The 56,672-nt window shown below is 61.6% G+C and carries 52 protein-coding genes (2 of these 52 running past the window's edge); 24 read left to right on the top strand and 28 right to left on the bottom strand.

The genetic code is table 11. The annotated features are described in order from the left end of the window. Window positions 1-1,068, bottom strand: the 5' portion of a protein-coding gene (gene guaA / locus WNE31_RS04020) for a glutamine-hydrolyzing GMP synthase (RefSeq protein ID WP_349978415.1). Its footprint begins 492 nt before the window's first position; 1,068 of the gene's 1,560 nt are visible here — the first part of the coding sequence; it begins with the start codon at window positions 1,066-1,068; the stop codon falls past the left edge of the window. A gap of 260 nt (window positions 1,069-1,328) precedes the next feature. Between guaA and WNE31_RS04015 the strand changes: the two genes are divergently transcribed. Continuing rightward, window positions 1,329-2,873 carry a trimethylamine methyltransferase family protein gene (locus tag WNE31_RS04015; RefSeq protein ID WP_349978414.1) on the top strand — a complete coding sequence of 515 codons (1,545 nt, stop codon included), beginning with the start codon at window positions 1,329-1,331 and terminating at the stop codon, window positions 2,871-2,873. Here the strand turns inward: WNE31_RS04015 and WNE31_RS04010 are convergent. Next, complete coding sequence (locus WNE31_RS04010; RefSeq protein WP_349978413.1) at window positions 2,866-3,174, bottom strand: DUF6477 family protein; 309 nt, start codon at window positions 3,172-3,174, stop codon at window positions 2,866-2,868. The two genes, WNE31_RS04015 and WNE31_RS04010, sit on opposite strands and share 8 nt — an antisense overlap. A 231-nt stretch (window positions 3,175-3,405) precedes the next feature. On the opposite strand from WNE31_RS04010, the gene WNE31_RS04005 reads away from it, so the two are divergent. Continuing rightward, window positions 3,406-4,509 carry a DUF6456 domain-containing protein gene (locus WNE31_RS04005; RefSeq protein WP_349978412.1) on the top strand — a complete coding sequence of 368 codons (1,104 nt, stop codon included), beginning with the start codon at window positions 3,406-3,408 and terminating at the stop codon, window positions 4,507-4,509. A 156-nt stretch (window positions 4,510-4,665) separates the two neighbouring features. Here WNE31_RS04005 and WNE31_RS04000 read toward each other — a convergent pair whose 3' ends face one another. After that, on the bottom strand, window positions 4,666-5,211 hold the full coding sequence (locus WNE31_RS04000; RefSeq protein ID WP_349978411.1) for a peroxiredoxin: 546 nt from the start codon (window positions 5,209-5,211) through the stop codon (window positions 4,666-4,668). A gap of 220 nt (window positions 5,212-5,431) precedes the next feature. On the opposite strand from WNE31_RS04000, the gene lipA reads away from it, so the two are divergent. After that, a complete protein-coding gene (lipA, locus tag WNE31_RS03995; RefSeq protein ID WP_349978410.1) occupies window positions 5,432-6,382 on the top strand; it encodes a lipoyl synthase in 951 nt (316 codons plus the stop codon). Between the two features lie 17 nt (window positions 6,383-6,399). Here the strand turns inward: lipA and WNE31_RS03990 are convergent, their stop codons facing one another. The 3 genes from WNE31_RS03990 to hpt form a co-directional block, all read right to left on the bottom strand. Then, window positions 6,400-6,753 (bottom strand): hypothetical protein, encoded by a 354-nt coding sequence (locus WNE31_RS03990; RefSeq protein WP_349978409.1) that lies wholly within the window; start codon window positions 6,751-6,753, stop codon window positions 6,400-6,402. A gap of 74 nt (window positions 6,754-6,827) precedes the next feature. Further along, window positions 6,828-7,004, bottom strand: coding sequence for a hypothetical protein (locus WNE31_RS03985; RefSeq protein WP_349978408.1), 177 nt, complete (start codon window positions 7,002-7,004; stop codon window positions 6,828-6,830). 18 nt (window positions 7,005-7,022) lie between these two features. Beyond that, window positions 7,023-7,562 carry a hypoxanthine phosphoribosyltransferase gene (hpt, locus tag WNE31_RS03980; protein ID WP_349978407.1) on the bottom strand — a complete coding sequence of 180 codons (540 nt, stop codon included), beginning with the start codon at window positions 7,560-7,562 and terminating at the stop codon, window positions 7,023-7,025. 69 nt (window positions 7,563-7,631) lie between these two features. Between hpt and WNE31_RS03975 the strand changes: the two genes are divergently transcribed. Together WNE31_RS03975 and WNE31_RS03970 are read left to right on the top strand one after the other, a co-directional pair. Beyond that, the gene (locus WNE31_RS03975) at window positions 7,632-8,075 is read left to right on the top strand and encodes a type II toxin-antitoxin system RatA family toxin (RefSeq protein ID WP_349978406.1); all 444 of its coding nucleotides are present in this window, start codon (window positions 7,632-7,634) and stop codon (window positions 8,073-8,075) included. 51 nt (window positions 8,076-8,126) lie between these two features. Continuing rightward, the gene (locus tag WNE31_RS03970; protein ID WP_349978405.1) at window positions 8,127-9,425 is read left to right on the top strand and encodes an MmgE/PrpD family protein; all 1,299 of its coding nucleotides are present in this window, start codon (window positions 8,127-8,129) and stop codon (window positions 9,423-9,425) included. 117 nt (window positions 9,426-9,542) lie between these two features. On the opposite strand, the gene WNE31_RS03965 is transcribed toward WNE31_RS03970, so the two are convergent. The 4 genes from WNE31_RS03965 to WNE31_RS03950 form a co-directional block, all read right to left on the bottom strand. Next, window positions 9,543-10,742 carry an ammonium transporter gene (locus tag WNE31_RS03965; RefSeq protein ID WP_349978404.1) on the bottom strand — a complete coding sequence of 400 codons (1,200 nt, stop codon included), beginning with the start codon at window positions 10,740-10,742 and terminating at the stop codon, window positions 9,543-9,545. A 237-nt stretch (window positions 10,743-10,979) separates the two neighbouring features. Then, window positions 10,980-11,465: a CinA family protein gene (locus WNE31_RS03960; protein ID WP_349978403.1), complete on the bottom strand. Its 486-nt coding sequence runs from the start codon at window positions 11,463-11,465 to the stop codon at window positions 10,980-10,982. Then, window positions 11,465-11,947: a phosphatidylglycerophosphatase A family protein gene (locus tag WNE31_RS03955; protein ID WP_349978402.1), complete on the bottom strand. Its 483-nt coding sequence runs from the start codon at window positions 11,945-11,947 to the stop codon at window positions 11,465-11,467. Before WNE31_RS03955 ends, WNE31_RS03960 begins: the two co-directional genes overlap by 1 nt. After that, a complete protein-coding gene (locus WNE31_RS03950; protein WP_349978401.1) occupies window positions 11,944-13,086 on the bottom strand; it encodes a bifunctional 2-C-methyl-D-erythritol 4-phosphate cytidylyltransferase/2-C-methyl-D-erythritol 2,4-cyclodiphosphate synthase in 1,143 nt (380 codons plus the stop codon). Before WNE31_RS03950 ends, WNE31_RS03955 begins: the two co-directional genes overlap by 4 nt. A gap of 270 nt (window positions 13,087-13,356) precedes the next feature. On the opposite strand from WNE31_RS03950, the gene dusB reads away from it, so the two are divergent. From dusB to ntrX, 5 genes are all read left to right on the top strand, one after another. Further along, window positions 13,357-14,355, top strand: a complete 999-nt coding sequence (dusB, locus tag WNE31_RS03945; protein WP_349978400.1) for a tRNA dihydrouridine synthase DusB — start codon at window positions 13,357-13,359, stop codon at window positions 14,353-14,355. After that, window positions 14,352-15,437 (top strand): two-component system sensor histidine kinase NtrB, encoded by a 1,086-nt coding sequence (locus WNE31_RS03940; protein ID WP_349978399.1) that lies wholly within the window; start codon window positions 14,352-14,354, stop codon window positions 15,435-15,437. The genes dusB and WNE31_RS03940 overlap by 4 nt, the downstream gene beginning before the upstream one ends. 3 nt (window positions 15,438-15,440) lie before the next feature. After that, window positions 15,441-16,808, top strand: coding sequence for a sigma-54 dependent transcriptional regulator (locus tag WNE31_RS03935; protein ID WP_349978398.1), 1,368 nt, complete (start codon window positions 15,441-15,443; stop codon window positions 16,806-16,808). A gap of 104 nt (window positions 16,809-16,912) precedes the next feature. After that, window positions 16,913-19,165: a sensor histidine kinase NtrY-like gene (locus tag WNE31_RS03930; protein WP_349978397.1), complete on the top strand. Its 2,253-nt coding sequence runs from the start codon at window positions 16,913-16,915 to the stop codon at window positions 19,163-19,165. 2 nt (window positions 19,166-19,167) lie between these two features. After that, the gene (gene ntrX / locus WNE31_RS03925; RefSeq protein WP_349978396.1) at window positions 19,168-20,574 is read left to right on the top strand and encodes a nitrogen assimilation response regulator NtrX; all 1,407 of its coding nucleotides are present in this window, start codon (window positions 19,168-19,170) and stop codon (window positions 20,572-20,574) included. A gap of 38 nt (window positions 20,575-20,612) precedes the next feature. Here ntrX and WNE31_RS03920 read toward each other — a convergent pair whose 3' ends face one another. Both WNE31_RS03920 and WNE31_RS03915 read right to left on the bottom strand, forming a co-directional pair. Continuing rightward, window positions 20,613-21,047, bottom strand: coding sequence for a hypothetical protein (locus WNE31_RS03920; RefSeq protein ID WP_349978395.1), 435 nt, complete (start codon window positions 21,045-21,047; stop codon window positions 20,613-20,615). A gap of 20 nt (window positions 21,048-21,067) precedes the next feature. Next, the gene (locus WNE31_RS03915; protein WP_349978394.1) at window positions 21,068-21,547 is read right to left on the bottom strand and encodes a hypothetical protein; all 480 of its coding nucleotides are present in this window, start codon (window positions 21,545-21,547) and stop codon (window positions 21,068-21,070) included. 124 nt (window positions 21,548-21,671) lie between these two features. Here WNE31_RS03915 and trkA point away from each other — a divergent pair, with 124 nt between their 5' ends. Together trkA and WNE31_RS03905 are read left to right on the top strand one after the other, a co-directional pair. After that, window positions 21,672-23,048, top strand: a complete 1,377-nt coding sequence (gene trkA, locus WNE31_RS03910; RefSeq protein ID WP_349978393.1) for a Trk system potassium transporter TrkA — start codon at window positions 21,672-21,674, stop codon at window positions 23,046-23,048. Window positions 23,049-23,052: 4 nt separating this feature from the next. After that, window positions 23,053-24,570 (top strand): TrkH family potassium uptake protein, encoded by a 1,518-nt coding sequence (locus tag WNE31_RS03905; protein WP_349978392.1) that lies wholly within the window; start codon window positions 23,053-23,055, stop codon window positions 24,568-24,570. 404 nt (window positions 24,571-24,974) lie between these two features. Here WNE31_RS03905 and WNE31_RS03900 read toward each other — a convergent pair whose 3' ends face one another. Continuing rightward, window positions 24,975-25,178, bottom strand: coding sequence for a hypothetical protein (locus WNE31_RS03900; RefSeq protein ID WP_349978391.1), 204 nt, complete (start codon window positions 25,176-25,178; stop codon window positions 24,975-24,977). A gap of 825 nt (window positions 25,179-26,003) precedes the next feature. Here WNE31_RS03900 and hfq point away from each other — a divergent pair. The 3 genes from hfq to WNE31_RS03885 all read left to right on the top strand — a co-directional run bounded on the left by hfq (window position 26,004) and on the right by WNE31_RS03885 (window position 28,496). Beyond that, entirely contained in the window at window positions 26,004-26,243 is a 240-nt protein-coding gene (gene hfq / locus WNE31_RS03895) for an RNA chaperone Hfq (protein WP_008204623.1), read from the top strand. Continuing rightward, window positions 26,243-27,514 (top strand): GTPase HflX, encoded by a 1,272-nt coding sequence (hflX, locus tag WNE31_RS03890; protein ID WP_349978390.1) that lies wholly within the window; start codon window positions 26,243-26,245, stop codon window positions 27,512-27,514. Before hfq ends, hflX begins: the two co-directional genes overlap by 1 nt. Before the next feature lie 118 nt (window positions 27,515-27,632). After that, a complete protein-coding gene (locus WNE31_RS03885) occupies window positions 27,633-28,496 on the top strand; it encodes a carbon-nitrogen hydrolase (protein WP_349978389.1) in 864 nt (287 codons plus the stop codon). 10 nt (window positions 28,497-28,506) lie between these two features. On the opposite strand, the gene WNE31_RS03880 is transcribed toward WNE31_RS03885, so the two are convergent. After that, entirely contained in the window at window positions 28,507-30,972 is a 2,466-nt protein-coding gene (locus WNE31_RS03880) for a penicillin acylase family protein (protein ID WP_349978388.1), read from the bottom strand. Window positions 30,973-31,052: 80 nt separating this feature from the next. Here WNE31_RS03880 and WNE31_RS03875 point away from each other — a divergent pair, with 80 nt between their 5' ends. Further along, the gene (locus tag WNE31_RS03875) at window positions 31,053-31,925 is read left to right on the top strand and encodes an NAD(P)-dependent oxidoreductase (protein ID WP_349978387.1); all 873 of its coding nucleotides are present in this window, start codon (window positions 31,053-31,055) and stop codon (window positions 31,923-31,925) included. A gap of 186 nt (window positions 31,926-32,111) precedes the next feature. On the opposite strand, the gene WNE31_RS03870 is transcribed toward WNE31_RS03875, so the two are convergent. The 3 genes from WNE31_RS03870 to hemB form a co-directional block, all read right to left on the bottom strand. Continuing rightward, window positions 32,112-32,888 carry an alpha/beta hydrolase gene (locus WNE31_RS03870; protein ID WP_349978386.1) on the bottom strand — a complete coding sequence of 259 codons (777 nt, stop codon included), beginning with the start codon at window positions 32,886-32,888 and terminating at the stop codon, window positions 32,112-32,114. An 11-nt stretch (window positions 32,889-32,899) separates the two neighbouring features. Further along, window positions 32,900-33,460, bottom strand: coding sequence for a lipid-binding SYLF domain-containing protein (locus WNE31_RS03865; protein WP_349978385.1), 561 nt, complete (start codon window positions 33,458-33,460; stop codon window positions 32,900-32,902). Window positions 33,461-33,600: 140 nt separating this feature from the next. Continuing rightward, window positions 33,601-34,602, bottom strand: a complete 1,002-nt coding sequence (gene hemB, locus WNE31_RS03860; RefSeq protein WP_349978384.1) for a porphobilinogen synthase — start codon at window positions 34,600-34,602, stop codon at window positions 33,601-33,603. Window positions 34,603-34,718: 116 nt separating this feature from the next. Between hemB and WNE31_RS03855 the strand changes: the two genes are divergently transcribed. The 4 genes from WNE31_RS03855 to WNE31_RS03840 all read left to right on the top strand — a co-directional run bounded on the left by WNE31_RS03855 (window position 34,719) and on the right by WNE31_RS03840 (window position 40,694). Continuing rightward, window positions 34,719-35,243 carry a component of SufBCD complex gene (locus WNE31_RS03855; RefSeq protein ID WP_349978383.1) on the top strand — a complete coding sequence of 175 codons (525 nt, stop codon included), beginning with the start codon at window positions 34,719-34,721 and terminating at the stop codon, window positions 35,241-35,243. Between the two features lie 10 nt (window positions 35,244-35,253). Next, entirely contained in the window at window positions 35,254-38,727 is a 3,474-nt protein-coding gene (gene mfd, locus WNE31_RS03850) for a transcription-repair coupling factor (RefSeq protein WP_349978382.1), read from the top strand. Between the two features lie 79 nt (window positions 38,728-38,806). Further along, on the top strand, window positions 38,807-39,571 hold the full coding sequence (locus tag WNE31_RS03845) for a DUF2092 domain-containing protein (protein ID WP_349978381.1): 765 nt from the start codon (window positions 38,807-38,809) through the stop codon (window positions 39,569-39,571). Window positions 39,572-39,584: 13 nt separating this feature from the next. Next, window positions 39,585-40,694 carry a peptidoglycan-binding protein gene (locus tag WNE31_RS03840; protein WP_349978380.1) on the top strand — a complete coding sequence of 370 codons (1,110 nt, stop codon included), beginning with the start codon at window positions 39,585-39,587 and terminating at the stop codon, window positions 40,692-40,694. Window positions 40,695-40,715: 21 nt separating this feature from the next. Here WNE31_RS03840 and WNE31_RS03835 read toward each other — a convergent pair whose 3' ends face one another. From WNE31_RS03835 to WNE31_RS03820, 4 genes are all read right to left on the bottom strand, one after another. After that, the gene (locus WNE31_RS03835) at window positions 40,716-41,906 is read right to left on the bottom strand and encodes a multidrug effflux MFS transporter (RefSeq protein WP_349978379.1); all 1,191 of its coding nucleotides are present in this window, start codon (window positions 41,904-41,906) and stop codon (window positions 40,716-40,718) included. 127 nt (window positions 41,907-42,033) lie between these two features. After that, window positions 42,034-42,414, bottom strand: coding sequence for a potassium channel family protein (locus WNE31_RS03830; protein WP_349978378.1), 381 nt, complete (start codon window positions 42,412-42,414; stop codon window positions 42,034-42,036). Next, window positions 42,411-43,052 (bottom strand): DsbA family oxidoreductase, encoded by a 642-nt coding sequence (locus tag WNE31_RS03825; protein WP_349978377.1) that lies wholly within the window; start codon window positions 43,050-43,052, stop codon window positions 42,411-42,413. The genes WNE31_RS03830 and WNE31_RS03825 overlap by 4 nt, the downstream gene beginning before the upstream one ends. After that, window positions 43,049-44,569, bottom strand: a complete 1,521-nt coding sequence (locus tag WNE31_RS03820) for a class I adenylate-forming enzyme family protein (RefSeq protein WP_349978376.1) — start codon at window positions 44,567-44,569, stop codon at window positions 43,049-43,051. The genes WNE31_RS03825 and WNE31_RS03820 overlap by 4 nt, the downstream gene beginning before the upstream one ends. A 66-nt stretch (window positions 44,570-44,635) precedes the next feature. Here WNE31_RS03820 and WNE31_RS03815 point away from each other — a divergent pair, with 66 nt between their 5' ends. Both WNE31_RS03815 and WNE31_RS03810 read left to right on the top strand, forming a co-directional pair. Next, entirely contained in the window at window positions 44,636-45,259 is a 624-nt protein-coding gene (locus WNE31_RS03815) for a helix-turn-helix domain-containing protein (protein ID WP_349978375.1), read from the top strand. Window positions 45,260-45,469: 210 nt separating this feature from the next. Next, complete coding sequence (locus tag WNE31_RS03810; RefSeq protein ID WP_349978374.1) at window positions 45,470-46,354, top strand: hypothetical protein; 885 nt, start codon at window positions 45,470-45,472, stop codon at window positions 46,352-46,354. A gap of 55 nt (window positions 46,355-46,409) precedes the next feature. Here the strand turns inward: WNE31_RS03810 and WNE31_RS03805 are convergent, their stop codons facing one another. The 5 genes from WNE31_RS03805 to WNE31_RS03785 form a co-directional block, all read right to left on the bottom strand. Further along, complete coding sequence (locus tag WNE31_RS03805; protein ID WP_349978373.1) at window positions 46,410-47,069, bottom strand: hypothetical protein; 660 nt, start codon at window positions 47,067-47,069, stop codon at window positions 46,410-46,412. Between the two features lie 3 nt (window positions 47,070-47,072). Continuing rightward, a complete protein-coding gene (locus WNE31_RS03800) occupies window positions 47,073-48,473 on the bottom strand; it encodes a selenium-binding protein SBP56-related protein (protein WP_349978372.1) in 1,401 nt (466 codons plus the stop codon). Between the two features lie 129 nt (window positions 48,474-48,602). Further along, a complete protein-coding gene (locus WNE31_RS03795) occupies window positions 48,603-49,481 on the bottom strand; it encodes an amidohydrolase family protein (RefSeq protein ID WP_349978371.1) in 879 nt (292 codons plus the stop codon). Between the two features lie 83 nt (window positions 49,482-49,564). Continuing rightward, window positions 49,565-50,203, bottom strand: a complete 639-nt coding sequence (locus WNE31_RS03790) for a DUF1638 domain-containing protein (RefSeq protein ID WP_349978370.1) — start codon at window positions 50,201-50,203, stop codon at window positions 49,565-49,567. Window positions 50,204-50,287: 84 nt separating this feature from the next. After that, window positions 50,288-50,986, bottom strand: a complete 699-nt coding sequence (locus WNE31_RS03785; RefSeq protein ID WP_349978369.1) for a corrinoid protein — start codon at window positions 50,984-50,986, stop codon at window positions 50,288-50,290. Between the two features lie 210 nt (window positions 50,987-51,196). Here WNE31_RS03785 and WNE31_RS03780 point away from each other — a divergent pair, with 210 nt between their 5' ends. Beyond that, complete coding sequence (locus tag WNE31_RS03780) at window positions 51,197-52,282, top strand: PA0069 family radical SAM protein (RefSeq protein WP_349978368.1); 1,086 nt, start codon at window positions 51,197-51,199, stop codon at window positions 52,280-52,282. On the opposite strand, the gene WNE31_RS03775 is transcribed toward WNE31_RS03780, so the two are convergent. Both WNE31_RS03775 and gyrA read right to left on the bottom strand, forming a co-directional pair. Next, entirely contained in the window at window positions 52,279-53,469 is a 1,191-nt protein-coding gene (locus WNE31_RS03775) for a leucine-rich repeat domain-containing protein (protein WP_349978367.1), read from the bottom strand. The two genes, WNE31_RS03780 and WNE31_RS03775, sit on opposite strands and share 4 nt — an antisense overlap. Window positions 53,470-53,597: 128 nt before the next feature. Beyond that, window positions 53,598-56,336 (bottom strand): DNA gyrase subunit A, encoded by a 2,739-nt coding sequence (gene gyrA / locus WNE31_RS03770; protein WP_349978366.1) that lies wholly within the window; start codon window positions 56,334-56,336, stop codon window positions 53,598-53,600. A 183-nt stretch (window positions 56,337-56,519) separates the two neighbouring features. On the opposite strand from gyrA, the gene WNE31_RS03765 reads away from it, so the two are divergent. Continuing rightward, window positions 56,520-56,672 carry the start of a DUF2855 family protein gene (locus WNE31_RS03765; RefSeq protein WP_349978365.1) on the top strand. Its footprint extends 912 nt past the window's final position, so the window shows 153 of its 1,065 coding nt (coding positions 1-153); the start codon lies at window positions 56,520-56,522; its stop codon lies off the right edge, out of view.

Genomic DNA, 56,672 nt, shown 5'->3' with positions numbered 1-56,672 from the left:
ACCGACATTGTGGTGCGACTTGATGGTGACCGAGGGGCCGCCCGAGAAGCTGACCGATTCGATCACGTCCGGGTACAGCGTGCCCTGGGCGAGAAATTCGGCGTTTTCAATCGTGTCGGCGTGTTTCTGGAACACGTCGATGAACAGCTTACCAATGATCTTGCGCTTGGTCTCGGGGTCGGACTGGCCCTCAAGTTCGCCGAGGAACAGCTCGGTTTCGTCGGCGTGGACCAGCTTGATGTTGTAATTGTCGCGGAACATCGAGACCACTTCTTCGGCTTCGCCCTTGCGCAAAAGGCCGTGGTCGACAAAGACGCAGGTCAGCTGGTCGCCGATGGCTTCGTGCAACAGGATCGCCGTCACCGACGAATCGACGCCGCCGGACAGACCACAGATCACATGGGCGTCGCCCACCTGGTCACGGATCGCCTTGATCGCCTCTTCACGGTAGGCGCCCATGGTCCAGTCGCCCTCGAACCCGGCGAGTTTCACGAATTGTTCGTACAGCGCCTTGCCGTTGGGGGTGTGGTGCACCTCGGGGTGGAACTGCACGGCATAGAAATGGCGTTTGGTGTCAGCGGTGATCGCAAACGGGGCGTTCGGCGAGGTGCCGTAAACCTCGAACCCTGGCGCAATTTCCGACACGTGGTCGCCATGGCTCATCCAGACCTGTTCGGGACCGTCCGCATACCAGCCTTCGAGCAGGTCAAGCTTTTTCGTCTCGGTGACATAGGCGCGGCCGAATTCTGCGGTGCCGTGGCCGCTTTCCACCTTGCCGCCCAGTTGATGCATCATCACCTGCTGGCCGTAACAGATGCCGAGGATCGGCACGCCATAGTCGAAAATCTCTTGCGGGGCGCGTGGGCTGCCCTCGCGGGTGACGCTGTCGGGGCCACCGGAAAAGATAATCGCCTTGGGGGCCATCTCGCGCACCATGTCCATGGTGACGTTCTGGTAGGGGTGGATTTCGCAATAGACGTTCAGTTCGCGCAGGCGGCGCGCAATCAGCTGCGTGACCTGGCTGCCGAAGTCGATGATCAGAAGGCGGGCATGGGATTTGTCAGACATGCAAGCCGCATACGGAAACGGGGGCCATTTCGCAAGTGGGATTGCGCGGCGCGGGCCGGGAAAAGGGGGCTGTCTGCCCCCTCTTGCCCCCGAGGGGGCAATTCACCCCCGAAGGTATTGGACCCAAGAAAAAGAGATGGGCGCAAATTTGCGGGGGAAATGTCGCTTTTCAACCTCAATGGCCGTTATCTTTCCGCGGATTTCGACGCGAAAGGCCTAGCAAGAGGGCATAACACAACGCCTTTGGGTGAGGAATCAAGATGAGTGAAGCAAGAGCGCGTCGTCGGGGACGTGGGGGCGGGGGGGCTGCCCGCCGTGCGGAACGTGGGGCCGTGTCTTTCGAGACCGCCAAGTATATCGAACGCAACATCCCGAATTTCGAGGTGTTGAACGAAGAGGCGCTCGAGACCATCGAGTATAATGCCGAGACCGTTCTCGAGGAGATCGGCGTCAATTTCGTCGATAACCCCGCCGCGCTGGAACGCTGGAAGGCGGCTGGCGCCGATGTGCGGGGTGAACGCGTGCATATCCCGCGGGGTCTGGCGCGCGAGCTGATCAAGACCGCGCCGTCGCAATTCACCCAGCACGCCCGCAATCCGGCGCGCTCGGTCGAGATCGGCGGGCGCAACCTGGTGCTGGCGCCGGTTTACGGCCCGCCCTTTGTGCGCGATGCGCGTGGTGGTCGCCGCTATGCCACGATGGACGATTTCAACAAGTTCGTGAAGCTGGCTTATATGTCCAAGTGGCTGCACCATTCCGGTGGCACGGTGTGCGAGCCGACCGATATTCCGGTGAACAAACGTCACCTCGACATGTTGATGGCGCATATGACCCTGTCGGACAAACCGTTCATGGGGTCAGTGACCGAGCCCAGCCGCGCGCAGGATTCGGTGGACATGTGCGGCCTCCTTTTCGGCGAAGATTTTGTGCAGAACAACACGGTGATGACCTCGCTCACCAATATCAACTCGCCCATGACCTTTGATGATGTGATGATGGGGTCGCTCGAGGTCTATGCCGCGAACAACCAGGCTTGCATCATCTCGCCCTTTATCGTGGGTGGGGCGATGGCGCCGGTCTCGGTGGCGGGTACGCTGACGCAGGTTCTGGCCGAGGTTCTGGCCGGTGTCGCCTATAGCCAGATCGTGCGCCCTGGCGCGCCTGCGATCTTTGGCGCCTTCGTGTCGTCGATCGATATGAATTCGGGTGCGCCCACCTTCGGCACGCCGGAAGCCTCACTTGTGACCTATGGCGCGGGACAACTGGCTCGGCGTCTGAACCTGCCGTTCCGGTCGTCGGGGTCGTTCTGTGGTTCGAAACTGCCCGATGCGCAGGCGGCCTATGAAACCGCGAACTCGCTGAACATGGGGCTGTTGTCGGGTGTGAACTTCATGCTGCACGCCTGCGGGTGGCTGGAAGGCGGGCTTGTCGCGGATTTCGAGAAATTCGTGATGGATGCCGACCAGCTGGGTACGTTGCACGCCATGGCGCGCGGGGTTTCTGTGGACAGCGATGCGCAGGCGATGGACGCCATCCGTGAGGTCGGACCGGGTGGGCATTATCTGGGCTGTGCCCACACGCAGGCCCACTTCAAATCGGCGTTCTGGAAATCGGACCTGTTTGATTACAAGCCGTTCGAGACCTGGGAAGAAGAAGGCGCGCGCGACACCTATCAGTTGGCCACCAATCGCGTGGACCAGTTGCTGGCGACTTATGAACAGCCCGCGCTGGATCCGGCGATCCACGAGGCGCTGACCGCCTATGTGGCGCAGAAGAAAGAGGCGATGCCCGACGCCTTTATGTGACGGGCAGCCTGTCCCGGCGCGTGGCCCGCAGGATGCGGGCCTCGCCCACCATTGCAATCAGAACGTCCACGTGGCGGATCAGGTTGTAATCGGCCGCCCCCGCGCGGCGCTGGTCGTCAAGACCGGCCTCGATCTCCAACAACTGGTATAGGGCCTCGGTGCTGCGGGGTAGGGGCGTAGTTGCCTTGACATGGCGGCGCAGATCCCTTTCGCGCGCATAGCTGTCGGCGCCGTGACGGGCCGCGCGGATCAACAGGCGCGGGCGGTGAAGATCTTCAAGTTGGTTCAGAATATCTTTCATGATGCAGACCTCGTGTTGTGAACGGGGATCTGTATTTCACAACTTAAAGGGGTGTTGCGTGGGTTTTTCTTTACCCGGACGATAGATTTTGCAACTGTTTACCAATTAGAAACAATGATGGTTCCAAGGCGAGAATATTAACAGATGGGTAACAAATCGCGCCTAATTTGATGAAAATTGTGGGTTTCGGGGCGGCGTGCCCCGGAATGGCAGACGGGCGGAGGACAGATGATGACTCCTCAAAGACGTGATCGGCAGATGCCGGGCTGGGTGCCGGACGCGGTGGTGCATTACCTTGCGCATACCGAGGGCGGCCATTCGATCCGCGAGATCGCGCGGCATACCGACTGTCATGCCTCCACGATTCTACGTCAAATTCGCAAGCTGGAGACGCGGCGGGACGATCCCCTGATTGATCACGCCCTCAGCCGTCTTTCCAGCCGCTATGTGACCCGGCCCGGACCTCGAATGATCAAGGAGACCCGACATATGGCATCGGCACACACTTCACCGTCGCTTCCCGAGGATCAGAAACTGGACCAAGAGGCGCTGCGCATCCTGCGCCGGTTGTGCGAAACCGGCGCGGTGCTGGCGGTGGCGCGTGACATGGAAAAAGCGGTCGTCGTGCGTGAACACGAAAGCGGCACGGCCCGCACCGCAGTGGTGGATACCGAGATCGCGCAGGCCATGGCACTGAAGGATTGGATAAGCTGCCCGGAACCGGGGCGGGTGTCCCGCTATGCGATTACCGCGATGGGCCGGACGGCGCTGAACCGGATGATGGCGCGTTCGGAAAACAGGGCGCGTGGTTTTGCCGAGGCACAGGCGGGGTTTGCCAACCCGCATCTCGGCGAAGCGGTTGACGGGATGCCGGCCCATGCCCTGGCCCAGCGGTTTTCGGCTTCGGACAGTCCGCTGATGGCGCTGGCCCGCCGCCGCGATCGGGATGGCGACCGGTTCCTGAGCGAAGATCTGGTCGCCGCAGGCGAACGGCTGCGCGAAGATTTTGAGATCGCGCAGATGGGCGCGCAACCCGCCCCCAACTGGAAGGCCTTTCTCGCTGGCGAAAGCGGCTGGCGCTATACGCCGGACACGGGTGTCTCGGGGGCCAGCGCGGCGGCGCGGCAGCGACTGGCAGGGGCGTTGGCCGAACTGGGCGCGGGGCTGGCGGATGTCGCGCTGCGCTGCTGCTGTTTCCTGGAAGGGCTGGAAACGGCAGAAAAACGGCTGGGTTGGTCGGCGCGCTCCGGCAAGATCGTGCTCAGAATCGCGCTTTTGCGGTTGAACGAATATTATCGTTCACAAGCAGGGAGTGCAGACCATATGATAGGCTAGACCCCCAGTGCGGGGTTTCGCTTGAAGTTTTGAGCCAACAGAAAGCGACGGGGCGGCGTGTCTTTCGGGATGCGCCGTCCTTTTTTGGGCGCGTCTCACAAAAAACGCCCGCACCGGTTTACCGCGCGGGCGTCGTGTTCATCAGAGCTGGTGCGCTTAGGCCGCGTCGACCTTGGCTGCTTTCAGGTGCTCCATCAGGGTTTCGGGCGACGAAACGCCATAGGGGTCTTCGCCGTGGTTGTCGCTCAGGCCGGGCTCTTCGAACCAGGCTTCGACCACGCCGTTGTTCACGATGGCGGCATAACGCCAGGAACGCATGCCAAAGCCGAGGTTGTCCTTGGCGACCAGCATACCGATCTTGCGGGTGAATTCGCCCGACCCATCAGGGATGACCTTGACGTTTTCAAGGTTCTGCGATTCGGCCCATTTGTTCATGACAAAGCTGTCATTAACCGACATGCAGTAGATTTCGTCGATACCCAATTCATTGAATTCGCCCGCCATTTTTTCAAATCCGGGCAGTTGGTAGGTCGAGCAGGTCGGGGTGAACGCACCGGGCAGCGAGAACAGGATCACGCGCTTGCCGGCAAAATAGTCGTCCGAGGTCATGTCCTGCCAGCGGAACGGGTTCGGGCCGCCGACGGCCTCGTCGCGGACACGGGTCTTGAAGGTCACTGCGGGGACTTTGACGCCTGCATGCATGGGAAGATTCCTTTCCTGAAATTTGGTTCGGTGCGGCGTTTAAAATGATTCTAAACGGGGTTCAATGAGTCAGGTCAAACCTGTTTCGGATTTTCCGGGCAGCGGCCCCCAAATGCCGGCGGAACGGGCATTTGCATAGCAGCCATGCATCGCTGGTACTTACTGTCGCTCTGCGTTATGTTTACAAGCACGGAAACCATGTTGACCCAAGGGAAAGACCGTGCGTGATCTGAAAATCCCCGAACAGCGCCACCCTGAAAAGGCGCACCGCCCCGACAACGCCCAGCCGCGCAAGCCGAACTGGATCCGCGTCAAGGCCCCAACGGGTGAAGGGTATAACGCCACCAAGAAGATCATGCGCGACAACAAGCTCGTGACTGTCTGCGAAGAGGCGGGCTGTCCAAACGCCGGCGAATGTTGGAGCCAGGGCCACGCCACCATGATGATCATGGGCGAGATCTGTACCCGCGGCTGTACCTTCTGCAACATCGCCACGGGCAAGCCCGACGAGCTTGACGTGTTCGAACCGGGCCGCGTGGCGGATGCCGTGCAGAAACTGGGCCTGAACCATGTCGTGATCACCTCGGTCGACCGGGATGACCTTGAAGATGGCGGGGCCGAGCATTTCGCCCAGACCATCCGCGCGGTCCGCCACCGGTCGCCCAAGACCACGATCGAGATCCTGACCCCGGATTTCCTGAAATGCGACCCGTCGGTTCTGGAAATCGTGGTCGAGGCCAAACCGGACGTATTCAACCACAACCTTGAAACCGTGCCCGGCCTGTACCCGACTGTGCGCCCCGGCGCGCGCTATTTCCATTCGCTGCGCCTGTTGCAGCGGGTCAAGGAGATGGATCCGTCGATCTTTACCAAATCCGGCATCATGGTCGGTCTGGGCGAGGACGCACAGGCGGTGAAGCAGGTGATGGACGACATGCGCGCCGCCGATATCGACTTCCTGACCATCGGCCAGTACCTGCAACCGACTCCGAAACACCACGGCGTCGACCGCTTTGTCACTCCCGAGGAATTCGCGTCTTACGAGAAAGCGGCCTATGGCAAGGGGTTCCTGATGGTGTCGGCCACGCCACTGACGCGGTCGTCCTATCATGCAGGCGATGATTTCGAAAAGCTGCGCGCCGCTCGGACGGAGAAATTAGGGCAGGGCTGAACCCGCCCCATTTCCTTCTATTTCAAGAGCTTGGCGACATCGCCCACGACGTCGATGACCTCCATCGCGTCATTCACCTTGAGCACTTCGTCGCCGACCTTGATGTATTTCTGGCCTTTTTTCAGGGGCTTGAGATTCCAGCGGTCAAGGTCGGTGATCGCATCGAAATGTACCCCCTTGGGCAGAGCATTGCCACGGGTATATCGTTTGACCTGTCCCGGCGGAATCGCCTTGGGCCCGTTTTTCTGACGCTCGACCTGACCTTTGGCCACGGGTTTCTTGACCTTGTCTTTCGCCGCTGCGCTGTCTGCGGTAAAGGCCGCGCCCGCAAGGGCAAGGACAACGGCGAGAACGGGTGCCGTGAATTTCATGTCGTTTCCTCCCAAAATCTGGGAGGAGCGTAGACCGCATATTCTGGTCTGTCAAAACACGCGTTAAGCCAGTGTTATTTCACCAGACTGCCACGCCCCACCGGATCGGGCGTCAGCCAATCGGGCCAGCCAACCCAACGTTCCACGGCCCACAGGACAAAGCAGATCACGATCACCGACAGCACAAATATTACCATCTTCTCGGATGGCGGGCGGCGGGCCCAGCGGGCCATCCGCAGCAGGTGTCGCATGCTGAGACTCATGCAGGATCAGTCCGTGAACCGGACCTTGCCGATAAAGGGCAGGTTCCGGTTGCGTTGGGCAAAATCGATTCCATAACCGACGACAAATTCATCCGGGATCGAAAACCCGATCCAGTCGGCCCGGATCTCGGCCTCGCGCCGGGACGGCTTGTCGAGCAGAGCAATGGTACGCAGCTTGGCCGGGTTGCGCGACTTCAACAGGTGCAAGACATGGCTCAGCGTGTGGCCCGTGTCGACGATATCCTCGACCACCAGCACGTCGCGCCCTTCAATTTCGCCGCGCAAGTCCTTGAGAATACGCACTTCCCGGCTGCTTTCCATGGCGTTTCCATAAGACGATGCCTCAAGGAAATCGACCTCGACCGGCAGGTCCAGCTCGCGCACGAGATCAGCGATGAACACGAACGACCCCCGCAAAAGCCCCACCACGACAAGCTTATCCGTGTTGGCATATTCGCGCGCGATCTCGCCGCACAGCTCTTCGATCCGCGCGGCAATCGACTTGGCCGAGATCATCTGATCAATGACATATGGACGCTCTGTCATGACACCCCCTTGATTTTTCGGTCGCAGCATACGAAATGAGCGGCCACTGTCACGAGAAAACGGGGCGACATGCCGACCCACTCTGAAACACGTACCCTGCCGTACACCGCCCAGCAGATGTATGATCTGGTGGCCGATGTCGCGTCCTATCCCAAATTCCTGCCGTGGTGCGCCGCCGCGCGCATCCGCTCGGTCACGCCAGAGGGCGACGCCCGCGTGATGCTGGCCGACCTTGTGATTTCCTTCAAGGTGTTCCGCGAACGGTTCGGCAGCCGCGTCACCCTGCATGATGCCGCGCGCAGCATCGACACGGAATATCTGGACGGTCCCTTCAAGTTCCTCAAGTCCACCTGGGATTTCAAGGATGTTGAAGGCGGCTGCGAAGTCGCGTTTTTCGTGGACTTCGAATTCAAGAATGCCATCCTGCAAAAGGTGATCGGCGTGGTGTTCAACGAGGCCATGCAGCGCATCGTGCGCGCCTTCGAAGACCGTGCCAACGCCCTCTACGGCTAGGTGCCCCTTGCGGGCCGTGGTCCCATCTCCCGCGCCGTGAAGGAGCGCTTCATGATTACAGAGACCCTTGCTAGCTTCGTCGCGGATACCCCCGCCGTGGCCATTCCCGCCGGAACCGCACATATGTTGCGCCTTTCGATGCTGGATTGGGTCGCCTGCGGCATGGCCGGCCGGGACGAACCTGTCGCGTGCATCACCCGAGACATGGCCCTGTCAGAGGGCGGGGCGGCACAGGCGCATGTGTTCGGCAGCGCCACCGCCATGCCCGCCCGCGCTGCGGCCCTTGTGAACGGGGCCACGTCCCACGCGCTGGATTATGACGACACGCATTTTGCCCATATCGGCCACCCGTCGGTGGCGGTGTTTCCCGCCGCACTGGCCGTGGCCGAGGCCGAAGGGCTGGACGGGGCCGCGCTGCAAGTGGCCGCTTTGATCGGGATTGAAACCTCGATTCGTGTGGGCGTCTGGCTTGGGCGCGACCATTACCAGACCGGATTCCATCAGACCGGTACCGCTGGCGCCTTTGGCGCGGCAGCGGCCTGTGCCCGCCTGCTGGGCTTTGACGCGGCCCAAACGATGGCCACGCTGGGGCTGGTCGCGACGCGGGCCTCGGGGCTGAAATCGCAATTCGGCACCATGGGCAAACCCTACAATGCAGGGCTGGCCGCCACCAACGGGGTCGAGGCCGCCGCGCTGGTGCAGCGCGGCTTCGTGCCCAACCCTCTTGCCCTTGAGGTGGCACAGGGGTTCGGTCCCACCCATGCCGGGCAGGCACAGGCCACCGCACTGGACGGGCTGGGTGACAGCTGGCTGTTCGACACGATCAGCCACAAGTTCCACGCCTGCTGTCATGGGCTTCACGCCACGCTCGAGGCACTGGCCACGATCAACCGACCCGCCCCGGACGAGATCGCCCGCATCGACATCACCACCCATCCGCGCTGGATGACGGTCTGCAACCAGCCGGACCCGAGCACGGGTCTTGGCGCGAAATTCTCGTACCGGATGGTGACCGCCATGGCGCTGAGCGGCCATTCCACCGCCGCGCTCGACAGCTACTCGGACGCGCTCTGTGCAAACCCTGCGCTGGTTGCTCTGCGCGAAAAAGTGTCGGTCACCGCAAGCGAGACCCTGACGGAAACGCAGGCGGCTCTGGGAATTACGCTCACCAATGGCCAGACGGTGTCGGCGCAGCATGACCTCAACGCCCCCATCACGCTTGACGACCGCGAGGCGCGCCTGTTGTCCAAGGCCGAGGCCCTGATTGGCGCGGATAGAACCAGAGCCTTGTGGCAGGCAATCAAGACACCCGTCGCGGCGCGTGACGTCGGTCAATTGCTCGGGCCCTGATCTTCATCTTGCCCCAAATACTCCCGCCGGAGGCTCCCCCGCGCGAGGTTTGCGATCCCGCATGAAAAAGAGGCGGCCCCTTGCGGCACCGCCCCCTTGTCTGCGGATCGAACCCGTTTACGAGTTCATGTCATAGGCGCGTTCGCCGTGGACCGTCAGGTCCAGACCGTTGACCTCGGTCTCGTCATCCACGCGCAGCGGTGTGATCAGGGCGGTGACCTTCACCAAAACCCAGCTCACCACCAGTGTGAAGACGCCCACAATCACCAGCCCGCCCAACTGCGCAGTGAACGTGCCGCCGGTCTCGAAGCCGAACAGTGCGAACACGGCGATCATGATCGTACCAAAGATCCCGCCCACGCCGTGCACGGCAAAGACGTCCAGCGTGTCGTCGATCTGCAGCATGTTGCGCACGACGTTCACCGCTTCCTGACACAGGATCCCGGCCACGGCCCCGATGATCAGCGCCTCGACGGGGCCGACAAACCCGCTGGCAGGTGTGATCGAGGCCAGACCTGCGATTGTTCCGGTGACCAGACCGACAAGCGAAGCCTTGCCATACTTGATCTTTTCCCACAGCGCCCAGCTGAGCGAAGCCGTCGCCGCCGAGATATGGGTCACGGTCAGCGCCATCGCCGCGCCGCCATCTGCGGCCAGTTGCGAGCCGCCGTTAAAGCCGAACCAACCGACCCAGAGCATGGCCGCGCCGATCATCACCATCCACGGGGCATGGGGCGGGGTGGTGCGGTTCTTGCGCGGCCCCAGCGCCACCGCCAGAACCAGCGCCGCGATGCCGGCTGTTTCGTGCACCACGATGCCGCCCGCGAAATCCTTGACGCCGGTCTCGCCGAAAATGCCGCCATCGGCCAGGAACCCGCCGCCCCAGATCCAGTGCACCACCGGCGCATAGCACAGCAGCATCCACAGCCCCGAAAAGACCAGCACGAAGGCAAAGCCGATCCGCTCGACATAGGCGCCGACGATCAGCGCGGGCGTGATAATGGCAAATGTCATCTGGAAGGCAAAGAACAGAACTTCGGGCAGGGTGCCTGACAGGCTGTCCGTGGTGACGCCGGACAGGAACATCTTGCCCAGGCCGCCCCAAAAGCCACTGCCGCCATCGCCAAAGGCAATCGAATAGCCGAAGACGAGCCACAGAATGCTCATCAAACAGGCAATTGCATAGGTTTGCATAAACACACTGAGGACATTTCGGGCACGAACCAACCCGCCGTAAAACAGCGCGAGCCCGGGCAATGTCATGAACAGGACCAGTGCAGTGGCAACAATGATCCAGGCGGTATCCGCTCCGTTCATTTTTCTTCCTTCCCTTACCGTAAATGGTGCTTTTCGCGCCACAAAGCGGAAGGAACAGGCGATTCATAGAAACAATGCGGGGCAGGGCGCATAAAAACGGGGCAATTTGCGAAGTGGTCAAAAAATGAGCGAAAATTTGCGGCAAGAGATGAAAAGAGCGCCACTCTGCGGAAAGTGGATCAAAACCTTCCAGTAGATATTGGTGGGCTCAATTTCGTTGAAAAACGGATCTGCACGTCACGCGCATGCCGCGGTCAACAGCAGCGTCAGGGCGTGATCGCGCGCGGCCAACCGCACCTTGTCCCGCCCAAGGGCGCCGAATTCGACGGTTTCGGTTCGACAGCCCGCGCGCGTGGCAATCCCGAAACAGACCCGCCCTTCGGGTTTGAACTCGGATCCGCCGGGGCCGGCAATGCCGGTAACCGACACGGCCAGATGCGCATCACTGTTGACCAGCGCCCCGCAGGCCATTTCCCGCGCCACCTCTTCCGAGACAGCGCCCACGGCGGCCAGTGTGGCCTCGCGCACGCCCAGCATTTCGGTCTTGGCGGTGTTGGTATAGGTGACAAAGCCCCGCTCGAACACGTCCGAGGATCCGGCCACATCCGTCAGCGCCGCCGATACCATGCCGCCGGTGCAGCTTTCTGCGGTGGTGATGCGCAGGCCCCTGGCGCGGGCCTCGGCCAGTGTATCAGAGGCCAGAGTGTCTGGAGTAACTGTCATCAGATCAGGAGGATATGATAAATCGCAGCGGCGACCAAGGTGGCAATCCCGGCAAAGACACCGGCCCAGATGTCATCCAACATCACGCCCTCGGCGTCATGGCGCCGGTCGGCGCGGCCCACCAACCAAGGTTTCCTGATGTCGAACAGGCGGAAGAACAGGAAGGCCGCGATCGGCCCCGGCCAAACCATCGACATGTCGCGCATATAGAACCCCAGCGCGGGGAACAGCATCGCGATCCACATGCCTGCGACCTCGTCAATCACGATTTCCGAGGGGTCTTCGCCGGGTTTGTCGCGCAATTCGGCGCGGCAGGCCCAAAAACCCGCGACCACTGCCAGCAGCGCCGCCATAAGCAGAGGCCAGAACCCCAGATAGCGCTCAATGCCCCAGCCGAGGATCAGGGCCGCCAGCGACCCCCATGTGCCCGGCGCCCAGGGCAGCAGCCCGATACCAAAAAACGTTGCAACCTGTCTGCTCATGCTTTCACCAATGTTGCGGTGGCCAGCGCCGCAATCCCTTCTTCACGGCCCGTGAACCCAAGGCGTTCGCTGGTCGTGGCCTTGATGCTGATCCGGTCTGCGTCCATCCCCATGATCTCGGCCATGCGCTGTGTCATGGCGGGCGCGTGTGGGCCGACCTTGGGGCGTTCGCAGATCAGCGTGCAGTCGATATTCGAGATGGTGAACCCGCGCTCTGCGGCCAGTTTAACCGCGTGGTCGAGGAAAATCGCGCTGTCTGCGTCTTTCCACGCCATTTCTGACGGGGGGAAGTGGCGTCCGATATCGCCTTGGGCCAGCGCGCCATAGATCGCATCCGTCACCGCATGCATACCCACATCCGCATCCGAATGGCCGCGCAGCCCCTTGCTGTGGGGGATGGTCACACCACACAGCACCACGTGATCGCCGTCTTCGAACGCGTGCACGTCAAACCCGTTGCCCAGCCGTATATCCATCTGTCCTCGCAGTATTCTTTCCATGCGGGCAAAATCGCCCGGTGTGGTGATCTTCAGGTTGGCCTCATTGCCTGCCACGATGGCCACGTCAAGCCCCGCGGCGCGGGCGACCTCGACATCATCAGCAGCCCCGCCCGTATGGGCGCGGTGGGCGGCGAGAATGCTGTCATAGTGAAATCCCTGCGGGGTCTGCGCACGATAAAGACCCGTGCGGTCCTCTGTGCCAGTGACCTGTCCACCCGCGCCGCGCCAAAGGGCATCGGTCACGGCAAGGGCAGGGGCCGCGCCCTCGGCTGCTTCCAGTGCGGCGATCACGTCCGAGATCACCTGTGCCGAAACCCCGGCACGCGCCACGTCATGAATCAACACGCGGTCGATCCCAAGTCCGGACAGCGCCTCGAGCCCCGCGCGCACCGAGGCATCGCGCGACGCGCCCCCATGTACGGTCTCTACGGGCAAAGAGTTTGCAAAACCGGCATCGTCGGGATGCACCACGGCGATCACGTGGCTGATTTGCGGGTGGTGCAGAAAGGCGTCGATGGTCCAGTCCGCCACGCGCCGACCCGCCAGCGGACGCCACTGTTTCGGCAGGCCCGCGCCCGCCCGCGTGCCACGTCCTGCGGCCACGATCACGGCGGCGATGGAAAGGGGATGATCTGTCATGGCGCCTGTCTAATCGGTTTCGGGGCAAGCTTGAATCAAAGAATGGGCCCGATCCAGACAGAACCCGACATTTTGCGCGGAATTTCGAGGCGTTGAACCTATCTGTAAGAAGTGCTGCATGTTGCGCCTGCCCCTTCCTGTGGCATTCCTCTGGTTGCATCTGCCTAAAAATTGGGCGAATGCGTAAATCCGTAACAAAACCCATTGTGCTTTCATTGAGATTGCCTGCTGAGTCGGGTAGCACTAAGGGGCTGCACAAGGATTAGGCATGTGACCATTCAAGTCGCACATCTCACGTTAGATCCCCCTGTTTTTCTGGCTCCGCTGGCCGGAATTACCGATTTGCCGTTTCGCGATCTGGTGGCGTCCTTCGGGGCGGGGCTGGTTGTGTCGGAAATGGTGGCCTCTCAGGAAATGGTGCAATCCAAACCCGGCGTGCGCGAAAAGGCCGAACTGGGGTTCGGCAAGGAAAATACCTCGGTTCAGATTGCCGGGCGCGATGCCTATTGGATGGCCGAGGCAGCCAAGCAGATCGAGGCCAATGGCGCGCGCCTGATCGACATCAACATGGGCTGTCCGGCCAAGAAGGTGACCTCCAGTTCGGGCGCAGGCGCGTCGGGGTCGGCCCTGATGAAAGATCTGGACCATGCCGTGTCGCTGATCGAGGCGGTGGTGCAGGCCGTGTCGCTGCCGGTTACGCTCAAAACGCGGCTGGGATGGGATGACGACATGCGCAACGCCGCCGAGCTGGCCCGCCGGGCCGAGCAGGCCGGGGTGCGCATGGTCACGATTCACGGGCGCACGCGTTGCCAGTTCTACAAGGGCGCGGCCGATTGGGCTGCGATTGCCGAGGTCAAACAGGCCGTGTCGGTGCCGGTGATAGCCAATGGCGATATTGTCGACAGCGCCACCGCCCGCACCGCGCTGAACCAGTCGGGGGCGGATGGGGTGATGGTCGGGCGTGGCGCACAGGGCAAGCCGTGGCTGCTGGCCCAGATTGCCGCCGAACTGTTCGACGCGCCCGATCCCGTGGTGCCCGAGGGCGCAGAGCGAGCCGAAATGGTTGCCGCACATTACGAGGCGATGCTCGATTTCTATGGCAAGGATCTGGGCGCCAAGGTCGCCCGCAAACATCTGGGCTGGTACATGGACGGTGCCGCCACCCCCAAGGATCTGCGCCGTGTCATCCAGACCGCCACCGATCCCGCGCTTGTTCTCAAACTCTTGCCCGACGCGATGGCGGGCGGCGACAGGAAAGATGCCGCATGACACATGACACTCCGGCCCTTTGGAATTCTCTGCCGGTTCCGGCCCTTCTGGTCGATCCGCAGGACCGGATCGAGGATATCAACCCAGCGGCGGAATCCTTTTTGAACGCTTCGGCGAAATCCATGATCGGCGAACCGGTCTGGGACAAGATCACCGTGGATGCCCCGCTGGAAGACGCGTTTCTGCGCGCACGTACCCACGGCACACCTCTGTTCGTGAATGATGCCGATATCGGCACCGGTGATGGCCCGCCCATTCAGGGCAATCTCAAGATTGCGCCGGTTTCGAACATGGATGGCTATATGCTGTTCCTGATCACCTCGCGAGAATTGGCCGGGCGCCTGACCCAGTCGCAGGGGGTGAAATCGTCGGCCAAGTCGGCGATCGGCATGGCCGAAATGCTGGCCCACGAGATCAAGAACCCGCTCGCGGGGATCACCGGTGCGGCACAGCTTTTGTCGATGAACCTTGGCCCCGAAGATCTGGAACTGACCGACCTGATCGTCGAGGAAAGCCGCCGCATTGTGTCGCTGCTGGAACAGGTGGAACAGTTCGGCAACCTGTCGCCGGCCAAGAAGGATCCGGTCAACCTGCATGATGTGCTCGACCGCGCGCGCCGCTCGGCGATGGTGGGGTTTGGCGCGCATATGACGTTTCATGAAAACTACGATCCTTCGCTGCCCTTGGCCCAAGGGGATGCCGACCAGTTGCTGCAAGTGGTTCTGAACTTGTTGAAGAACGCTTCGGAAGCTGCTGGAGACAAAGGTGTAATTCGCCTGAGAACCTACTATGACCATTCCTTTCGCCTGCGCCGCTCGGACGGGACCGGACAGGCGCTGCCTCTGCAGATCGAGGTCATGGACGACGGTCCCGGCCTGCCACAGGACATCAAGGGCGACGTGTTCGACCCCTTCGTGTCGGGCCGCGAAAACGGGACCGGGCTGGGCCTCGCCTTGGTCAGCAAAATCATCTCGGACCATGACGGTCTGATCAACGTGGACAGCGTGCCCGGGCGCACGGTGTTCCGAATTTCCCTGCCACGTCTTCCCCGAGACGTCGAAAAATCCCTGAAGGAGAGCTAAACGATGGACGGCACCGTTCTTGTCGCTGATGACGACCGCACAATCCGCACCGTTCTGACACAGGCGCTGACCCGTGCTGGCTGCAAGGTGCACGCGACCTCGTCGCTGACCACGCTGATGCGCTGGGTGGGCGAAGGCAAAGGGGATGTGGTCATCACCGATGTGATGATGCCCGACGGAAACGGGCTCGAGATGCTGCCCAAGATTTCCGAGGACCGCCCCGGCCTGCCGGTGATTGTGATCTCGGCGCAGAACACGATCATGACGGCGATCCAGGCGGCCGAGGCTGAGGCCTATGATTACCTGCCCAAACCCTTTGATCTGCCGGACCTGATGAAGCGCACGGGCAAGGCACTGGAGCAGAAACGCCGCGCGCCCGCGACGCCGCAGCCCGAAGAAAACGAACGCCCGGACGAGTTGCCACTGGTGGGGCGCACCCCGGCGATGCAGGCGCTTTACCGGTTGGTGGCGCGGGTCATGAACACGGACCTGCCGGTGCTGATTTCGGGGGAAAGTGGCACAGGCAAGTCTTTGATCGCGCGGGAAATTCATGATTTTTCAGACCGCCGCACCCTGCCATTCGTGGTGGTGAATGCTGCGGACCTCAACGATATCGAAGGCCCGAGCCGCGTGTTGGCCAAGGCCAAGGGTGGCACGATCCTGTTCGACGAGATCAGCGATATCGAGGACGAGGTGCAGGCCCGCATTGTGCGTATGATAGACAATCCCGGCGACCACAGCCCGCGTTTCATGGCGACCTCGCAGGTCAACCTTCAGGACGCAATGGAAAAGGGCACGATCCGGCAGGATCTCTATTACCGCCTGAACGGGGCCACCATCCACGTGCCGTCGCTGCGCGAACGCGTGGACGATATCCCCCTGCTGGTCGAACACTTCCTGAACCGCGCCGAACGGGATGGGTCGCCCATGCGGGTGTTCTCGGAAGATGCCACCGAATTGTTCCGTGCCTACAGTTGGCCCGGCAACGTGCGCCAGCTGGAAAACGCGGTCAAACGTCTGGTTCTGACGGCGCGTGCGGAAGAGATCACCTTGCCCGAGGCCGAGGCCGTGCTGGGCGCGCAGCCACAGGTCGGCCCGCTTCTGGGGGGCGAGGATACCGAGAAACTATCCGCCGCCGTGGCCCGCCACCTGCGCCGCTATTTCGACCTGCACGGCAACATGCTGCCGCCGGCCGGGCTTTATGCGCGGATTCTGCGGGAAATCGAATTGCCGTTGATTGAAATCGCGCTGGATGCGACCGGCGGCAACCAGGCAAAATGCGCCGATCTTCTGGGCATCAACCGCAATACGCTGCGCAAAAAGATCACCGATCTGGATATTCACGTGACACGCCGCCGCAAATTGATGTAAAACTGCCACAATAACGTGACCGATTTGCCGCAGATGCGGGGAAAAACGGTCAGAATTCATGGCGGTGTGCCGGGAAACCGGTGCGGAATCAATTGAGGTGTCGGGTGGGCTCCCGCGCAAGCACAAGTCATTGGACCAAGTTCCGGCGTCTGCGCCGCCAGCGGCGTGTGCAGAATGTCGCCACCTGGGGCCTGGTCGGTCTGGGGCCGGTCTTGGCGCTGGCCACCTTCCTGATTATCGGACCCGCCAATCAGGGCGCGTCGTCCTCGGCTTTGCGGGGTATCCTGCTGGCCGATATCGTCTATGTGCTGGCGGTGACGGCGCTGGTGGCGCAGCGGGTCGTGCGCATGATCGCCTCGCGGCGCGAACAATCCGCCGGATCGCGCCTGCACCTGCGACTGACCGGCGCTTTTGCCATTCTTGCCCTAGTGCCTGCGGTGACCGTGGCGATTTTTGCCGGTCTCACGGTGAATATCGGTCTTGAGGGGTGGTTTTCGGATCGGGTCAGTGGCGTGATCGAGAATTCGGTCGCCGCCGCGCAGGCCTATGAACAGGAACATGTGCAAGATCTGAACGCCGATGCCGAGGCCATCGCAGCCTTTCTGAACGCCAACCGCCGCCAGACGTTTTTCCTGACCGACGGGGATATGAGGGTGCTGCTGTCGGCGGCACAGGCTCAGGTCCAGCGCGGGTTGAAGGAAGCCTATATCATTGATGGGACAGGCGAAATCCGCGCCCGCGGCGAGGGGTCCTACCTGTTCAATTTCGAACAGCCTACTGCCGAACAGATCGCCGAAGCCAGCCAGACCGGCAGCCTGATCATCCGCGATCTTGAACAATATGAATTGCGTGCGCTTTTGCGGCTTGATGCTTTCGTGGACCGGTTCCTTTACATCAGCCGCGAAGTGGACGGCAGTATCTTCAACCTGCTCGACGAAACGCAGGAAACCGCCTCGCTCTACCGGCAGTTGGAACAGGAACGCGGGCGGGTCCTGTTTGAATTCAGCCTGATTTATCTGGGCTTTGCGGTCTTGCTGATCCTTGCCGCGATCTGGATGGGGCTTTGGTTTGCCGAACGATTGGCGCGCCCCGTTGGCCGCCTGACCAGTGCTGCGCAACGTGTCGGGGCAGGTGATCTGGACGTGCAGGTGATCGAGGAAGACGGCGATGACGAAATCGCCATGCTGGGGCGGTATTTCAACCAGATGACTCGTCAGCTCAAAGGCCAGCGCGAGACGCTTCTGGACAACACACGCCAGATCGAGCGCCGCCGCCGGATGTTCGACTCGGTGCTGAGTTCGGTGACCTCGGGCGTGGTTGGGCTGGATGCCGAGGGCAAGGTCGCCTTCGTCAACCGTTCGGCAGAGCGTTTGCTAGACTGGTCCGAGGATCATCAGAGCATGGCGCTGGCCGTGGCGGTGCCCGAATTCGGCCCGATGTTCGATGCGCTGGTGGCGGGCCCGGCCGAGATCGCGCAGGACGAGGTGCGCGTGACGCGGGCAGGGCGGCTTGAGAACCTGCTGGTGCGTATGGCGACGCGGCGGCGCGAGGATGGCACGCTCGAAGGCTATGTGGTGGCTTTTGACGATGTCACCGACTTGGTCGCGGCGCAACGGATGGCGGCCTGGGGCGACGTGGCACGCCGCATCGCCCACGAGATCAAGAACCCGCTGACCCCGATCCAACTGTCGGCGGAACGTATCAAGCGCAAGTTCGCCTCGAAAGTGGGCGAGGACAGCGACAAGCTGGAACAGATGACCGACGTGATCGTGCGCCAGACTAACGACCTGCGCCGCATCGTCGATGAATTCTCGAAATTCGCACGGATGCCCGAACCCGACCGCCGCAAGATCGACCTGATCCCAACGCTGGAAGGGATTGTCCTGTTGCAGGAAAACGGCCAGCCGGGCGTGCGGTTCGAACGCGAAATTTGCGCCGGTCCGGTCTGGGCCGAACTGGACGAAACCATGATCTCTCAGGCGCTGACGAACCTGATCAAGAACGCAGGCGAAGCCATCGAATCCTTGCAAGAAAAAGGCGCACCCGACGGGCATGTGCCCACCATCCGCGTCGCGGCCAAGACTGAGGACGGATCGCTGCTGATCCGCATTTCGGACAATGGCATCGGTCTGCCCGAGGACCGCGCGCGCCTGTTTGAACCCTATGTCACCACGCGCGACAAGGGCACGGGGCTGGGCCTGCCGATCGTGAAGAAAATTATTGAAGAGCACGGCGGCAGCCTTGCTCTGGAAGACGCCGAGATTTTCGGCAACAGCACCCATGCTGGGGCGATGGCCGTGATCCGGCTGCCCCTGATGGGGGACCAGGACAGAGACGAGACAAGAGGTGGGGTGTAACGATGGGTGATATTCTGATCGTCGATGACGAGCGCGACATTCGCGAATTGATTTCGGATATTCTTGAGGACGAGGGCTATACCACGCGGTTGGCCGGAAATTCGGACGAGGCCATGGCGCAGGTGACCTCGGAACAGCCTGCGCTGCTGATCCTTGATATCTGGCTCAAGGACAGCAACATGGACGGGATCGACATCCTCAAGGCAGTCAAACGGGATTATCCCGAGGTGCCGGTGGTGATCATCTCGGGGCATGGCAATATCGAGATCGCGGTCGCCGCCATCAAACAGGGTGCCTATGATTTTATCGAAAAGCCGTTCAACATCGACCAGTTGCTGGTGGTGATCCGGCGCGCGATGGAGACGTCGCGCCTGCGCCGTGAAAATCAGGAATTGAAGCGGCAGGACGGCAAACCGACCGAAATGGTCGGCGAAAGCGCTGCCTTCCGCACCATGATCAGCCAGTTGGACAAGGTCACGAAATCCAATGGCCGTGTCATGCTGAGCGGCCCCGCTGGGGTCGGCAAGGAAATGGCCGCGCGCTATATTCACGCCAATTCCAACCGGTCGGGTGCGCCCTTTGTGGTGGTGAGTTGCGCCGGGATGGACCCCGCCCGCGTCGAGGAAATGCTGTTCGGGCGCGAAAGCGCCGAGCGCGGCGTCGAGCAGGGCCTTTTGGAGCAGGGAAATGGCGGCGTTATCTATTTCGACGAGGTTGCGGATATGCCGCTGGAGACGCAGTCGAAAATCCTGCGTGTGTTGGTCGATCAGAAATTCCAGAGGGTGGGCGGCACCGATCAGGTACGCGTGGACCTGCGGGTGATTTCCTCGACCAACCGTGATCTCGAGGCGGAAATTCAGGCGCAGACATTCCGGCAGGAACTGTACCACCGCCTGAACGTTGTGCCGATCCAGGTGCCTTCGCTGGAAGAACGCCGCGAGGATATTCCGCTGCTGGCCGAATATTTCATTCGTGATTGCAACGATACGCAGGGTTTGCCCCTGCGCGAGATATCGGAAGAGGCTGTCGCGCTGATGCAGACGATGGTCTGGCCCGGCAATGTGCGCCAGCTCAAGAACCTGATCGAACGGGTGCTGATCCTTGGCGACGGGAACGGCCCGATCGAGAGCAAGGAACTGCCCGGTGAAAGCGGCGGTGGCGAAGAAGAGGGGCGCGTGGTGCTGTCCGGCGCGCTGGCCACCTTGCCCCTGCGCGAGGCGCGCGAGGCGTTCGAACGCGAATACCTGCTGACCCAGATCAACCGCTTTGGCGGCAATATCAGCCGCACCGCGAATTTCGTCGGGATGGAGCGCAGCGCCCTGCATCGCAAGCTGAAATCGCTGGGTGTCGTGACCACCAACAAGGCCGGTGCCCGCGTGGCGCAGATGGAAAAAACCGACGGCGAATAAGGGGGCGTCGCCCCCGTTTCACCCCCGCTGCCGACAGGTCAGAGCGGCTTGTTCAGATCGACCAGAACCTTGCGCCCGCCATCCTGCCGGATCGCGCAGATCGACGGCGTGATCGGCGGCGAATTGGTCAGGGGCGCGTAAGACTTGCCCTCGATATCCTCGGATTTGCAGTAGGGGATCGTGGTTTTCTGATAGCCGCGATCAACCATGCATTGGTTGGCCACGCTGTAGCGGCGGCCTTCGTTCACGTCATAGGTTTCAGGGATCTGCCCGACGATGCGCCCGCGCGAGTCAAAAATCGGCCGCCAGTCGGTGATGATCATCGGCGGCACGGTCTGGGCAGCAAAGGTATTGCAATGGGCCTGATCCGAATTGGTCTGGGTGCTGCTGGCCCCGACCTTGTAGAACTGGGAATACTCGGTACAGCCCGCCAGCACGGCCAGCGCCAGCCCTGTTGCCACTACGGTTCTCATCACGGTCTCCCTTGCGGTTCTCAAAGCGGTTTGTTCAGGTCAATCAACACCGGCGCCGCGCCCTGTCGGCGTACGGCGCAGATATTCGGGGCAGGGGCCGGCGCGCCCGTGGCCGCGGCATAGGACCGGCCATCCAGCTGTGCTGTGGTGCAGACCGGATAGGTGACAGGCGTATAACCCTTGAGCCGCATACAGTCGCTGCGGTGCTGGTTGCGCATGCCCGCGTTCACATCGGTGCTGCCGACATAGGTGACCCCCAACCCCCAGCCGCCGCCGTAATAGCCGGTGCCGTAAAAGCCGCCGCTACCGGGATAGGTGACGGGATAATTTGCCGCCGGAAACAGGCGGTTGGCCTCGACATTGCATGCGGTCTGGTCCTGCGCGACCGTCGCATCGCGCGCGCCTGCCTTGGTAAAGGTCTGGTAGGTCGGCGCGGCGCAGCCCCCGAGACCAACAGCCCCAAGGGTCAGGAAAACACACAGACGGGAAAAAGCGGGCATATTGCGAACTCTCTGATATTCCATCAAAAGAAAGCCCGATATGGGCGGCGCGGTCAACGGTTGTGTTTGACCTCGGTCCTGCCATCTGTCATCCCTTGACCCTGACACCCATCAGAGGACGCTCATGAAGGTTATTATCTGCGGGGCCGGCCAGGTCGGATGGCAGATCGCCCGTCACCTGTCTGGCGAAAAGAACGACGTCACCGTCGTGGACAGCAATCCCGAACTTGTCAGTCGCGCCACCGATACGCTGGATGTGCAGGGGATCGCGGGTTTCGCGAGCTATCCGGACGTGCTGGACAAGGCGGGCGCGCGCGATGCGGACATGATCATCGCTGCGACCTATTCGGACGAGGTCAACATGGTGACTTGCCAGGTGGCGCACTCGGTCTTTGCCATCCCGCGCAAGATCGCGCGGCTGCGCAGCCAGTCCTACCTTGATGCAATCTATTCCGACCTTTACCGGCGCGACCACATGCCGATCGACGTGGTGATCAGCCCCGAGCGCGAGGTGGCCGAGGCGGCACTCAAACGCCTGTCCGCCCCGGCGGCTTTTGACACGGAAACCTTCCTCGACGGGCGGGTGCAGATGCTGGGCCTTGCGCTGCAAGAGGACTGCCCGGTCCTGAACACGCCCCTGCGCCAGTTGACCGACCTGTTCTCGACGCTCAAGGCGGTGGTGGTGGGCGTGCGCCGCAAAGGCGCGCTGTTTGCTCCCGAACCCAATGACCAGCTGTTCGTCGGGGACGAGATCTATGTCTTCACCTTCACCGAGGACGCCAACCGCACGATGGAGGTTTTCGGCAAGGTCACCAAGAAACAGGAACGCGTGATCCTGATCGGGGGCGGCAATGTCGGCCTGATGGTGGCGCAGCACCTGGAAAGCCGCGCCGAGCGGATCCGCGCCAAGGTGATCGAGCGCAGCCGCGCCGTGGCCGAGGTCGCCGCCGAGGCGCTGGAGCGCACCATTGTGCTGCATGGCGACGGGCTCGACTCGGCGATCCTGTCCGAAGCGGGCATTGACCGCGCCGACGCGGTGCTGGCCGTGACCGATGACGACAAAGTCAACATGCTGGCCTCGGTGCGGGCCAAGTCGCGGGGATGCCCCATGGCGATTGCGCTGATCAACGATCCGACGCTGGTGCCGCTGATGAACCCGCTGGCGATTGATGCCTATATCAACCCGCGCGCCACCACGGTCAGCTCGATCCTGCGCCATATTCGGCACGGGCGGGTGCGCGATGTCTATTCCATCGGCGATGCCGAAGCCGAGATCATCGAGGCCGAGGTCCTGTCGACCTCGCCCATCGCGGGCCAGCAGGTGCGGGACGTGGATTTCCCCGAAGGTGTGCTGATCGGCGCGATCCTGAAAGGCAAAGAGGTGATCAAACCCAAGGGCGGCACCCGCATTGAAGAGGGCGACGTGATTGCCCTGTTCGCCCTGTCAGGGGATGTGCCCGAGGTCGAGCGCCTGTTGCAGGTCTCGATAGACTTCTTCTGATCCGATGCTGCTCACCCTGTTCAGATTGCCGCTGTTCCTGCTGTTGATCGGGTTTTCCGGTCTCTTGATGCTGGTGCCGGCGGTTTATGCGGGGATTCTGCATGACCTGCACGAAGCGCGCAGCTTTTTCTACAGCGGCATCCTGACCCTGTTCATCTTTTCGCTGGTCGCGATGGCCATGTCGAACACCGGCCAGCGCCCGCGCGCGCTGGATCATCTCGTGGCGCTGTTCCTGACCTTCACCGTGCTGCCGTTGGTCCTCGCGCTGCCGTTTTGGGAGGGGCTGGCCACCACGTCCTATCTTAACGCCTATTTCGAAATGGTGTCCTGCCTGACCACCACCGGCGCAACCCTGTTTGACAATCCCGACCGTCTGTCGCCGTCGCTGCACCTGTGGCGGGGATTGGTGGGGTGGTTCGGCGGGCTGTTGATGTGGATTGCCGCCGCAGCGGTCTTTGCGCCCCTGACACTGGGCGGTTTCGAGGTCACGGCGCGCCAGGGGCCGGGCCTGACCGGCAACCAGATTGGCCGCACCGAGGTCGTCAGCGCCATGCGCCGCTGGCAACGGACCCTGTTCGCACTGTTCCCGATCTATATCGGGCTGACTTTTGCCCTGTGGGTCATGCTGCTGATCCTTGGCGAAAACAGCCTGACGGCGCTGATCCATGCGATGTCGGTCATGTCCACCAGCGGGATTTCCCCAGTGGGCGGTGTCACCAATGCCGGGGCAGGGATCGGCGGCGAGGTCGTGATGTTCCTGTTCCTGTTGTTCGCCCTGTCGCGCCTGACCTTTTCGGCTGACACCGGCGCGGTGAAGCGCGATAACCTCTGGCAGGATCCCGAGTTCCGTCTGGGTCTGCTGATCGTGGTGGCGGTGCCGGCCTTCCTGTTTTCGCGTCATTGGCTGGGTGCCTATGAGTTCGACGAATTGCAGGACACCACCAGCGCTCTGCGTGCGGCCTGGGGGTCGCTATTCACGGTGCTGAGTTTCCTGACTACCACCGGGTTCGAAAGCGCAGACTGGATCAATGCCCAAAGCTGGTCGGGCCTGTCCACGCCGGGCATGATCCTTCTGGGGCTGGCCATCGTCGGCGGGGGCGTCGCCACCACAGCGGGCGGTGTGAAACTGCTGCGGGTCTTTGTCTTGTACCTTCAGGGGCTTGGTGAGATGCAGCGCCTTGTGCATCCCTCGATCGTCATCGGTGACAACGCGGGCAACCGCCGTATCCGGCGCACCGGCGCCCAGATCGCCTGGGTGTTTTTCATGCTGTTCGCCATTTCGCTGGCGGCGATCACCGTGCTGCTGGCGGGGCTTGGGGCGGGTTTTGAGGACTCGCTCATCATGGCGATTGCAATGCTGACCACAACCGGGCCGCTGACACAGGTGGCGGGCGAGGCGCCGATCGACCTCATTGCCCAGACCGGCGGGGTCAAGCTGGTGCTGAGTGCCGCCATGGTGATCGGGCGTCTGGAAACGCTCGGCATCATCGCGCTTTTGTCACGGGAATTGTGGCAGAAGTGACCCCGACGGTCGGGTGGGTAGGCCTGACGTTGGCTGCAGGCCGCGCGCAGGGCAGGGGGGGTGACTTTAATGCCGTTCGCCAGGCTTGCGCCAATAGCCCCTTTCGCCCGCAAAGGCGGCCGACCCAGAAGGACGCCTGAGTCTTTTTCCTTCTTGGGCCGAGTTCGTGTTACCTATGGCGGTACTTTCTATTCTGAGGACGGGCAGACACGCTGCACTTCAAGGTGATAGGTGAAGGCCGACCGGTTGTAATTCTGCATGGTGTTACTCTGGACCATCGGCATATGGTCGAAATCATGGAGCCCGTTTTCGAGTTGCTAGTGGGCTGGCAACGCATTTATCTCGATTTGCCCGGCCACGGGAAGAGTCCACCGCAAGACGCAATCCAAGGCCAAGATGACATCCTAGACGCTGTCGAATAATTTATTGCCGATAAGCTGGACGAGACTCCCTTCGCGCTCGTCGGCCTTTCGAGAGGCAGCTACATTGCGCGCGGCATCGTTCACCGGCAGGCAAATCGAGTTCAGGGGGCTGCGTTGATTGTGCCGGGGGTAACCCTGGTTCACCCAATCCTCTGCCAAAGCACGAAATTCTTGAACCTGATCCAACCATCCTTCCCGAATTGCCGGAAGACGAAATCTGGGCTTTTGAAAACTTTTCGGTCGTTCAACGCCGGGACATCATGGACAAAAGGAGGCAGATACTGAAGACCGCCATCCAGATCCACGACAAGGCACAGGAAGCGCGCGTGAAAAGAGCGGTTCAACTTTAGCTTTGCCGATGCAGAAGAAGACACAGTCTTTGAAAAACCCTGCTTGCTTGTGGCTGGCCGTCAAGATCGGATGAGCGGCTATCTCGACTCAGTTGACCTGATGCATCGTTATACGCGCGCAACCCTCGCTGTCTTGGACGCCGCAGGGCACGGACTGGCGTTTGAACGCCCTGAGGTTTTCACAGCACTTATTGCGGACTGGCTGCAGCGCGTAGCGTTGGGTTGGGAAGAATAGTCGAGATTCAAAGCGTGTGACCGGGGGAATGCGGTTTGCGCCATTCACAGCGGCCATGCGTCTTGGTTGCGGCATCAATCATCAAGGGTTCCTTCCCCCATTCGCTGTGTTTATCCGGGGGTCTGTCTTAGAGGTGCCCAAATGGGCCCACGCAGGCCACTTGAGATCGGGCGAAGTCGGCCATGAGCCCTCGAAAGGATGGGAGCAACGCGTCAGGCGGGGCGCGTTATCCAGCAATTTAGACCCGTCAGCCCTCGTAAACACGCGGCCTTGCAGGTCTTTTTGTGGCACAAATGATGCGCTTTGAATGATGTGTTCGCCAAATAGGTGTTTTTAGGGGTGGAAACTCAGAAAAGCCCGCTCCATACTCTCTCGGACTACCTGCTTGCACCCGTGGCACCCAACAAGAACAAAGGCAAACGCGCGATGGCTTCGGATCGACAAAATCTTCAAGATGCTTTTCTCAATCATGTTCGTAAAACCAAGGTTCCCGTCACGATCTTTCTGATCAACGGCGTGAAACTTCAGGGCGTGATTACCTGGTTTGATAATTTCTGTGTATTGCTGCGCCGCGATGGTCAAAGCCAGCTTGTTTACAAACATGCAATCTCGACCATCATGCCGGCACAACCCATCAGCCTTTATGAAGGTGAAGACGCCTCTTGATGGAGCATGAAAAGCAGGTCACCCGTGCCTGGGTTCTGCATCCTGACATTTACGGCTCGGACCAGCGGCGCGAGGCGTCTTTCGCGCTGGAAGAAGCCGTGTCTCTGGCCGATGCGCTGGCCGAGCTTGAGGTCGTCGGCTCAAACGTCGTGCGCCTGTCCAAACCGCATCCGGGGATGCTGTTCGGATCGGGCAAGATCGAGGAACTGGGCGCGCTGTTCAAGGCAAACGAGGTGGAGCTGGTCCTGATTGACGGGCCGGTGACTCCGGTGCAGCAGCGCAATCTTGAAAAGGCGTGGAAGGTCAAACTGCTGGACCGGACCGGCCTGATCCTTGAAATCTTTTCTGACCGCGCGCGCACCCGTGAAGGGGTGTTGCAAGTCGAGATGGCGGCGCTGTCCTATCAGCGCACACGGCTGGTGCGGGCGTGGACTCACCTTGAACGTCAGCGGGGCGGATTGGGCTTTGTCGGTGGCCCCGGCGAAACCCAGATCGAGGCTGACCGCCGCGCCATTGACGACCAGCTTGTCCGCCTGCGCCGCCAACTGTCCAAGGTGGTGAAAACCCGCGAATTGCACCGCAAGTCCCGCGCAAAGGTGCCGTTCCCGATCGTGGCCCTTGTGGGCTATACCAACGCCGGAAAATCCACGCTGTTCAACCACGTGACCGGGGCCGACGTGATGGCCAAGGACATGCTCTTTGCCACGCTGGACCCGACCATGCGGGCGGTGCATCTGCCCGACGGCCCCGAGGTGATCCTGTCCGACACGGTGGGGTTCATCTCGGACCTGCCGACCGAACTGGTCGCGGCCTTCCGCGCCACGCTGGAAGAGGTGCTGGCTGCCGATCTGATCCTGCATGTGCGTGACATTGCCCATCCAGACACGGATGTGCAGGCCGAGGACGTGCAGGATATTTTGAACTCGCTGGGCGTCGGATCGGGCGCAAAACAGATTGAGGTCTGGAACAAGATCGACCTTCTCGACGCAGAGCGCCGCGAGGCGATCCAGACGCGGGCCGACCGTGATGATGCGATCTTTGCCGTCTCTGCCGTGACGGGTGCTGGTCTGGACGAACTCTTTGCGGCGATCACCACCGCGCTGGATGCCGACCGGACCGAGGAGACTCTGCATCTGGGCTTTGCCGAGGGCAAAAAGCGCGCCTGGCTGTTCAAGGAAGGCGTCGTCGAAAACGAAGAACAGGGCGAGGACGGGTTCACTCTGCGCGTACGCTGGACCGCCCGACAGGCCCGCAAGTTCGAGGGGTTGTAGGCCGCCACACCTAATAAATCCGACATTTGCGACATGACATGTCGTCGGGAGGGCATCTTCGTGCCCGAAACCTCCTAGCATTTCCTGACAGGAAACCCGCAACAGGAAGGATGCCCCCATGACGACCGTGACCGTTGCCGCGATGCAATTTGCCAGTTCCCGAGACTATGACACGAATATCGCCAGGGCCGAAAAGGTGATCCGCGACGCCGCAGCAGCAGGCGCGCAGATCGTTCTGCCGGGCGAGGCGTTTTCCGCGTTTGAATTCCAATTCATGGAGATGGGGCCCGAGCATTTCAAACTGGCCGAAGCGCTGGACGGCCCCACGGTCAGCCATATGCGTGCTCTGGCGCGGGAATTGTCTATCGTCATCCCGACCAATATTTTTGAGAAGGCCAACAACGCCTATTACAACACCAATGTGATCATCGACGCGGACGGGTCGGTGCTGGGCCATTATCGCAAATCGCATATCCCGCTGGGCCTGCCGGGGTGTTATGAAAAGGTCTATTCCAATCCGGGCGACACGGGGTTCGTGACCTTTGACACGGCCTATGGGCGGATCGGCACCTGCGTATGTTGGGACCAGTGGTTCCCCGAGGCGGCGCGGATTCTTGCGTTGCGGGGGGCCGAGATTCTGTTTTACCCCTCGGCCATCGGGTCGGATTGCCACGACCATTGGGAAACCGTGATGCGCGGCCATGCGGGGGCGAATATCGTGCCTCTGGTCTGTTCCAACCGTGTCGGGCGCGAGGTGGGCACGCTGGGCGAAGTCACCTATTTCGGGCAGGCTTTCATCGCAGGGCCTCGCGGCGAGGTGGTGGCGCGGGCCGACGAAACGTCGGACATGTTCGTCAGCCACAGTTTCGACATGGACGAAATCCGCGAGCTGCGCGCCCATTGGGGCCTGTTCCGCGACCGTCGCCCCGATCTGTACGGTCCGATCCTGACGCTGGACGGAGAGACCCCGCTGCCGAAATAGCGCCTTCGCCTTACTGGGGCGGCACCAGTCGTGTGACCCCCACCGCCGCCGCGCGCGCCAGATCGGGATCCAGAGACATGGGCACATATTCGCCGCGCCGCCACAGCTGGGCCATATCGTCGTAATAGCGCGACAGGAAATGGCCCGACTGGCCGGTGGCGGCGATAAAGACCGAACTGTCGGGGTCGGCGAAATCATAGACTCCGCGATAGCCCGCAGCATGCACGTTCTGGAACGGGTCGGGGCCGGTGCCGCTGGTGCGGCCACGTTGCAGCGTGTTGTCGCCGCCGCTGGTGGACTGGCGGATGTTCACGAAATACTTGAGTACCGGCACCTCGCCCAGCACCTGATGGTCATGGGTCGCCTGATGCGCATCGCCCCAGCGCAGACTGTCCAGCTGGGTGCCATAGCGTTCGGAAATCCAAACCAGCGCGTCATCCAGCGCCAGCCGCGCCATATCGGTACAGGTCTCGCGAGGGGCGCTCTGGATCACGTCACACCAGATCGCGGCCCCGTCGACATCGCGGTAGACCCGTTCGATGAACAGGGGTTCCACGTGGGTGTATTCCTCTGCCAGCGGCCCCAATTCGTCGCGGATCAGGCGATCCTGCAGGGCGCGCAGCCACGCGGCATAGATCAGCGGTTCGGGCATGTGTTCGTTCATTTCGCCGTTCCAGTCCGCAAGCAGCGTCAGCGCGCGTTGGCGCAGGCGCTGGGGCGTGCCGTCGGGCGCGGCCTCGCCGGTGAACCACAGGTCCGCGCCGATCAGTGGCAGAAGGGCACGGGCGGTGAAGCTGACCGTGTCCAGCTGGGCCTCGATGAAACTGTCACGGGTGTGCACCTGACGGCCCTGCATCAGGCGGCTCCAGCGCTGGATGCGCTGGCTGTCGCCCCAGTGAAAGGAGACATGGTTCGGGAAGGGGCGTTCGACGGTCTTGTTGTTGGTGTTGCCGACAATGCCGCCCACCGGCGCCACGAAGGCGGGGTTCGAGGCATAGGGCATCCGCCCGTCCCAGCGGTTTTCCGGTACCCATCCCAGCGACGGCATCCGGCCCTTGCTCTGATGCGCGGCGTTCCGGCGCGGCACGGCACCCACCACCTTGAGCGCGACGGTGTCGCGGTCGGCCAGTGTCAGGTTCTGCGCGGGCGAAATATAGGCCTCGGCCGCGGCCAGCCCCTCGTTCACATCCTGCGCATACATCAGCGCAATTGCGGCACTCATGGACGTGTCGCGCGGGCTGAGCGCGGTCCAGCCAAGTGCCGCGACATGCCCCTCGGGGGTGATGGTGTTCAGGCTGTAATGCGAACCGGGCAGAACCGGCCCGTTTTCGGTCCAGCGCAGGGTCAGCGTGACCGGCGCCTCGTCGGCGATATTGACGATGGATTTGCGCGTCTCGAAGGGTTTGAAGCCATCGGGCGTGCGGTATTCCTCGGGGTTGTCTGGGTTAAGTTTCTCGATGAACAGGTCCTGATCGTCCACATAGGCCGAGGTCAGCCCCCAGCCCAGACGCGCGCTGCGCCCGGTCAGGATCGCGGGAATGCCCGGAATGCTGGCCCCGATCACACCGCCCGAAGACAGCTCCATCCGAGCAAGATACCAGATGCCCGGCGCGCTGAGGCCAAGATGGGGATCATTTGCCAGAAGCGTGCCGCCACTGGCCGAGCGGTGCGGCGCGGCGGCCCATGCGTTCGACGCCCCGGCCAACGCACGGCGCGGGAAGGGCGACAGGGGATGGTCGGGCAGGCGGGTGGTGGCCGCAAAGCGCGGCGCCCCCGGCACAAGCGCGGCATATTCCGGCAGTGCGGCAACGCCCGATCCGGGCGCGTCGGGCAGGATATCGGCCAGACGTGTCTGGTCCGGCACCAGAAGCGAGGTGCGCGCGCGCAGCACCTCTTCTTCCAGATGGCCCGACAGTTGCAGTGCCATCAGTTTCTGGATCGCCAGCGAATCCGCCGGTTGCCACGGCGCGATGGCGCTGGGAAACAGGAAAAATTCGGGCGCACCCCGTCCCAGCGCGTTCTGATTGATCTCGTCGATGCGGGTGTTTACGCCGTTGGCATAGGCCTTGAGCGCGGCCTGCGTGCGGGGATCCTGCGCGTCGACCGAACTGCGCGCCAGCGTATAGAAATCAAATCGCCGGATCAGCGAGTCGACGGGCAGGGTGCGCCGCCCGAAGAGTTCCGACAGGCGGCCCTGCGCGGTGCGGCGCATCATCATCATCTGCCACAGACGGTCCTGCGCATGGGCATATCCCAGCGCGAAAAACGCATCCTGATCCGTCGCTCCAAGGATGTGGGGCACGTTGGCATTGTCGCGCACGATCTCGACCGGGGCCAGCACGCCGGGGGTGATCAGCGTCTTGTCATAATCGGGCAGCGACCGCGACGCGAGATAATAGACCCCGAGCCCAAGCAACAGCACAATCCCCACCATGCCGCCTGCGATACGCAACAGCCACTGAACAACCTGTCCCATGCCGAATCCTGAATTCCTGCTTGCTTTCTGTTCCCCGGAACAGGCAAACATTACGACGAAAGACAGCGAGGGGAAAGCAGATGGCTAAAGTATCATTTCTGGGTCTGGGCGTGATGGGATACCCCATGGCCGGGCACCTGCAAAAGGCCGGTCACGAGGTCACGGTCTATAACCGGACCACCGCCAAGGCCGAGGCCTGGGCCGCCGAACACGGGGGCGAGTTTGCCGCGACCCCGAAAGAGGCCGTTGCGGGCGCCGCGTTCGTGATGACCTGTGTCGGCAATGACGACGATTTGCGCATGGTCTGCGCGGGTGAAGACGGCGCTTTTGCCGGCATGTCCGAGGGCAGCATCCTTGTCGATCACACCACCGTGTCGGCCAAGGTCACGGGGGAGCTATACGCACTTGGGAAAGATCAGGGCATTTCCTTTGTCGACGCACCGATTTCGGGCGGTCAGGCGGGGGCGGAGAACGGCATCCTGTCGATCATGTGTGGCGGGGACGCAGCGGCCTATGACGCGGCCGAGCCGGTGATGCAGGCCTATGGCCGCACCATCAAGCGCCTTGGCGACAGCGGCGCGGGCCAGATGACCAAAATGGTCAACCAGATCTGTATTGCGGGCCTGTTGCAGGGCCTTTCCGAAGGGCTGCATTTTGCCGAGAAGGCGGGACTGGACATTCGCGAAGTGGTCGACGTGATCCAGGGCGGTGCCGCCGGAAGCTGGCAGATGGTGAACCGCCACGAAACCATGGCGGATGACCATTTCGATCATGGCTTTGCCGTGGACTGGATGCGCAAGGATCTGGGCATTTGCCTGTCCACTGCCAATGAAACCGGCGCCAGCCTGCCGGTCACGGCGCTGATCGACCAGTTCTACAAGGACGTGCAAAAAATGGGTGGCGGTCGCTGGGACACATCGAGCCTGATCAAACGTTTGAAGGCACTGGATTAAATCAAGGTTGGCGGGAGGCTCTCCCGCCGCCTGTCAGGGCCTTGCGGCCCGTTCCGGACGTTGGGCATGGCCGCGCCATGGCGCGGCGAGGGGCGCTGCCCCTCTTGGCCTGCGGCCAATTCACCCCGGAGTATTTTGGGGAAGGTGAAATGTGGGGCGGTGAACCTTTGGGGGGACCGGCGCGCCTTATAACATGGCAGTGAACAGGTTGGTCATGTGGTTCGCATAAGGCGTGCCGTCTGTGTGGCGGTCTTCCAGCAGGGCCTGAAAAGGCGGGTTATGGCCGTTGCGCGCGCAGGTCAGGCCGGTAACAGGCGCGCCGGTGGTGCGGGCGCGGTGCAGGGTCAGGCGCGGGTTTTCCGGCGGAACGATCCGGTCCACGGCGCTGTTCAAAAGCAGACAGGGCGGCCCGCCCGCGTGCAGGCGCCAGGGTTGGACCATGCAGGCCGAGATGGCCAGAACGGCATCGGGCCGGGCCTCGGTGGGCAAGTTGCGTGGCGGATAGGCCAGCGACAATCCGGCGATGCCGCCCGCGGAGACCCCGACGATGCCGACCTTGTCGCTTGTGATGTCATATGTCGTGGCGTGGCTGCGCAGCCACGCAATGCCTGCGGCCAGATCCTGTCGTGCGGCCTCGAATGCAGGGCCATAGAGGCGCGGGGCGAGGGTCAGACCGGCCTTGCGGCTGCGTGCGGCATGGGTGCGGATGGCGTCCTGCTGAAGTGCAGGGAACTCTGAGATTGTTGTGCCGAGACGGGTGGAGAGGCTGGCCATGGCAAAGCCGCGCCCGGTCAGAAGCGCGGCCAGGCGATCCACGTCTGCGCCCTGGCGCTGGCCTTTGAAAAATCCCCCGCCATGGGCAAACACGACGGCGGCGCGGGCAGGGCCCCCTGGCAGAAACAAATCAAGCGCCAACGCAGAGCGCGGGCGCTTGAGATAGGTCAGATCCCGGATTTCGCGCATGGGCGCGGGCGTCAGGGAATGATGCGGGTGTATTTCACGCCTTCCAGCGTCGCGCCCACATGCAGACCGGCCTGTCCGAAGATCACCGCATAGACCGGCGCGGTCAGGGTGTTGGTGTCGGCGGCCAGGTTCTGGCCCTGGTCGATCACGGCATATTTGACATCTGCACCCGCGGCCCATCCACTGGAGCGGCGGAAATCATTGAGCGCGGCTTCGGTCATGAAGAACAGGACATGGGCCGATTGCGAGGCGCCGATCTGGAATCCGACGCTGCCCGAGGTGGCCGAATAGTAATCGACCGTCACGCCGTCGATCTGCAACGCCCCCCGGCCATACCCCGCGCCAAAGCCAAAGCCTGCCTCGGTCACGACCGGCATCACCAGCATGCCTGCGGATTTGTCCGCGAGGTCCACGCTGCCGGGATAGTTATTGTAAAGATAGTTCAGCGTCTGGTCGACCCGTGCGTCGATCTTCTGTGCACCGGTGCTGTTGACGCCATTGCCGCAGGCCGCCGTCAGGGCCATCCCTGCAACAGCCGCGAGTGTGAAACCGCGTCGGGTAATTTTGCTCATCATGTCCGCCTGTAGTCTGCTTTTTGTTGATTGCCGGCCTGCACCGGAATTGCGCGCAATTATACGGGGCGTTCTGCCCCCTGTCACTAGGGTCGAGGCGCAGATTTCTGCGCCTGCAAAGGGAATTTCGGGCGGTTTGCCTAGTGTCCGGCCAATTTCCGCGCAACGGCGGGGGCAAAATAGGTCAGGATGCCGTCACAGCCTGCCCGTTTGAAGCACATCAGGCTTTCGAACATGGCCTTGTCGCCGTCGATCCAGCCGTTCTGGGCCGCGCCCATGATCATCGCGTATTCACCCGACACCTGATAGGCAAAGGTCGGCACGGCAAAGCGGTCTTTCACGCGGCGACAGATATCGAGATAGGGCATGCCGGGCTTGACCATCACCATATCGGCCCCTTCGTCCAGATCACGGCCCACAAGGCGCAGGGCCTCGTTGGTGTTGGCCGGGTCCATTTGATAGGTGGTCTTGTCACCCTTGAGTGCCCCCGAGGCCCCGACCGCATCGCGGAAAGGTCCGTAAAAGGCGCTGGCGTATTTCGCGGCATAGGACAGGATCGCGACGTTCTTGTGGCCCTCGGCCTCGATCGCGCGGCGGATCGCACCGATGCGCCCGTCCATCATGTCGCTGGGGCCAAGGATATCGGCCCCGGCCTCGCATTGGGCGAGCGCCATCTTGACCAGCGCCTCGACGGTTTCGTCGTTCAGGATTTCGCCATCCACGACATAGCCGTCATGGCCGTTGATGTTATATGGATCCAGCGCAATATCGGTCATGATCGCGATTTCGGGCACCGCCGCCTTGATCGCGCGGATGGCGCGGTTCGACAGGTTGTCGGGGTTCCACGCCTCGGCGCAGTCTTCGGTTTTCAGAGACGGGTCGGTATAGGGAAAGATGCAGATCGCCGGAATGCCCAGATCGGCGGCCTCGCGCGCGGCCTCGACGATCTTGTCGACCGAGCGGCGCATCACGCCGGGCATCGAGGGGATCGGTTCCTCGACCCCGTCGCCGTCGCGTACGAACACCGGCCAGATCAGGTCGTCCACCGTCAGGCTGTGTTCGCGCACAAGGCCGCGGATCGCGGCGGATTTGCGGGTGCGGCGCAGGCGGGCCGTGGGAAAGGCGGCGGGCTGGTGGCTCATGGCGGACCTCATTCTTGGATGTTTCACAGGTGCCACGGAATTTCCCGCACCTCAAGGCTAGGATTTGCCGCAGAGCCGCGTTATGTGAAACTTCAAGGCCAAGAAGGGCAGGGGCAGTGGACTGGTATCAAACCGTTTTCGAAATGATCGACATGCGCAGTTTCTCGAACCTGTGGTTCTGGATCGCGCTGGCCGTGATGTGGTCGACCGCCAGCCATTGGGTGCTGGGCGTGCCGTTCGACATGGTGCTGCGGGCCAAACGGGTCGGCGGGCAGACCGAGATCGATCTTGAAGACCTTGTGCGGATCAACACCAACCGCCTGTTGCATGTGGCGCGGGTGTCGGGGCTGTGGATTCTCGGGTTTGCCTGTTTCCTGCTCGCGGGGCTGGCGGTGACCGGCTTTGTCTATGGGATCGAATTTGCGCAGGCGGTGTTTCTGTTGCTGTTCCCGATGTCGCTGGTCGGGTTGATGAGCCTTTCGACCGCCGCCCGCATTCAGGAAGAAGAGGCGGCAGGCGACCAGTTGCGCCGCAGACTGACGCGACACCGCTTCTTCGTGCAGGTGCTGGGCATGGTGTCGATCTTTGTGACCTCGCTCTGGGGGATGTACCAGAACATGTCGTCCTCTCCGATTTTCTGAGGCGCACGCGATGTCCAAAGACCAACACATCAAGGTGGGCGGTGCGCCCGAGGGGTTTGATGCCCGGCTGATCCTCGACGAGGTGGCGAAATCCGGCGGCCCGGTGCTGCATGTGGCGCGCGACGACAAACGTCTGGCGGCGATGCAGGCGGCGCTGGCCTTTTTCCAGCCGGACATGCCGGTTGTGAGTTTCCCGGGCTGGGATTGTCTGCCCTATGATCGCGTGTCGCCCAATGCCGACATTTCTGCCACCCGCATGGCGACGCTGGCGGGGCTGGTGCACGGGATGCCGCAACGCTTTGTGCTGTTGACCACGCTAAACGCCGCAACCCAGTACGTGCCCGCCCGCGAGGTACTGAAAGAGTCCGCGTTCAAGGCGCAGGTCGGTTACCAGATCGACGAGGCGGCGCTGCGCGCGTTTCTTGTGCGGATGGGTTTCACGCAGGCCCCCACTGTGATGGAGCCGGGCGACTACGCCATTCGCGGCGGGATCATCGACATTTTCCCGCCGGGCGACAGCGGGCCGGTGCGGCTGGACCTGTTCGGCGATGTGCTGGACGGCGCGCGCCGGTTTGATCCGGCCACCCAGCGCACCACCGAAAAGCTGGACATGATCGAACTGGCGCCGGTCTCCGAGGTCATTCTCGATGAGGCGGCGATCACCCGTTTCCGCCAGAATTACCGCATTGAATTCGGTGCGGCGGGCACGGATGATCCCTTGTACGAGGCGATCAGCGCTGGCCGCAAACATCAGGGTGTCGACCATTGGTTGCCGTTCTTCCACGAGAAGCTGGAAACCCTGTTTGATTACCTTCCCGACGCGACGATTTCCCTTGATGATCAATCTGGTGCGGCGCGTCTTTCACGTTGGGACTCGGTGGTGGATCAGTACGAGACCCGTCACCACGCTTTGCAACAGAAGAACCGGATGGACTCGGTCTATAAACCGGTGCCGCCGGGGCTGCTTTATCTGGATGACGGCGCGTGGTATCGCGCGATCGCGGGGCGGCGCGTGCTGCATTTCAACCCGCTTGCGCAGGCCAGCGGGCCGGGTGTGATCGACGCAGGCGGGCGCATCGGGCGCAATTTCTCGCCCGAGCGGCAGCAGGAAAATGTCAGCCTGTTCGGCGCGCTGGCCGATCACATCACGCAGCGCCTGCAAAAGGGCCCCGTACTGGTCGCGAGCTATTCCGAAGGTGCGCGTGAACGTCTGATGGGGCTGATCGAAGACGAAGGTCTTGCCGAAGCAATCCCGATTTCGGACGCGACGCGGATTGGCAAATCGGGTCTGTATCTTGCCGTCTGGGCGCTGGAGCACGGGTTCGTCTCGCCGACCATGACGGTGATCTCGGAACAGGACGTGCTGGGCGACCGCCTGATCCGCGCCCCGCGCAAGAAACGCCGCGCCGAGAACTTTCTGACCGAAACGCAATCCCTGTCGCCGGGCGATCTGGTGGTGCATGTGGACCACGGCATCGGGCGCTATCACGGCCTTGAAGTGATCACCGCCGCAGGTGCCGCGCATGAGTGCATCAGCCTTGAATATGCCGAGAACGCGCGGCTGTACCTGCCGGTCGAAAACATCGAACTTCTGTCGAAATACGGCCATGACGAAGGTCTTCTGGACCGGCTGGGCGGAGGTGCGTGGCAGGCCAAGAAGGCCAAGCTCAAAGAGCGCATCCGCGAGATGGCGGACCGCCTGATCCGCATTGCCGCCGAACGTGCGCTGCGCACTGCGCCCGTGCTTGAGGCGCAGCATCACGCCTGGGAAGAATTCAGCGCGCGTTTTCCCTATACCGAGACCGAGGACCAGCTGCGCGCGATTGGCGATGTGATGGATGATCTGTCCTCGGGGCAGCCGATGGACCGTCTGGTCTGCGGTGATGTGGGGTTTGGCAAGACCGAGGTCGCCATGCGCGCCGCCTTTGTCGCCGCCATGTCGGGGATGCAGGTGGCCGTGGTGGCCCCCACGACCCTTTTGGCGCGCCAGCATTACAAGAGCTTTGCCGACCGCTTCCGCGGTTTTCCGCTGGAGGTACGGGGCCTCTCGCGGTTCATCGGCGCCAAAGAAGCCGAGAAAACCCGCGACGGGCTGGCCCATGGCACGGTGGATATCGTGATCGGCACCCATGCCCTTTTGGCCAAGAACATCCGCTTTCAGAACCTTGGCCTGTTGATCATTGACGAAGAACAGCATTTCGGCGTGGCCCACAAGGAACGCCTGAAACAGTTACGCAGCGACGTGCATGTGCTGACCCTGACGGCAACACCCATTCCGCGCACGTTGCAACTGTCGCTGTCGGGGGTGCGCGACCTGTCGATCATCGGCACGCCGCCCGTCGATCGGCTGGCGATCCGCACCTATGTCAGCGAATTCGATGCGGTCACCATCCGCGAGGCTCTGTTGCGCGAACACTATCGCGGCGGGCAATCCTTCTATGTCGTGCCCCGCATCAGTGATCTGCCCGAGATCGAGGATTTCCTGCGCGAACAGGTGCCCGAGGTGACCTTTATCACCGCCCACGGCCAGATGGCGGCGGGCGAGCTGGATGACCGGATGAACGCCTTCTACGACGGCAAGTACGATGTGTTGCTGGCGACAACCATCGTGGAATCCGGTCTGGATATTCCCACGGCCAACACGATGGTGGTGCACCGCGCCGATATGTTCGGTCTGTCGCAGCTTTATCAAATCCGGGGCAGGGTGGGGCGCTCGAAAACGCGCGCTTATGCCTATCTGACCACCAAGCCGCGCATGAAACTGACGCCCGCCGCCGAGAAACGCCTGCGGGTCTTGGGCTCGCTCGATACGCTTGGTGCGGGGTTCACGCTGGCCAGTCAGGATCTTGATATTCGCGGCGCAGGAAACCTCTTGGGAGAGGAACAGTCCGGCCAGATGCGCGACGTGGGCTATGAACTGTACCAGTCGATGCTGGAAGAGGCGATTGCCAAGATCAAGTCCGGCGAGATGGAGGGTCTCAGCGACGCCGATGGCCAATGGGCGCCGCAGATCAATCTGGGCGTGCCGGTTCTCATCCCCGAGGATTACGTGCCTGATCTCGATGTGCGCCTGGGGCTCTATCGTCGCCTCAGCAGCCTGCACAGCAAGGTCGAACTCGAAGGCTTTGCCGCCGAGTTGATTGACCGCTTCGGCAAGCTCCCGCGCGAGGTCAACACGCTGCTGTTGGTGGTGCGGATCAAGGACATGTGCAAACGCGCCGGGATTGCGAAACTGGACGGCGGCCCCAAGGGGGCAACGATCCAGTTCCACAATGACAAGTTTGCCTCGCCCACCGGGCTGGTTGAATTCATCCAGGATCAGAAGGGTCTTGCCAAGATCAAGGACAACAAGATCGTGGTGCGGCGCGACTGGAAAAAGGAAAGCGACAAGATCAAGGGCGCTTTTGCCATTGCCCGCGATCTGGCCGCCAAGGTCGTGGCCGAGAAGAAACGCGCGAAAGCCGCGCAATCCGCCAAGGGTTAGAACCGTTTTGTGAAGAGCCTTGCCACGGTGCCATTGCGCGTCCTAGGCTGGGCCCATGCTTTCTGAACGGAATATTGCCATGTCCCATTTGCGCAAGGCCGCCACGGCGGGGGCCGTGGTTCTGGGTTTGATCGGGGGCCTGCCCGCCGCCGCACAGACCGCGGATCCGCCCGATATCGACCCGCGCGCCGCCGAGATCGTTGATGCCGCAGGTGCGTTTCTGGCCGAACAGGATACGGTTTCGTTGCGCTGGTTCGTCGCCTATGACGATATCCTTGACGGGCGCGAGAAACTGACCCGTCTGCGCAGCGGCTATAGCCTGCTGGACCGGGAGGGCGGGTATTTCGCCTATGTCGAAGAGGGGCTGAACACGCGCGAACTCTATTTCAACGGCACCACGTTGGCGATCTATGATGTCGAGGAAGACGCCTATGTGCAGGCCCATATCGCGGGCGGGTACGATACGCTGGTCGACCGCGCGGCACAGGAATACGGGCTGGAGATCCCGATCTGGTCGGTGCTGAGCACCCGTTACCGGGACCAGTACCTGCGCGGCGCCGAGAGCGCGACCTATCTGGGTCTCACTCGGATCGGTGGGCAAGAGGCACATCATATCGCGCTAAGTAATTACGACGAGGACTGGCAGGTCTGGGTGGCCACGGACGAGGCCGCGCCGCATTTGCTGATGCTGGTGGGCACGAACCCTTATGTGCAGGGCTGGCCGCAATACCGCGTTTATTTCAGCGACTGGGATTTTGCGCCCGAGATCGGCGAAGATACGTTCACCTTCGCGCCCGGCCCCGACAGCGAACGCATGACCTTGCCGAAACCGTCGGCCGAATAGAGAGGAGCGCAGGATGATCCGGATAGTCTCAGGCCTTCTTATCTTTGTGCTGGCGGTGGCGACGTCGCCTCTTGGGGTGATGGGGTTGTCGTTTGATGCGTCGCGCGCCGAGGCCCGCCCCGGTGGCGGGTTCACCGGCGGCGCGCGACCCGCGCCACGCCCTTCGGGTGGGGCCAAGGCCCGCCCGACCACGCGGCCCTCGGTCAGTCGTCCGTCAACGGGGGGGCGTCCGCCGCAGGCCACCCTTCCGTCGACCCGTCCGGCGCCCGCGCCAAGACCTTCGACACGGCCCGCCCCAAGCACACGCCCGGCCAATCCGTCGGTGCGCCCGCCGGTCGGCACACTTCCTTCGAACCCCGGTGCGACGCGACCAAGCCGCCCCGGTATCAACCCTCCGCCGACCACGCTGCCGGGCGGGGGCAACCGCCCGCCGGGTCTGAAACCGCCGGGCAATGGCAACCGGCCTCCCAACATGGGCCGCCCGCCGGGCGTGAAACCCAAGCCGCCCATTCACCGGCCGCCGGGCTATCGCCCGCCGCACCATCGCCCGCCGGGCTACCGTCCGCCCTATCACAGGCCGCCCTATTACCGACCCCCGCATTACCATTGGGGCAATTATTACTATCACCCAAGTTGGGGCTGGTTCTTCACCGCCGCGCTGGTCGGTTCAACGCTGGTGTTCACGTCCGAGCTGCCGTCGGACAGTGACTGCGAGAAGATCGTCGAGGATGGCGAAACGCTCTATCTTTGCGATGGGGTGCTGTACCGGTCGACCTATTACGAAGACGAAAAGGTCTACGAGATCGTCAGCGACCCCCCCGATGCGCCCGAGCCGGAAACCGTGTTTGGCCTGTCCCTGACCGATCCCATGACCCGCGGGGCCGTGGTGCGTGATCTGCAACAGCGGCTTCAGGATGCGGGCTATGATGTGGGTGCTGTGGACGGGGTGTTCGGCAGTTCGACAGAAACCGCGCTGATGTGGTTCCAGTATGACAACGGGCGCGAGGCCACGGGCATGGTGGATGCAGAGACCGCCGCGCTCTTGGGCTATGAAAACCCCAACCCGCCCCCGCCATCAGGCGACACCGGACCAAGCGACACCGGCGAGGAACCGCAGGAGTGATCCGGGCGAGGGGGTGCTGGCTCAGGCCTGCGCCTCGACCCGTTTCATATAGAGCATCAGGGCGAATCCCAGCGCAGAAGCGAGGCAAATCCCGGCGGCCACGGGCAGGACGGTGCCGTCAAAGGCCAGCCCGATCGGCACCGCAAGTGCCCCACCCAACACGGTGGCAAAGGCGCCCATGACACTGGCCGCTGTGCCCGCCATATGTCCCAGCGGCTCCATCGCGAGCGCGTTGAGGTTGCCAAGGGTCATGCCCGCCATGAAGAACACGGTGGTCTGCCAGACCACGAAGATCAGGAACTGGGTCCAGCCCGCGTCCAATGCAAGGGCCGAAACCACCATCAGGGCCGATAACCCGATCTGCGCGCCAAGGGCGACCGTCACCAGATACCGCATCCCGACCCGTACCACGAGCCACGCGTTCAACAGGCTTGCGCTGCCCGAAACCAGCGCAATCGCCCCGAACCAGAGCGGAAATTCGTCGCCCCGTGCAAAGGTGATGTCATAGATTTGCTGGACCGAGGAAATCATCCCGAACAGGATTGCAAAGCACAGGGACTGCACCATCATCGAGATGCGCACCGCCGGCAGGGCCCACATCTCCTTCATCCCCGCGATCAGCAGCGACAGGCGGAACGGGCGCCGGTCCGCGACGGCCAGCGGTTCGGGCAGGCGGATCGACACCCACAGGACCGAGATGATTGAAAAGATCACGAAAGACAGGAACACGCCACGCCAACCCGCAAACGCAATGATCACCGCCCCGATCGACGGCGCGATGGCGGGCACCAGCGTGAAGATCATCATGGCAAAAGACACGATCCGCGCCATTTCCCGCCCCGAAAACAGGTCACGGATGATGGCCAGCGACACGATCCGCGGGCCTGCCGCCCCGATCCCCTGCACAAGCCGCGCGGCCAGAACCAGTTCGAGCGTCTGGCTGAGCCAGCCGACAAAAGCGCAGATACAATAAAGCAGCGCCCCGCCAATCAGCACCCGCTTGCGCCCGAATGCATCTGACAGCGGGCCGGTGAAAAACGTGCCGATCCCCATGCCCAGCACGAAAGAAGTCAGGATCAATTGCGCGCGGTTCAGGTTGTCCGGGCTCAGTTCGGCGCCGATTTCGGGCAGCGCTGGAAGCATCGCGTCGATCGAGAACGCAATGGTGGCAAACAACATGGCGCAAAGCGCCACGAATTCTGTGCGGGACATCGGAATCGCGGGGGGCATGGAAATACCAAAACTGTTAAGTAACCTGCCACCGCTAGCATGTTGTCAGGAGCATGACCAGTATGGACGCTGCATAGGCCCTTGTGCGGGAATGCCGGGTCGGCGGATCTCAGCCGTGCTTGCGCGGGGGGTCGGGTTCGTCGTCTTCGTTATCGGCGTGGGGCTCTTCCTTGGCCTTGTGATGGCCCAGATGCGCGACCAGCCATTCGGAATGGGCGGCGTGTTTCTCGGCTGTCATTTGGCCAAGCTGCTTGATAACAAAGGCGAAAACCCCAATGCCGACAAAGATATAGACAGTGGTACCAAAGCGGCCCAGAGCAGTTTGCGGCACCAGTTCGCCATAACCGACCGTAGACAGCGTGATCACCGAGAAGAAATAGCTGTCAAGCCAGCTCCAGCCCTCGACATAATGGAAGAACACCGTGCCGCTGCCGACAACGGGGACCAGCAAAAAGAAAACCAGCAGGAAAATTCTTTCGCTTGGCGTCATGCAGGGGCCTGTTGCTCTTTCAGTTCCTCAATCACCTTGACCCAGAGATCCGCCGGTTGGGCGCCGGGCACGGCGTGCTGGTTGCCGACGATGAAGGTCGGCACGGAATTGACGCCCATCTCGCGACTATGGGCATCGCGTTGCCGGATCATGTCCGCATCCGCGTCTGATTTCAACAATTTGCCGATCACCGCCGCATCCAGCCCGGCGCCATCGGCGATGTCACACAGAACCTCGTGATCGCCGATATCGCGGCCCTCTTCGAAATAGGCCTTGAACAGGGCATCCACGACCGCGTCCTGTTTGCCCTCGATCCCGGCCCAGTGGATCAGGCGGTGCGCGTCAATCGTGTTGGGCGTGGTCTGGATCGCGCCAAAGTCGAGCATCAGCCCATCGGCCTGTGCATGTTTGTCGATCTCGGCATAGACCTTGATCGCGTTTTCCTTGCCGCCGAACTTGGTTTCAAGATAGGTGCGCCGGTCCATGCCTTCGGCAGGCATGTCGGGGTTCAGCTGGAACGGGTGCCATTCGATCGTGAACGGGTGGTCCGGCACCTGGGCCAGCGCCTTTTCCAGACGGGTCTTGCCGATATAGCACCAGGGGCAGATGGGGTCGGAAAGGATGTCGAGCTTGATCATGTCTTGGCCTCGAAAGTCTCGCGCAGGGCGCGGCGGCTGAGTTTGCCGTTGGGGTTGGTTGGCAGGGCAGGTAGCCGCTTGTAAAGTCTGGGTTGTTTGTAACGGGCCAGATTGCTTTGCGCAAACGCCTTGAGCGCGGCCTCGTCCAGATCCTCGGCAGCGGTGTAAAAGGCCGCGATGACGCGCGTGTCGGCCTTGATCTCGACATCGGTCACACCCACGGCGGCTATGCCGGGGAAACGGGCCAGCGCGCCCTCGACCTCGAGCGGGGAAACGCGAAACCCGCCCGCGTTCATCATGTCATCGGCGCGGCCCGCATAGGTGATGTAGAAATCTGCATCCATCACGCCCTGATCGCCGGTCAGGAACCAGTCGCCCTGAAACCGCGCGGCGGTGTCCTCGGGCGCGCCGTAGTACCCCAGCATCAGCCCCGGATCGCGCCGGTCCACGGCAATCGTGCCCTCGGTGCCTAGGGGAACAGGGCCGTTATCATCCACGATGGCAATCCGCCGCCCCGCCTGTGGTGTGCCCAGCGTGCCGGGATGGGCCGGCGAGGTGGGGCTGGCCGAGATGAAGGTGGAACATTCCGACATGCCATAGGCCTCGTAGAGCGCTGTGCCGGTGTCGTTGAACCATTCCTCGCGGATGGTTTCCGACAGTTTCTCGCCTGCGGTCAGGCCATGGCGCAGGTCGGGCAGGTGGATGTCGGGGTGATCTGACAGCATCTTTCGATAAACCCCCGGCGCGGCGGCAAAGATCGTCGCTTTGTGGGTCTTCAGCAGCTTGGGCAGATCGTGCAGGTCCACGCCCTTGTCGGGGATCAGCGCCGTCGCGCCCACCGACCACGGGTCCATCAGGCCGGTGCCCAGCGTGAAGGTCCAGTTGAATGCCCCCGCATGCATGAGCCGGTCCGATGGCTGCAACCCGTACCAGCCCTGATGCATCATCTGGCGCGCCCAGATGGCGCGGTGGGCATGGCAGACAGCACGCGGCTGGCCCGAGGTGCCCGAGGTGTAAACGATATACCCCAGACGTTCTGGATCACCCATGTGAAAGGCGGCGGGCGGCAGGGTGCGCATGTCTTCCAGCGTAGCGGTGTCAAGCTGGGGAATGCCCGGCGTGTCGGGGCAGGCGATGTTTGGGTCGCGCAGGATCGCGGCGGGCGACAGCTCGGCCACCATCTTGGCCACTTCCGGCGCGGTCAGTTGGGACGAGGTCGGCACCGGCACCAGCCCGACCGCAATCGCCCCGAGATAGGCAATCGGGAACTCGACGGTATTGCCAAGCCGCATCAGCACGATATCTCCGGGGGTAAGTCCCTGTTGCAACAGGCCGGTGCCGGTGCCAAGGATTGCGGATTTGATCGCGCCATAGCTCCAGGTCTGCGCATCGTTCATCGAGATCACGGACAGCGCGGTCTTGTCGGCCAGAGCATCGGCATGGGCCAGCACATGAGCTGCCATGTTGAACGGGGTCGGGGCGGTCGCAGGTGCGCCTTGATCGAAAATGGAAAGCATGACTGACCTCGTACGGGCAGGGAACGGCAGTTGCAAGTGGGACAGGCCCCGCGCTAGAAGGACCACATGACAGATAAAGATCCCAAATCGCTGATCAAGGTGGCGCGCGAAAGCGGCCATCATGACCACGTCGAACCGCTTGATCTGGGGTTGCGTGTGCGCGAACTTCGCAAGGCACGCAACTGGACGCTGGAACAGGCGGCGACGCAGGCCGGTTTGGCGCGCTCGACCCTGTCCAAGATCGAGAACGGCCAGATGTCACCCACCTATGACGCGCTGAAAAAGCTGGCGGTGGGGCTGGAAATCTCGGTGCCGCAACTGTTCACGCCGCCTCAGAAAAGCCAGGTCAACGGCCGCATGTCGGTGGTGAAATCGGGCGAGGGCGTGCATCAGGCCACCGTGACCTACGAGCATGAATTGCTGGCGGAATCCCTCACCAAGAAATCCATGCTGCCCTACCGCGCCCGCGTGCGGGCCCGTTCGATCGATGAATTCGATGGCTGGGTGCGCCATGACGGCGAAGAGTTTCTCTATGTGCTGACCGGTGTGATCCAGCTTTACACCGAATTCTATGAACCCGTCGAAATGCGCCGCGGCGACAGCGCCTATTACGACGCCTCGATGGGGCATAACGTGATCTCGGTCTCCGAAGAGGATGCGAATATCCTCTGGGTGACGTCGTTGGTTTAAGGTCCTGCTTTTAAAGGGCTTTAATCTTTCCAACGGTGCTTTTGAAACATTCCGGAAACGGTGTGTTTCCCTGCTCTCGAGCAAAATGTGTAAAAATTTTGGCAAAATTGCACTATAACTGCGGCGTCTGGCTGCCACGATCCAAAGAAGGCGACACCTGCGCGGTGTGGTGGCCACACCCATCAGCATAATTTGCGCGAGGAACAGTCAATGCCGGAAACTTCAAAGATTTTTTCCGTTGAGCATGACGGGTTGTCCTATACCGTCACCGTCTATCAGGATGAAGACGGGTTCCACGCGGATATTGCCGTGAACGACGGTGCCATGGACGTGAACGCCATTTACTATGGCGATGACGATTTTTCCGGCGACAGCGAGAAGTTGAGTGGCCCGCTCAACATGAACGGGGCGGATCTGGATGGGGAAGACGTGCAGTGGGACAGCGCCATTGAGTTGAGCCGTCCCGGTCTTGGGCGCGAAGGCGAAGACAAGGAAACCTATCTGACCGAAGGCGACACCCTGACCATTGATTTGGATATCAGCAGTCTGGACGAAATCGATGTTTTCGGGATCCGCGCGACCTCGACCACCACCGAAGAAGGGTCAATCAAGCACGTGATGGACGACCCAGAAGAACCCGAGGAACCGGAAGAACCCACCTTCGATAAGGTCGGATTCGGATATGACCTGTACGACAACGGCGTCATTTCGAACGGGGTCTATATTTCGGACGAAAACCTACCCGAGGATGAAGAACCGACTTTTGCCAACTATGTCGGGGCCTTCGAGGACAATGGCGGCGAGGTGCAAGAGCTCGAGTCCGTGGTGTTCTTTGAAATGGTTCAGAGCGATACGGGCGAAGAATACCCCAGCGAAATCTTTCGGCTGGATGCGCCCGAAGGCGGCTATGCAAGTTCTGACGAACTTCTTGCGGACTTTGACGAAGCCGTTGCCAGTGGTGCCTTCGAGCTTGAAGGGGCCGGCGATGAGGGGCTGGAAATGATGGCAGCCCTGAGCCTTGATGTGCCTGAGGACGAATATGCCACCCCAGAGGACGAAATCGCAGACGAAGACCCGGCGATCGAAATCGCATAACCTGTCAGTGCACCAAGCTCGCCTGCCTGTCTGACATCGGCAGGCACGGAGCGCCTCAGTGCAGGGACCAGAGCGAGATGATCCCGACAAGGATCAGGCTCAGCGCCCAGACCACATCAAGGTTGAACCAGCTTTTCGACAGGAACCGCAAACCCAACCATTTGTAGACGGCAACCGCCAGAACACCCCCTGATGCGGTCATGGCAAGTGTGTGGGCCACGGCCACGGATAGCGCGATCATAGCGTTTCCCGTCATGAGATCCGAGGCCGCCGCGTGGCCCGCGTCTGTCTCGATGGTGCGACAGATCCCTAGATAGATCGGCACCAGCATCAAACCTGCCCCGTGGGCAATCGCCGACAGGAACGACCACAGCGCCAGACGCGACGGCGGCACCCGGGCCAGAAACCGCGGATGCCGCGGGTTGATCAACAGGTAAACCCCAAGCGCGATCACCAGACAGGCCGCGCCGGTCTGGATGGCACTCTGCCACTCGGCCAGAAACAGCAGCACGGTAAAGGGGAACAGGATGGCTGCCATGGCCAGAAAATGCCCCAGCGCAAGCGCCAGAAGCGCCCGCGCGAGGCTGCCGCTTTTCCGCTCCATCAACGCGGCCGACACCGCCAGCGGCCACCCCATGCCGGGATTGACCCCATGATATATTCCCGAGGCGATCACGGCCCACCAAAGGGCCGCCGCCGTAGTTATGTCCGTCACGCGTCAGACAGAGGGATAGCAGAAACTGTCCGTCGAACAGTCGCCTCCTTCAAGGCGGATCTGGTGGCTGCGGTACCCTTTCGGGAATTCGACGTAGAAATCCTGGTCCAGTTCCAGACCACCGTTTTCTCCGACATGGGCCATGACCATCTGGCCGCCTTCATCGTCCGGATAGAACTGGTCATCCCATGTCGAATAGAGCGAATTCGTCCAGTAGACGCGTTTCCCGTCGCGGCTGATCTCTACCATCTGCGGGCCATAGACAAAGTCTTTGCCATTGGGATGTTTCGCCCCGCGCGCAATGCCGCCGATTTCGACCTTGCCGGTCAGCTTGGGGTTCATCGGGTCCGAGACGTCATACTGGTGCATCTCGCCCTGACCCCAACAGGCGACATAGAGAAACTTGTCATCAAGGCTGAGGTCGATATCCGTCACAAGCGGCGGTACGGCCTCGAAGCCCTGCAGCAAGGGCGGGAGGTTTTCGGCCTTTTCAGGACGGGGATCGATGGTGATCGTCTTTTTGGCCTCAAACGTGCCGTCGTCTTTCTGCCACCACGTAAAGATCGCGCCTTGCAGGTTGGTTGTGTCGACCACCACGCCGCAGAAGCCGTAATCCTTGGCCGGATCATGGGCCGGACGGATTTCGAGCGCCATCTGGTGGTTGGCCCCAAGGTCGATTGTCTGCACATTGCGCCGTTCACGCAGGTTCCAGAAATGGATCTTGTGCCCGTATTTGTTCGATAGCAAATCTTCGGCCACGATGCCGTTCTCGAATTGTGGCGGCAGGCCCCATTCGGAACTCACCATGTAATCGCGCGGCAGGTTCCACCAGAAATCATAGTGCTTGTCCTGTTCGCCGCGGTCCATCTCGTAGCGGCCCAGGATTTCGAAAGTCTCGCAATCCATGATGAAGATACCCGGTGGGCCATCTGTCCCGTCCGGGCCACCTCCACCCAGCGTGGACACATAGATGCCTTCCGGTCCGCAATGGATCGTGTGGGGGCGTGAATATCCGGTCTTTGCAAAAACCTCTTCGGGTTCGATGATCTTGTGGATTTTCGCCGCAAGCGGCTCTTTGACGTCGATGACGTAAATGCGCGAACTGCGAATGCCCGGGATGATCAGGTAACGGCGTTCCAGAAATGCATGCCCGGAAAGCGGTGACAGAGATGAGGAACAGGCGTTCCACCCGAAATGGTGAAATTCGTCACCCTTGTTCGGCATGATGACCTGATGCACAATCTGGCCATAAGTCTTTGATTTCGGATCTACATCCACAACCGCCAGCCCGTCAGGCTGGGATCCGTCGGGACTGAGCATCAAGGTAAAGGCCAGCGTTTCGGCGGGCGCTTCCATGGCAAGTTTCGGGGTCGCGTGAAAAGTCGGATCGGGTCTCAGATTCATTAAAAATTCCTCCCAGGGTCGATGCCTAATATTTTGGCATGCGACACGGTGTCACACAAAATGCAGTCGCGCAAAACAATTCTATGTGGGGAAGTCCCGACCAAACGGGCGGATTGGCCGAATGTTTTCCTATTTCTTGCCGATAAGGTCCATCGTCACCTCCCGCCCAAACGCGCGTTCGGCGTTGCGATAGGCAATCTTTTCGGCCACGTCGCGCGGCAGTTTCGCCAGCCAGCGCCGGTTCGAGGCGATAATTTCTGCATAGTCTTCCCATTGGCCGTTCACCCATGTGTCGCTGCCCACCATTAGGCGGTCCTGAAAGGCGTAGATGATCTTTTGCCACTCGGGATTCAGCCCGTCGCCGGAAGTGTCGATTTCATATTCGCGCAGCGAGGTGTCTGCCATCAGCGTGGGAAACGCCTCCATCACGCGATAGACATTGCGGGCGCTTTCACCCAACCCCGCATGCGCCCAGATCATCTTGACCTCCGGGTCAAGCTCGTACAGCCACGCCACAGCCGCCGCGCCGGTGTGAACGTGCAGATAGATATCCCGTTCTTTGGCCATGCGGATCACCTCACGGAACAGCGGTTCGTCGAACGGGTCCAGCCGATGAATGTGGAATTCGCCAATGCCCTGATGGGGATAGCGGGCCAGTCTGTCTTCCAGATAGCCGACGATGGTTTCGGACTGGGTCCAGTTGCCGGAATTCACGTCGCCATGATAGGGGCGCAACTCGGGCACGATGCGGTTCGGGGCGTATTCCCACAGCATGATCGTGCCTTCATCCGGCGTGGACGACACCAGCCCCATCGCCACGCCCGAGCGGTCCATCAACTCGATCACGCTGGGGACCGGAAAGGCCTCCCACGCGGGTTCCTTGTAATGGACATGGGCGTCGAAAATTGGCACCGACTGGATGGCGTCCCCGATCGGGGCGTCAGCCAGAGCGGGCGCGGAAAGGGCAAGGGCTGTGGTGAGGGCAAAGGCACGGGCAAAAGGGGGCATGGCGGGGTCCAGGTCTTGCGATGGTCCCCCAAGCATGGCCCAATCCCGCTTGTTTTCAAGCTTTGCCTGTCAAAGCGGTCTCGTCAGAGTTCAGCAAGCGTGGTCGCAAGATCGCCGTATCCGGTAAAACGACGCTCAAAGGCCAGACCCAGACGGTTTGCACAGACGCGTGCTTTTTCGGTCAGGGCGGGGTCGTCCGTCTGGGCCTGATAGACCAGCTTGGTATAATTCCCGAAATACATGTCTTTCAGCTCAGGATGACGGTCCAACCCCATGGGTTTCCATACAAAAGCGTCAAACTGCCGGACAAGGAAGTCGGTCAGGTAAAAGGCTGTGAACTCGTCTTCGGCAATTTCGGCAAAGCGGTCATTGCCTTCGAAAAAGCTATAGCAATGCGGCCCCGCGACCATCTCGACCCCAAGGTTTTCGCATTCCTGCTGCAACAGTCCACCGGTGCCGCAATCGGCGTAGACCACGAAAATCTCGTCATAGGTGTCGCGATGTTTGGTCACCGCCTCGCGCACGGCGGCGGGGATTTTTTCGGGGGTCACGTGGTAGATCGCGGGCAGACAGGTCAGGTCCATGTGATCCCAGCGATTGGCGGTCTTGAGATCAAGGATTTCGCGTGCCAGTGCCCCGCAGGCGATCAGCAGGATCCGGCCCGCGCGCCGGTCCAGCGCCAAACCTTCCTGGGTCAGCATGTCATCCGAGGGCTGGGGCATGGGACCACCTTTCTGAAACAAAAACGACCCGCCGGGGAGGAGGGCGGGCCGTGGGATGCGATGGGCGCAGACCCGAGGGAGGGATCAGGCGTTCATCGAGTTGTGTTTGCGCGCGACGAATTCTTTGGCGGTTTCGACCGCCACAGCCGCGTCACGGCAATAGGCGTCGGCGCCAATGGCCTTGCCGAATTCCTCGTTCAGGGGCGCACCACCCACCAGAACGGTAAAGTCGTCGCGGATGCCCTGTTCGACCATCGTGTCGATCACGACCTTCATGTAGGGCATGGTGGTGGTCAGCAGGGCCGACATGCCAAGGATGTCGGGCTTGTGCTCTTCGAGGGCTTCAAGATAGTTCTCGACCGGGTTGTTGATGCCCAGATCGACCACTTCAAAGCCTGCGCCTTCCATCATCATGCCGACAAGGTTCTTGCCGATGTCGTGGATGTCGCCCTTGACGGTGCCGATCACCATCGACCCCATGCGCGGTGCGCCGGTCTCGGCCAGCAGCGGCTTGAGGATGCCCATGCCGCCCTTCATCGCGTTAGCGGCCAGCAGAACCTCGGGCACGAACAGGATCCCGTCGCGGAAGTCGGCGCCCACGATGGTCATGCCGCCCACGAGGGCCTCGGTCAGGATCTTGTAGGGTTCCCAGCCGCGTTCCAGCAGGATGTTCACACCTTCTTCGATCTCTTCCTTGAGACCGTCGTAAAGGTCGTCGAACATCTGTTGAACCAGTTCCTCGTCGTCCAGTTCCGACAGGATGATATCGTCTTCTTCCGACATGGGCGTTCCTTATAGTTTCGGGCGCGCGCGCCTGTTTGGGTCACTTTTGACCACCATTCGTCTTTTTGCGGCAACCCGACTGTCAAAATTGCGACATGGCCGACGCTGAGACCGACTTATAGCGATGAAAGCGCGCCCGTGGTGTGAATAATTTTCAGGGTTGTCATGAGGTAGATTGCAAATGTTCCGTTTTTGTTCTAACAATTTGCCATGCAAAACAAGGACGCAGGCATAATCGACCCCGATCGGCGGCGGGGACGCGGCGCGATCAGCAATGCGAGTGGCCGCTATGATGCGACTCGGGTTGAGGAACATGATGGCTGGGATATCCCGCTGGAACGGGCAGCGTTCCGGACCGAGTTGCGCCTTGAACCCGCAAAAACCATCCTGACCCGCAACAGCTCGCCCGATGTGCCCTTTGACCGGTCGCTGAACCCGTATCGCGGCTGTGAACATGGCTGCATCTATTGTTTCGCGCGCCCGACGCATGCCTATCTCGGCCTGTCGCCCGGGCTTGATTTCGAGACCCGCCTGATCGGGCGCCCAAACGCCGCCGCCCTGTTGGAAAAGACACTTCGCCGCAAAGGGTACCGGGTGGACACGCTGGCCGTGGGGACCAACACCGATCCCTATCAGCCCGTTGAAAAAGAACAGAAAATCTGGCGCGCCTGCCTGGAAGTGCTGGACCGGTTCGATCACCCGGTCGGCATCGTGACCAAAGGGTCCTTGATCGAGCGTGACATCGACATCCTGTCGCGCATGGCCGCACGCAACCTTGTGCATGTGGGCATCTCCGTCACCACGCTGGACCCGCACCTGTCGCGCCTGATGGAACCCCGCGTGCCCGCACCTGCGCGCCGCCTGACCACGATCCGGCGCCTGTCCGAGGCTGGCATTCCGGTTCGGGTGATGATGGCGCCGGTTCTGCCAGGTCTGACCGACACCGAGATCGAGGCACTGCTTGGGGCAGGGGCCGCCGCCGGGGCACATGCGGCCAGTTGGATCATGCTGCGCCTGCCGCTTGAGGTTGCGCCGCTGTTTCGCGAATGGCTTGAGGCGTATTTCCCAGACCGGGCCAAACGCGTCATGGCGCGGGTCCGCGAGATGCACGGCGGCGAGGATTATCGCGCCGACTGGGGCCGCCGGATGCGGGGCGAGGGGCATTATGCCGACATGATCGCCCTGCGCTTCAAACGCGCCATGCGCGCGCAGGGGCTGGCGGACAAACTGCCCGGGCTCGACAAGACCCTGTTCTGTCCGCCCCTGTCCAAGGGGGATCAACTGGCGTTGTTCTAATCGCGCCCTTCCACAAAGGCGTGGATCTCTGCGCGGCCAAAAATCCGCAGCTTGGAATTGCCCACCAGAAGGATTTGCAGGCGCTGCATGTCCAGAAGGGGGGTCATGTCCACCTCGGGCAGGTCCGGTGCGCGCAGCATCTGCACGTCATCAAAGCGGCGCAGCATCGACAGATCCAGCGGTTGCTGCGGCAGCGTCAGGGAATGCAGGCCCGTCAGCCCTGCAAGCGGCGTAATGTCCAGAACGGCGGTCTGTTTGAACAACAGTTTGCGCAAGCTGTGCAGATCGGCCAGCGGGCTTAGATCCGTCACGCGCGTGTTGTTGAACACCAGCGTGCGCAGCGCCGTGGCATCGCGCAGCGGCTCGAGGCTGTTGACCGAGGTGTCCTGAATTTCGACTTCTCTCAGGGCTGGTTTTCCGGCCAGCGCAGAGAGATCCCGCAGCCGCGATCCATCGGCGTGGACCTCCTGCAAGCCGGTCGCGTTTTCCAGACCTGCCAGCGTGGTGATCGGCAGGTTGCGGACATAGAGCGTTTCCAGCTTGGTCATGCCGGCCAGAGGCCGCAGATCGGCCACGTTGGAAAAAGACACGTCCAGAAACCGCATCTCGGTCATAGACGCCAGCGGTGAAAGGTCCGCCACATCGGTGTGAAACAGGAACAACCGTTCCATCTTGGTCATGTTGCGCAGCGGCGCGACAGAGGTGATCGGCGTGTCGGCCAGTTCCAGACTCTGCAGGTTGACCAGCTTCCCGATGGGCAGGTTGATCAGCCATTTGTTCCCGCGCAGGGAAAGCCGGGTCAATTGCACAAGATCACTGACCGGACGCAGCGAGGTTTTCTGCAACCGGTTCAGTCGCAGGCTTTCAAGGGCAGGAAGGTCGTGCAGCGGGGTCAGATCGGGCACGTTCATCTCGCCCAGCGTGAGCGATCGGATCGTGGGGTGCCCGCCAATCGGTGTAATGTCGATCGGGGTGCCGCGGGATTTGAAGGATCCCCGGATGCGCAGCGTCTCAAGGTTGGAAAACGCGTGCACCACGGACAGCGGAGGATGGCCTTCCTCAAGCTTGAGGGTCAGGTCCGTGGCGTCCCGGTCGATGCATTTCTTGCCAATATCTATGCAGTCAGAGGCGAGGGCGGCCGTGGTGGTGAAGCAGATAAATAGAAATGAAACCAGTGCCTTAAACATAAGAACCTCGTGTGAAATCCGGCGGATAACCACGCTACATCATAGGGGGATTGGTTGGTCACAAGCAGCAAAGTCAAACGGCCCCCTGCGCGCGAAAAAGCCCCGCGTGAAAGCGGGGCTTTCTGCTGTTATTCTTCGCCGTCTTCGTCATCCTGTTCGGCGATCCAGGCGACCGAGACAACCTCTTCGCCCTTGCCGGTGTTGAACACCTTGACGCCACCGGCGCTGCGCGAGCGGAAGGAAATACCCTCCACTGGCACACGGATCGACTGACCCTTAGAGGTGGCCAGCATGATCTGGTCGCCCATCTCGACGGGGAAAGACGCCACCAGCGCGCCTCCGCGCATGGCCTTGTCCATGGCAGCCACGCCCTGACCGCCGCGCCCGCGCACGGGGTAATCATGCGAAGACGACAGTTTCCCGGCCCCGCCCGAGGTGATGGTCAGGATCAGGTTCTCGGCGGCAGACATCTCGGAATAAAGCTCGGTCGAGAAATTGGGATCCTCGGCGACCTCTTCATCGCTGGTGTCGGCATCCTCGTCTGTCAGCCCCGCCATGGCGCGGCGCATCTTGAGATAGGCCGTGCGCTGTTCCGGCGTGTAGGTGGAGTGGCGGATGATCGACATCGACACGACCTCGTCATCGCCGTTCAGCTTGATGCCCCGCACCCCGACCGACGACCGCGAGTTGAACACACGCACCTCGGTGGTGGGGAAGCGGATCGCGCGGCCCGAATTGGTGACCAGCATCACGTCATCGTCTTCCGAGCAGATACGCGCATTGATCAGCTTGGTGTCAGCGTGATCATCCTCGAATTTCATCGCGATCTTGCCGTTGGCCTTGACGTTGGTGAAATCCGACAGGCGGTTGCGCCGCACTGTCCCTGCCGAAGTGGCAAAGACGACCTGTAAATCGTTCCAGTCCTTCTCGGGCACGTCCACCGGCATGATGGCGGCGACGGACACACCGGTTGGGATCGGCAGGATATTAACGATCGCCTTGCCCTTGGCTGTACGTCCACCCAGCGGCAGACGCCAGGTCTTGAGCTTGTAGGCCATGCCGTCGGTGGTAAAGAACAACAGCTGCGTGTGGGTATTGGCCACGAAGAGGGTGGTGACCACGTCCTCTTCCTTGGTCTGCATCCCCGACAACCCCTTGCCACCGCGTTTCTGGGCGCGGAAATCGGCCAGCGGCGTGCGCTTGATATAGCCGCCCGAGGTCACGGTGACGACCATGTCCTCGCGTTCGATCAGGTCCTCGTCCTCCATGTCGCCGGACCAGTCGACGATCTCGGTGCGGCGCGGCACGGCAAACTGATCGCGGACTTCGCGCAGCTCGTCCGAGATCAGCCCCATGATGCGTTCGCGTGACCCCAGAATTTCCAGGTATTCCTTGATCTTACCTGCCAGTTCTTCAAGTTCGTCCGTGACTTCCTTGACCCCGATCTGGGTCAGGCGTTGCAGCCGCAGTTCAAGGATGGCGCGGGCTTGCGTTTCCGACAGGTTATAGGTGCCGTCGTCGTTCACCGGATGCAGCGGATCGTCGATCAGCTTGAGGTATTCGACAATCTCGCCGGCGGGCCAGCGGCGCGTCATCAGCTTTTCGCGGGCTTCGGCAGCATCGGCCGAGGCGCGGATCGTGGCGACAACCTCGTCCACGTTGGACACGGCCACGGCCAGACCACAAAGAATATGGCTGCGTTCACGAGCCTTGCGCAGGTCATAGGCCGTGCGGCGCGCCACAACTTCTTCCCGGAAGTCTATGAAAGATGTAAGGAATTTCCGAAGGGTCAGTTGTTCGGGACGGCCACCGTTCAGAGCCAGCATGTTACACCCGAACGAGGTCTGCATCGGGGTGAAGCGGAACAACTGGTTCAGCACCACGTCCGGCGTCGCGTCGCGTTTCAGTTCGACGACGACCCGCACACCGTTGCGGTCGGATTCGTCCTGCACATGGGCGACGCCTTCGATCTTTTTCTCGCGGACCTGTTCGGCGATCTTCTCGATCATCGACGCCTTGTTCACCTGATAGGGGATCTCGTCGATGACGATGGCATAGCGGTCTTTGCGAATTTCCTCGACGCGGGTCTTGGCGCGGATGATGACGCTGCCGCGCCCCTCAAGATAGGCTTTGCGCGCGCCGGAACGGCCCAGCATGATACCGCCAGTGGGGAAATCAGGGCCGGGCACATAGTCGATCAACTGTTCGCTGGTGAGGTCCGGTTCTTCGATCAGGGCCAGCGTCGCATCGACCACTTCCCCAAGGTTATGCGGCGGAATGTTGGTCGCCATGCCGACCGCGATGCCGCCCGCACCATTGACCAGCATGTTCGGGAACCGCGCCGGCAGCACCGTGGGTTCTTTGTCCTTGCCGTCATAGTTGTCCTGGAAATCGACCGTGTCTTTTTCGATATCGGCCAGCACATAGGCCGCCGGTTTGTCCATGCGCACCTCGGTATAGCGCATGGCGGCGGGGTTATCGCCGTCCATCGAACCAAAGTTGCCTTGACCGTCCAGCAAGGGCAGCGACATCGAGAAATCCTGCGCCATCCGCACCAGCGCGTCATAGATCGCGCTGTCGCCATGCGGGTGGTATTTACCCATGACGTCACCAACCGGGCGGGCCGACTTGCGATAGGGCTTGTCATGGCCGTTTCCGGTCTCGTGCATGGCGTAAAGAATGCGCCGGTGGACAGGTTTCAGACCGTCGCGCAGGTCGGGAATGGCCCGGCTGACGATGACGCTCATCGCATAGTCGAGATACGAATTGCGCATCTCTTCCTCGATGCTGATCGAGGGGCCGCTATGCACCATGTATTCGCGCGCGGATTCTTCTTCGTTTTCAGGGGTTTCCGGGGTATCGCTCACGTAGTGGCTCGCTTCTGTCTGGCGGTCTTCATTTTGTTGTCATGTTTATATCAGCCACACCATGTTGGGGCAATGGCTGAAAGGGAGATAAGCGGTCCGGCGCGGGCACGCCGCGTGTGACGTGACGTTTCCGCTGGCGGCGGTGCAAAGCGCGTTACGCTGCCCAAAACGCGGGAGGACAACATGAAACGGATTTTGGTCGATCAGAACGACATCACACAGGTTGCGGTGGACGAGGTGCCATCAGAGCCGCTGGCCGACGGCCAGGCGCGGTTGCGGATTGCGCGCTTTGCGCTGACCGCGAACAACGTCACCTATGCGGCGACGGGGTTCGTA

It is taken from the genome of Shimia fortis, from assembly GCF_040225985.1.
In the GTDB taxonomy this organism is placed as follows: domain Bacteria; phylum Pseudomonadota; class Alphaproteobacteria; order Rhodobacterales; family Rhodobacteraceae; genus Shimia.
Note: the sequence above shows the minus strand (reverse complement) of the source record. Positions and strands in the feature narration are given on the sequence as shown.

What these genes read in the sequence shown, in the direction of transcription:
- hpt (WP_349978407.1), bottom strand. Translation starts at nt 7,562, where the DNA reads ATGACAGAGCGTCCATATGTCATTGATCAGATGATCTCGGCCAAGTCG.
- WNE31_RS03795 (WP_349978371.1), bottom strand. Translation starts at nt 49,481, where the DNA reads ATGCCCCCTTTTGCCCGTGCCTTTGCCCTCACCACAGCCCTTGCCCTT.
- WNE31_RS03975 (WP_349978406.1), top strand. Translation starts at nt 7,632, where the DNA reads ATGCCGACCCACTCTGAAACACGTACCCTGCCGTACACCGCCCAGCAG.
- WNE31_RS03920 (WP_349978395.1), bottom strand. Translation starts at nt 21,047, where the DNA reads ATGAGAACCGTAGTGGCAACAGGGCTGGCGCTGGCCGTGCTGGCGGGC.
- WNE31_RS04000 (WP_349978411.1), bottom strand. Translation starts at nt 5,211, where the DNA reads ATGCATGCAGGCGTCAAAGTCCCCGCAGTGACCTTCAAGACCCGTGTC.
- WNE31_RS03845 (WP_349978381.1), top strand. Translation starts at nt 38,807, where the DNA reads ATGTCCCATTTGCGCAAGGCCGCCACGGCGGGGGCCGTGGTTCTGGGT.
- WNE31_RS03825 (WP_349978377.1), bottom strand. Translation starts at nt 43,052, where the DNA reads ATGATCAAGCTCGACATCCTTTCCGACCCCATCTGCCCCTGGTGCTAT.
- WNE31_RS03775 (WP_349978367.1), bottom strand. Translation starts at nt 53,469, where the DNA reads ATGTTTAAGGCACTGGTTTCATTTCTATTTATCTGCTTCACCACCACG.
- WNE31_RS03840 (WP_349978380.1), top strand. Translation starts at nt 39,585, where the DNA reads ATGATCCGGATAGTCTCAGGCCTTCTTATCTTTGTGCTGGCGGTGGCG.
- hemB (WP_349978384.1), bottom strand. Translation starts at nt 34,602, where the DNA reads ATGAGCCACCAGCCCGCCGCCTTTCCCACGGCCCGCCTGCGCCGCACC.
- WNE31_RS03905 (WP_349978392.1), top strand. Translation starts at nt 23,053, where the DNA reads ATGCTGCTCACCCTGTTCAGATTGCCGCTGTTCCTGCTGTTGATCGGG.
- WNE31_RS03830 (WP_349978378.1), bottom strand. Translation starts at nt 42,414, where the DNA reads ATGACGCCAAGCGAAAGAATTTTCCTGCTGGTTTTCTTTTTGCTGGTC.
- WNE31_RS03970 (WP_349978405.1), top strand. Translation starts at nt 8,127, where the DNA reads ATGATTACAGAGACCCTTGCTAGCTTCGTCGCGGATACCCCCGCCGTG.
- WNE31_RS04005 (WP_349978412.1), top strand. Translation starts at nt 3,406, where the DNA reads ATGACTCCTCAAAGACGTGATCGGCAGATGCCGGGCTGGGTGCCGGAC.
- WNE31_RS03990 (WP_349978409.1), bottom strand. Translation starts at nt 6,753, where the DNA reads ATGAAATTCACGGCACCCGTTCTCGCCGTTGTCCTTGCCCTTGCGGGC.
- WNE31_RS03960 (WP_349978403.1), bottom strand. Translation starts at nt 11,465, where the DNA reads ATGACAGTTACTCCAGACACTCTGGCCTCTGATACACTGGCCGAGGCC.
- WNE31_RS03820 (WP_349978376.1), bottom strand. Translation starts at nt 44,569, where the DNA reads ATGCTTTCCATTTTCGATCAAGGCGCACCTGCGACCGCCCCGACCCCG.
- WNE31_RS03940 (WP_349978399.1), top strand. Translation starts at nt 14,352, where the DNA reads ATGACACATGACACTCCGGCCCTTTGGAATTCTCTGCCGGTTCCGGCC.
- WNE31_RS04010 (WP_349978413.1), bottom strand. Translation starts at nt 3,174, where the DNA reads ATGAAAGATATTCTGAACCAACTTGAAGATCTTCACCGCCCGCGCCTG.
- WNE31_RS03870 (WP_349978386.1), bottom strand. Translation starts at nt 32,888, where the DNA reads ATGCGCGAAATCCGGGATCTGACCTATCTCAAGCGCCCGCGCTCTGCG.
- WNE31_RS03965 (WP_349978404.1), bottom strand. Translation starts at nt 10,742, where the DNA reads ATGAACGGAGCGGATACCGCCTGGATCATTGTTGCCACTGCACTGGTC.
- hflX (WP_349978390.1), top strand. Translation starts at nt 26,243, where the DNA reads ATGGAGCATGAAAAGCAGGTCACCCGTGCCTGGGTTCTGCATCCTGAC.
- WNE31_RS03955 (WP_349978402.1), bottom strand. Translation starts at nt 11,947, where the DNA reads ATGAGCAGACAGGTTGCAACGTTTTTTGGTATCGGGCTGCTGCCCTGG.
- WNE31_RS03885 (WP_349978389.1), top strand. Translation starts at nt 27,633, where the DNA reads ATGACGACCGTGACCGTTGCCGCGATGCAATTTGCCAGTTCCCGAGAC.
- trkA (WP_349978393.1), top strand. Translation starts at nt 21,672, where the DNA reads ATGAAGGTTATTATCTGCGGGGCCGGCCAGGTCGGATGGCAGATCGCC.
- WNE31_RS03800 (WP_349978372.1), bottom strand. Translation starts at nt 48,473, where the DNA reads ATGAATCTGAGACCCGATCCGACTTTTCACGCGACCCCGAAACTTGCC.
- WNE31_RS03875 (WP_349978387.1), top strand. Translation starts at nt 31,053, where the DNA reads ATGGCTAAAGTATCATTTCTGGGTCTGGGCGTGATGGGATACCCCATG.
- WNE31_RS03935 (WP_349978398.1), top strand. Translation starts at nt 15,441, where the DNA reads ATGGACGGCACCGTTCTTGTCGCTGATGACGACCGCACAATCCGCACC.
- mfd (WP_349978382.1), top strand. Translation starts at nt 35,254, where the DNA reads ATGTCCAAAGACCAACACATCAAGGTGGGCGGTGCGCCCGAGGGGTTT.
- WNE31_RS03815 (WP_349978375.1), top strand. Translation starts at nt 44,636, where the DNA reads ATGACAGATAAAGATCCCAAATCGCTGATCAAGGTGGCGCGCGAAAGC.
- ntrX (WP_349978396.1), top strand. Translation starts at nt 19,168, where the DNA reads ATGGGTGATATTCTGATCGTCGATGACGAGCGCGACATTCGCGAATTG.
- WNE31_RS03865 (WP_349978385.1), bottom strand. Translation starts at nt 33,460, where the DNA reads ATGAGCAAAATTACCCGACGCGGTTTCACACTCGCGGCTGTTGCAGGG.
- WNE31_RS03950 (WP_349978401.1), bottom strand. Translation starts at nt 13,086, where the DNA reads ATGACAGATCATCCCCTTTCCATCGCCGCCGTGATCGTGGCCGCAGGA.
- WNE31_RS03785 (WP_349978369.1), bottom strand. Translation starts at nt 50,986, where the DNA reads ATGTCGGAAGAAGACGATATCATCCTGTCGGAACTGGACGACGAGGAA.
- WNE31_RS03810 (WP_349978374.1), top strand. Translation starts at nt 45,470, where the DNA reads ATGCCGGAAACTTCAAAGATTTTTTCCGTTGAGCATGACGGGTTGTCC.
- WNE31_RS03915 (WP_349978394.1), bottom strand. Translation starts at nt 21,547, where the DNA reads ATGCCCGCTTTTTCCCGTCTGTGTGTTTTCCTGACCCTTGGGGCTGTT.
- WNE31_RS03835 (WP_349978379.1), bottom strand. Translation starts at nt 41,906, where the DNA reads ATGTCCCGCACAGAATTCGTGGCGCTTTGCGCCATGTTGTTTGCCACC.
- hfq (WP_008204623.1), top strand. Translation starts at nt 26,004, where the DNA reads ATGGCTTCGGATCGACAAAATCTTCAAGATGCTTTTCTCAATCATGTT.
- WNE31_RS04015 (WP_349978414.1), top strand. Translation starts at nt 1,329, where the DNA reads ATGAGTGAAGCAAGAGCGCGTCGTCGGGGACGTGGGGGCGGGGGGGCT.
- WNE31_RS03985 (WP_349978408.1), bottom strand. Translation starts at nt 7,004, where the DNA reads ATGCGACACCTGCTGCGGATGGCCCGCTGGGCCCGCCGCCCGCCATCC.
- WNE31_RS03880 (WP_349978388.1), bottom strand. Translation starts at nt 30,972, where the DNA reads ATGGGACAGGTTGTTCAGTGGCTGTTGCGTATCGCAGGCGGCATGGTG.
- WNE31_RS03790 (WP_349978370.1), bottom strand. Translation starts at nt 50,203, where the DNA reads ATGCCCCAGCCCTCGGATGACATGCTGACCCAGGAAGGTTTGGCGCTG.
- WNE31_RS03780 (WP_349978368.1), top strand. Translation starts at nt 51,197, where the DNA reads ATGCAAAACAAGGACGCAGGCATAATCGACCCCGATCGGCGGCGGGGA.